Annotated in this window: 52 protein-coding genes and 1 tRNA gene (2 of these 53 only partly in view); 23 read left to right on the top strand and 30 right to left on the bottom strand. The window is 62.7% G+C overall.

Annotated elements, in window-relative coordinates; translation table 11 throughout:
- Positions 1-404, bottom strand: partial view of a flavin reductase family protein gene (locus C8C92_RS25920; protein WP_096237985.1) — the 5' portion only. The gene continues 103 nt to the left of window position 1, outside the view; the window shows 404 of its 507 coding nt (coding positions 1-404); its start codon is at positions 402-404; its stop codon lies off the left edge, out of view.
- 177 nt (positions 405-581) lie between these two features.
- On the opposite strand from C8C92_RS25920, the gene msrA reads away from it, so the two are divergent.
- Entirely contained in the window at positions 582-1,115 is a 534-nt protein-coding gene (gene msrA, locus C8C92_RS25915) for a peptide-methionine (S)-S-oxide reductase MsrA (RefSeq protein ID WP_243420362.1), read from the top strand.
- Between the two features lie 27 nt (positions 1,116-1,142).
- On the opposite strand, the gene C8C92_RS25910 is transcribed toward msrA, so the two are convergent.
- Together C8C92_RS25910 and pdxH are read right to left on the bottom strand one after the other, a co-directional pair.
- The gene (locus C8C92_RS25910; protein WP_099764396.1) at positions 1,143-2,378 is read right to left on the bottom strand and encodes a cyclopropane-fatty-acyl-phospholipid synthase family protein; all 1,236 of its coding nucleotides are present in this window, start codon (positions 2,376-2,378) and stop codon (positions 1,143-1,145) included.
- A 127-nt stretch (positions 2,379-2,505) separates the two neighbouring features.
- Positions 2,506-3,714 (bottom strand): pyridoxamine 5'-phosphate oxidase, encoded by a 1,209-nt coding sequence (gene pdxH, locus C8C92_RS25905; RefSeq protein ID WP_116745670.1) that lies wholly within the window; start codon positions 3,712-3,714, stop codon positions 2,506-2,508.
- 112 nt (positions 3,715-3,826) lie between these two features.
- Here pdxH and C8C92_RS25900 point away from each other — a divergent pair, with 112 nt between their 5' ends.
- The 4 genes from C8C92_RS25900 to C8C92_RS25885 all read left to right on the top strand — a co-directional run bounded on the left by C8C92_RS25900 (position 3,827) and on the right by C8C92_RS25885 (position 6,835).
- Entirely contained in the window at positions 3,827-4,669 is an 843-nt protein-coding gene (locus tag C8C92_RS25900; protein WP_243420361.1) for a tRNA threonylcarbamoyladenosine dehydratase, read from the top strand.
- 138 nt (positions 4,670-4,807) lie between these two features.
- On the top strand, positions 4,808-5,272 hold the full coding sequence (locus tag C8C92_RS25895; RefSeq protein ID WP_096237983.1) for an FKBP-type peptidyl-prolyl cis-trans isomerase: 465 nt from the start codon (positions 4,808-4,810) through the stop codon (positions 5,270-5,272).
- Positions 5,273-5,356: 84 nt separating this feature from the next.
- Entirely contained in the window at positions 5,357-6,289 is a 933-nt protein-coding gene (cysK, locus tag C8C92_RS25890) for a cysteine synthase A (RefSeq protein WP_099762010.1), read from the top strand.
- Between the two features lie 144 nt (positions 6,290-6,433).
- Complete coding sequence (locus tag C8C92_RS25885) at positions 6,434-6,835, top strand: DUF2809 domain-containing protein (RefSeq protein ID WP_099762011.1); 402 nt, start codon at positions 6,434-6,436, stop codon at positions 6,833-6,835.
- 46 nt (positions 6,836-6,881) lie between these two features.
- Here C8C92_RS25885 and C8C92_RS25880 read toward each other — a convergent pair whose 3' ends face one another.
- The 3 genes from C8C92_RS25880 to C8C92_RS25870 all read right to left on the bottom strand — a co-directional run bounded on the left by C8C92_RS25880 (position 6,882) and on the right by C8C92_RS25870 (position 10,867).
- Entirely contained in the window at positions 6,882-9,695 is a 2,814-nt protein-coding gene (locus C8C92_RS25880) for a pitrilysin family protein (protein WP_116745668.1), read from the bottom strand.
- Between the two features lie 80 nt (positions 9,696-9,775).
- Complete coding sequence (locus tag C8C92_RS25875) at positions 9,776-10,138, bottom strand: hypothetical protein (RefSeq protein WP_180287855.1); 363 nt, start codon at positions 10,136-10,138, stop codon at positions 9,776-9,778.
- A complete protein-coding gene (locus C8C92_RS25870) occupies positions 10,139-10,867 on the bottom strand; it encodes a hypothetical protein (RefSeq protein WP_071075359.1) in 729 nt (242 codons plus the stop codon).
- 213 nt (positions 10,868-11,080) lie between these two features.
- On the opposite strand from C8C92_RS25870, the gene C8C92_RS25865 reads away from it, so the two are divergent.
- Positions 11,081-12,853, top strand: a complete 1,773-nt coding sequence (locus C8C92_RS25865; RefSeq protein WP_243420360.1) for a GGDEF domain-containing protein — start codon at positions 11,081-11,083, stop codon at positions 12,851-12,853.
- Here the strand turns inward: C8C92_RS25865 and C8C92_RS25860 are convergent.
- Positions 12,843-13,325: a CinA family protein gene (locus tag C8C92_RS25860; RefSeq protein WP_116745667.1), complete on the bottom strand. Its 483-nt coding sequence runs from the start codon at positions 13,323-13,325 to the stop codon at positions 12,843-12,845. The genes C8C92_RS25865 and C8C92_RS25860 overlap by 11 nt on opposite strands.
- 223 nt (positions 13,326-13,548) lie before the next feature.
- Between C8C92_RS25860 and C8C92_RS25855 the strand changes: the two genes are divergently transcribed.
- Genes C8C92_RS25855 through C8C92_RS25845 form a run of 3 tightly spaced genes read left to right on the top strand, consistent with a single transcriptional unit; the run spans position 13,549 to position 18,772 of the window.
- A complete protein-coding gene (locus tag C8C92_RS25855; RefSeq protein ID WP_165829552.1) occupies positions 13,549-14,166 on the top strand; it encodes a YfiR family protein in 618 nt (205 codons plus the stop codon).
- A 2-nt stretch (positions 14,167-14,168) separates the two neighbouring features.
- Entirely contained in the window at positions 14,169-16,199 is a 2,031-nt protein-coding gene (locus C8C92_RS25850) for an ATP-binding protein (RefSeq protein WP_116745665.1), read from the top strand.
- Complete coding sequence (locus C8C92_RS25845) at positions 16,196-18,772, top strand: EAL domain-containing protein (protein WP_116745664.1); 2,577 nt, start codon at positions 16,196-16,198, stop codon at positions 18,770-18,772. Before C8C92_RS25850 ends, C8C92_RS25845 begins: the two co-directional genes overlap by 4 nt.
- A gap of 7 nt (positions 18,773-18,779) precedes the next feature.
- On the opposite strand, the gene thiL is transcribed toward C8C92_RS25845, so the two are convergent.
- Entirely contained in the window at positions 18,780-19,760 is a 981-nt protein-coding gene (gene thiL, locus C8C92_RS25840; protein WP_116745663.1) for a thiamine-phosphate kinase, read from the bottom strand.
- 89 nt (positions 19,761-19,849) lie between these two features.
- Between thiL and C8C92_RS25835 the strand changes: the two genes are divergently transcribed.
- The gene (locus C8C92_RS25835; protein WP_071075366.1) at positions 19,850-20,455 is read left to right on the top strand and encodes a hypothetical protein; all 606 of its coding nucleotides are present in this window, start codon (positions 19,850-19,852) and stop codon (positions 20,453-20,455) included.
- On the opposite strand, the gene C8C92_RS25830 is transcribed toward C8C92_RS25835, so the two are convergent.
- Positions 20,452-20,973: a MarR family transcriptional regulator gene (locus tag C8C92_RS25830; RefSeq protein WP_116745662.1), complete on the bottom strand. Its 522-nt coding sequence runs from the start codon at positions 20,971-20,973 to the stop codon at positions 20,452-20,454. The two genes, C8C92_RS25835 and C8C92_RS25830, sit on opposite strands and share 4 nt — an antisense overlap.
- Positions 20,974-21,094: 121 nt before the next feature.
- Here C8C92_RS25830 and C8C92_RS25825 point away from each other — a divergent pair, with 121 nt between their 5' ends.
- The 3 genes from C8C92_RS25825 to C8C92_RS25815 all read left to right on the top strand — a co-directional run bounded on the left by C8C92_RS25825 (position 21,095) and on the right by C8C92_RS25815 (position 25,209).
- Entirely contained in the window at positions 21,095-22,300 is a 1,206-nt protein-coding gene (locus C8C92_RS25825) for an MFS transporter (protein WP_116745661.1), read from the top strand.
- Between the two features lie 35 nt (positions 22,301-22,335).
- A complete protein-coding gene (locus C8C92_RS25820) occupies positions 22,336-22,698 on the top strand; it encodes a hypothetical protein (RefSeq protein WP_207781051.1) in 363 nt (120 codons plus the stop codon).
- A gap of 192 nt (positions 22,699-22,890) precedes the next feature.
- Positions 22,891-25,209 carry an NADP-dependent malic enzyme gene (locus C8C92_RS25815; RefSeq protein ID WP_099762023.1) on the top strand — a complete coding sequence of 773 codons (2,319 nt, stop codon included), beginning with the start codon at positions 22,891-22,893 and terminating at the stop codon, positions 25,207-25,209.
- A gap of 60 nt (positions 25,210-25,269) precedes the next feature.
- Here the strand turns inward: C8C92_RS25815 and C8C92_RS25810 are convergent, their stop codons facing one another.
- The 4 genes from C8C92_RS25810 to C8C92_RS25795 form a co-directional block, all read right to left on the bottom strand.
- Positions 25,270-26,106 carry a universal stress protein gene (locus tag C8C92_RS25810; protein WP_099762024.1) on the bottom strand — a complete coding sequence of 279 codons (837 nt, stop codon included), beginning with the start codon at positions 26,104-26,106 and terminating at the stop codon, positions 25,270-25,272.
- A 309-nt stretch (positions 26,107-26,415) separates the two neighbouring features.
- Positions 26,416-26,916: a hypothetical protein gene (locus C8C92_RS25805; protein ID WP_116745660.1), complete on the bottom strand. Its 501-nt coding sequence runs from the start codon at positions 26,914-26,916 to the stop codon at positions 26,416-26,418.
- Between the two features lie 63 nt (positions 26,917-26,979).
- Positions 26,980-27,726: a M56 family metallopeptidase gene (locus C8C92_RS25800; RefSeq protein WP_116745659.1), complete on the bottom strand. Its 747-nt coding sequence runs from the start codon at positions 27,724-27,726 to the stop codon at positions 26,980-26,982.
- Positions 27,726-28,142 (bottom strand): GNAT family N-acetyltransferase, encoded by a 417-nt coding sequence (locus tag C8C92_RS25795; RefSeq protein WP_243420359.1) that lies wholly within the window; start codon positions 28,140-28,142, stop codon positions 27,726-27,728. Before C8C92_RS25795 ends, C8C92_RS25800 begins: the two co-directional genes overlap by 1 nt.
- 164 nt (positions 28,143-28,306) lie before the next feature.
- Between C8C92_RS25795 and C8C92_RS25790 the strand changes: the two genes are divergently transcribed.
- The 3 genes from C8C92_RS25790 (at position 28,307) to C8C92_RS25780 (ending at position 29,930) form a co-directional block, all read left to right on the top strand.
- Entirely contained in the window at positions 28,307-28,663 is a 357-nt protein-coding gene (locus C8C92_RS25790; RefSeq protein ID WP_165829551.1) for an Imm10 family immunity protein, read from the top strand.
- Positions 28,664-28,732: 69 nt separating this feature from the next.
- Entirely contained in the window at positions 28,733-29,311 is a 579-nt protein-coding gene (locus C8C92_RS25785) for an NnrU family protein (protein WP_116745657.1), read from the top strand.
- Between the two features lie 376 nt (positions 29,312-29,687).
- Positions 29,688-29,930, top strand: a complete 243-nt coding sequence (locus C8C92_RS25780; RefSeq protein WP_116745656.1) for a hypothetical protein — start codon at positions 29,688-29,690, stop codon at positions 29,928-29,930.
- Between the two features lie 213 nt (positions 29,931-30,143).
- On the opposite strand, the gene C8C92_RS25775 is transcribed toward C8C92_RS25780, so the two are convergent.
- Both C8C92_RS25775 and C8C92_RS25770 read right to left on the bottom strand, forming a co-directional pair.
- Positions 30,144-30,230: transfer RNA gene (locus C8C92_RS25775), tRNA-Leu, on the bottom strand.
- 195 nt (positions 30,231-30,425) lie between these two features.
- Positions 30,426-31,742 carry a hypothetical protein gene (locus tag C8C92_RS25770; protein WP_116745655.1) on the bottom strand — a complete coding sequence of 439 codons (1,317 nt, stop codon included), beginning with the start codon at positions 31,740-31,742 and terminating at the stop codon, positions 30,426-30,428.
- A gap of 100 nt (positions 31,743-31,842) precedes the next feature.
- On the opposite strand from C8C92_RS25770, the gene C8C92_RS27620 reads away from it, so the two are divergent.
- Positions 31,843-31,995 carry a hypothetical protein gene (locus tag C8C92_RS27620; protein ID WP_165829550.1) on the top strand — a complete coding sequence of 51 codons (153 nt, stop codon included), beginning with the start codon at positions 31,843-31,845 and terminating at the stop codon, positions 31,993-31,995.
- Between the two features lie 7 nt (positions 31,996-32,002).
- Here C8C92_RS27620 and C8C92_RS25765 read toward each other — a convergent pair whose 3' ends face one another.
- The gene (locus C8C92_RS25765) at positions 32,003-34,366 is read right to left on the bottom strand and encodes a DNA polymerase II (RefSeq protein WP_116745654.1); all 2,364 of its coding nucleotides are present in this window, start codon (positions 34,364-34,366) and stop codon (positions 32,003-32,005) included.
- Positions 34,367-34,499: 133 nt separating this feature from the next.
- Here C8C92_RS25765 and C8C92_RS25760 point away from each other — a divergent pair, with 133 nt between their 5' ends.
- Positions 34,500-36,179, top strand: coding sequence for an AMP-binding protein (locus tag C8C92_RS25760; RefSeq protein WP_099762032.1), 1,680 nt, complete (start codon positions 34,500-34,502; stop codon positions 36,177-36,179).
- Between the two features lie 76 nt (positions 36,180-36,255).
- On the opposite strand, the gene C8C92_RS25755 is transcribed toward C8C92_RS25760, so the two are convergent.
- From C8C92_RS25755 to hutC, 8 genes are all read right to left on the bottom strand, one after another.
- Positions 36,256-37,236 (bottom strand): choice-of-anchor A family protein, encoded by a 981-nt coding sequence (locus C8C92_RS25755; RefSeq protein ID WP_099762033.1) that lies wholly within the window; start codon positions 37,234-37,236, stop codon positions 36,256-36,258.
- Positions 37,237-37,431: 195 nt separating this feature from the next.
- Positions 37,432-39,156 (bottom strand): glycosyltransferase, encoded by a 1,725-nt coding sequence (locus C8C92_RS25750; RefSeq protein WP_099762034.1) that lies wholly within the window; start codon positions 39,154-39,156, stop codon positions 37,432-37,434.
- Between the two features lie 152 nt (positions 39,157-39,308).
- The gene (locus C8C92_RS25745; protein WP_010401544.1) at positions 39,309-39,578 is read right to left on the bottom strand and encodes a type B 50S ribosomal protein L31; all 270 of its coding nucleotides are present in this window, start codon (positions 39,576-39,578) and stop codon (positions 39,309-39,311) included.
- A gap of 402 nt (positions 39,579-39,980) precedes the next feature.
- Positions 39,981-41,243, bottom strand: a complete 1,263-nt coding sequence (gene rho / locus C8C92_RS25740) for a transcription termination factor Rho (protein WP_034746249.1) — start codon at positions 41,241-41,243, stop codon at positions 39,981-39,983.
- Positions 41,244-41,398: 155 nt separating this feature from the next.
- Positions 41,399-41,725 carry a thioredoxin TrxA gene (gene trxA, locus C8C92_RS25735; protein ID WP_086137203.1) on the bottom strand — a complete coding sequence of 109 codons (327 nt, stop codon included), beginning with the start codon at positions 41,723-41,725 and terminating at the stop codon, positions 41,399-41,401.
- Positions 41,726-42,027: 302 nt separating this feature from the next.
- Complete coding sequence (locus C8C92_RS25730) at positions 42,028-42,486, bottom strand: response regulator (protein ID WP_099762035.1); 459 nt, start codon at positions 42,484-42,486, stop codon at positions 42,028-42,030.
- Positions 42,487-42,559: 73 nt separating this feature from the next.
- Positions 42,560-45,886 carry a PAS domain-containing hybrid sensor histidine kinase/response regulator gene (locus tag C8C92_RS25725; RefSeq protein ID WP_099764400.1) on the bottom strand — a complete coding sequence of 1,109 codons (3,327 nt, stop codon included), beginning with the start codon at positions 45,884-45,886 and terminating at the stop codon, positions 42,560-42,562.
- A 452-nt stretch (positions 45,887-46,338) separates the two neighbouring features.
- On the bottom strand, positions 46,339-47,058 hold the full coding sequence (gene hutC, locus C8C92_RS25720; protein ID WP_116745653.1) for a histidine utilization repressor: 720 nt from the start codon (positions 47,056-47,058) through the stop codon (positions 46,339-46,341).
- 190 nt (positions 47,059-47,248) lie between these two features.
- Between hutC and ada the strand changes: the two genes are divergently transcribed.
- The 3 genes from ada (at position 47,249) to C8C92_RS25705 (ending at position 50,720) form a co-directional block, all read left to right on the top strand.
- Positions 47,249-48,304, top strand: a complete 1,056-nt coding sequence (gene ada / locus C8C92_RS25715; RefSeq protein WP_116746127.1) for a bifunctional DNA-binding transcriptional regulator/O6-methylguanine-DNA methyltransferase Ada — start codon at positions 47,249-47,251, stop codon at positions 48,302-48,304.
- A complete protein-coding gene (locus C8C92_RS25710) occupies positions 48,301-48,990 on the top strand; it encodes a 2OG-Fe(II) oxygenase (protein ID WP_116745652.1) in 690 nt (229 codons plus the stop codon). Before ada ends, C8C92_RS25710 begins: the two co-directional genes overlap by 4 nt.
- Before the next feature lie 74 nt (positions 48,991-49,064).
- Positions 49,065-50,720 (top strand): mechanosensitive ion channel domain-containing protein, encoded by a 1,656-nt coding sequence (locus tag C8C92_RS25705; protein WP_116745651.1) that lies wholly within the window; start codon positions 49,065-49,067, stop codon positions 50,718-50,720.
- A gap of 40 nt (positions 50,721-50,760) precedes the next feature.
- On the opposite strand, the gene C8C92_RS25700 is transcribed toward C8C92_RS25705, so the two are convergent.
- The 6 genes from C8C92_RS25700 to C8C92_RS25685 all read right to left on the bottom strand — a co-directional run bounded on the left by C8C92_RS25700 (position 50,761) and on the right by C8C92_RS25685 (position 54,338).
- Entirely contained in the window at positions 50,761-51,267 is a 507-nt protein-coding gene (locus C8C92_RS25700; protein ID WP_133250835.1) for a hypothetical protein, read from the bottom strand.
- 10 nt (positions 51,268-51,277) lie between these two features.
- Complete coding sequence (locus C8C92_RS27350; protein ID WP_133250834.1) at positions 51,278-51,712, bottom strand: hypothetical protein; 435 nt, start codon at positions 51,710-51,712, stop codon at positions 51,278-51,280.
- 76 nt (positions 51,713-51,788) lie between these two features.
- Positions 51,789-52,286: a hypothetical protein gene (locus tag C8C92_RS27345; RefSeq protein ID WP_133250833.1), complete on the bottom strand. Its 498-nt coding sequence runs from the start codon at positions 52,284-52,286 to the stop codon at positions 51,789-51,791.
- 13 nt (positions 52,287-52,299) lie between these two features.
- Positions 52,300-52,809, bottom strand: coding sequence for a hypothetical protein (locus C8C92_RS27340; protein WP_133250832.1), 510 nt, complete (start codon positions 52,807-52,809; stop codon positions 52,300-52,302).
- Positions 52,810-52,816: 7 nt separating this feature from the next.
- The gene (locus C8C92_RS27335; protein WP_133250831.1) at positions 52,817-53,281 is read right to left on the bottom strand and encodes a hypothetical protein; all 465 of its coding nucleotides are present in this window, start codon (positions 53,279-53,281) and stop codon (positions 52,817-52,819) included.
- A complete protein-coding gene (locus C8C92_RS25685) occupies positions 53,268-54,338 on the bottom strand; it encodes a hypothetical protein (RefSeq protein WP_116745647.1) in 1,071 nt (356 codons plus the stop codon). Before C8C92_RS25685 ends, C8C92_RS27335 begins: the two co-directional genes overlap by 14 nt.
- 157 nt (positions 54,339-54,495) lie before the next feature.
- Here C8C92_RS25685 and C8C92_RS25680 point away from each other — a divergent pair, with 157 nt between their 5' ends.
- Together C8C92_RS25680 and hutU are read left to right on the top strand one after the other, a co-directional pair.
- Positions 54,496-56,169 (top strand): amidohydrolase, encoded by a 1,674-nt coding sequence (locus C8C92_RS25680; protein WP_116745646.1) that lies wholly within the window; start codon positions 54,496-54,498, stop codon positions 56,167-56,169.
- A gap of 186 nt (positions 56,170-56,355) precedes the next feature.
- A protein-coding gene (hutU, locus tag C8C92_RS25675; protein WP_116745645.1) for a urocanate hydratase crosses the window boundary here: on the top strand, positions 56,356-56,841 show its 5' end (the start). The gene runs 1,218 nt beyond the window's last position; only the first 486 of its 1,704 coding nucleotides appear in the window; it begins with the start codon at positions 56,356-56,358; its stop codon lies off the right edge, out of view.

The raw sequence follows: 56,841 nt of genomic DNA, 5'->3' as shown, positions 1-56,841 counted from the left end.
TCCGGATAGCGGCTGCGGTTATGGCATTCGAACCACGCCGACGCGCCTTTCAGGATGGGCTGGCCCGTGCGCGACAATTCGTATTCGACGTCGTCGAAGGGATTCGGCGTGCGGCGCGCGAAGCGCTGCGCCAGTTCCGCCTGCTCGGCGCCCAGCACATTGATGACGTAATGCGAGTTGCCGCTGAAGATGGGCATGCTGTTCGCCACGGAACCGAGGCTCCACAGCACCAGGGGCGGCGACAGCGAGACGGAATTGAAGGAACTGGCCGTCAAACCGCGGAAACTGCCGTCGGCCAGGCGCGTGGTGATGACCGTCACGCCGGTGGCAAACTGCGACAATGCCTGACGGAAATGTGTCGTATCAAATTCTTGCGCTGGCGCGCGGGGGGAGCGTGTGTTCATGGTTGACCTGTCTATTTGCTGACATTATGCCAAAAATCGGCCGCGCCAGCGCAATCGTGGCTGGCATGCCTCTTATGTGCGGTGCACCACGCGCCGTTTCAAGCGGCACTGCAGGCCATGGCGCTTTGCGCTACAGTAATGAAATGATACGTCGAACAGGCGTTGCGGGAGGACATCATGCATCAACAGATGGAAGTGGCGGTATTCGGCGGCGGCTGTTTCTGGTGCCACGCTGCCGTGTACGCGGAAGTGCGCGGCGTGACGCGCGTCGAGCCCGGCTACACGGGCGGCAGCGTGCCCGACCCCACGTATGAACAGGTGTGCACGGGCGATACGGGCCACGCGGAAGTGGTGCGCCTGGAATTCGATCCCGCCGTCATCGCTTACCACGACTTGCTGGAAATCTTTTTCACGCTGCACGACCCCACCACACCGAACCGGCAGGGCAACGATGTCGGCACGCAATTTCGCTCCGTCATCTATTACCAGTCGGCCGAACAGGAAAGCGTGGCGCGCAAGGTGCTGGCCGAGATGGCCGGCGTGTGGGATGCGCCCATCGTCACGCAACTGGCGCCGGCGCAAGTGTTTTACCCGGCCGAGGACTACCACCAGAATTATGTCGCGCGGCATCCCTTGCAGGGCTATTGCGCGCTGGTCGTCGCGCCCAAGGTGGAGAAATTCCGTGCCATGTATGCGGGGCGTCTGAAGTGAGGCAGTCCCCGGCGCCGCGCGCGCCTGTCAGGGCGTGAGGGCCGGCGCGGGTCTGGCATCGTGCGCATACATGTAGTTGCGCGACCAGGGCAGGGTGGCGGAGCGCCGGCCTGCCTTCACGCAGACGATCTGGTACAGGCTGATCAAATCTTGCTCGAAGGCATAGGCGCAGCCGGCCAGGTAGACGTGCCAGATGCGGAAGCGCCGCTCGCCCGCGAGCGGACGAATTTGCTCGGCATGGGCTTCGAAATTCTCCGTCCACAGGGCGCAGGTGCGCGCATAGTGGCGCCGCAGGTTTTCCACGTCGAGCACTTCCAGTCCCCCTTGCTGCATGGTTTTCAGTACATTGCCGATGTGCGCCAGTTCGCCGTGCGGAAACACATATTTTTCGATGAATTCGCCGCCGCCATATGGCGTTTCGCCATTCTCCGGGTCGGTCGAGGTGATGCCGTGGTTCATCGCCATGCCGTCCGGCGCCAGTAGCTTGTGGATAATGGAAAAGTAGTCGGGCAAGTGCTTCAACCCCACATGCTCGAACATGCCCACGCTGGTGATGCGGTCGAACTGGCCCGTGACGTCACGGTAGTCTTGCAGGCGGATCTCGATCAGGTGTGAGAGTCCGGCCGCCGCCACGCGCTGGCGCGCCAGCGCATACTGGTTTTCCGACAGGGTCACGCCCACGCAGCGGGCGCCATATTGCTGCGCGGCACGGATGACGAGCGCGCCCCAGCCGCAGCCGATGTCGAGCAGGGTCTGGCCCGGCTGCAACTGGATTTTCTTCAGGATATGGTCGATCTTCTTGACTTGCGCCTGCGCCAGCGTTTCATCACCATGTTCGAAATAGGCACAGGAATACACGAGAGCGGGGTCGAGAAACTGTTCATAAAACGCGTTCGACACATCGTAGTGGTAGCGGATGGCTTCCGCATCTTTGCGCTTGTCGTGCGTAAAGCTGCGCACGATGCGGGCCAGCTTGCCTTCCGGCTTCAAGGTATTGCGGGCCAGGGCATTGCAGATGGCAATCATGTCCATCGCCGTGCCCTTGACCTCGATATTGCCTTCCACGTAGGCCGAGCCCAGATTGGCCAGCGAGGGGTTCAGCAGATAGCGGGCCGAGGCGACAGTCGGCAGGCGGATTGTGACTCTGGGCGCTTCGCTGGACAGGTCGACATGCTGGCCGTTCCACAATTCGATGCGCAGCGGCAGGGCGGTCTTGCTGCGGATGCCGGCGATCCAGGACTTGAGTTGGTTTTGTACAAACAAAATGGCCTCCAATGCAGCGACCCCAGCTGGGGCCGCAAATTGAGAAACAATGTCATTTAGTAACTTCTACCCTCATAGCCTACACCTATATTGACCAGCTTGCTTTGCGCCGCCTTGACCAGCTTGCTCAGGGTTGCAAGCGTTGCATGCTCCATTGCCCGTCAGCACCGCGCGTAAACACGATGCGGTCGTGGAAGCGCGAACGGCGTCCCTGCCAGAATTCGATGCGCTCCGGCTGCAGACGGTAGCCGCCCCAGTGGGCCGGGCGCGGCGGCTGGGCGTCGCCGAGGGCGGCGGCCACGGCCTCGTAATGGCTTTCCAGCATGGCCCGGCTTTCGATGGGCGCGCTTTGCTGCGAGGCAATCGCCGACAAGCGGCTTTGCAGGGGGCGCATATTGAAATACTCGTCGCTCTCGGCCGCCGTGGTTTTTACCACCGTGCCTTCGATGCGCACTTGCCGCTCCAGCTCGCGCCAGAAGAACAGCAGGGCGGCGTTGGGATTGTGCTCGAGCTGCTGGCCCTTGTCGCTGTGGTAATTCGTGTACCAGGTAAAGCCCCGCTCGTCGAACTGCTTGATCAGCACGATGCGCGAGCTGGGCTTGCCATCAGGAGTGACGGTGGACAAGTCCATCGCGTTCGGCTCCATCACCTGGGCCTTGACGGCTTCGGCAAACCATTTCTGGAACATGGCGATGGGATCTGCCAGCACATCCGTCTCGCTCAGGCTCGATTGCACGTAATCGGTGCGCATGGCTGCCAGCGCGGCGGCCGCGTCCGGCACTGCAGGCGCTTCCGGCGCATCGGGCGCGATGCCGCGGCGGCGCTGCATGGCCGTGCCCAGCTGCTCCATCTGCTGCGCGCTGAACAGGCGCTTGGCCATCGGCGCCAGCTGACCCTCTTCCTTGGCCATGTGGGCCTGGTAGGCGGCGACATAGTCGCGCACGCCATCGTGCGACAGCTGCGAGTCCGTACCGGCGGCAATGGCATCCAGTTCCGGGCGCAGGGTCAGCCAGGCCTGGTCCATGCGCTGGTGGTCGGCCAGGATGTCCGGCACCAGGGTGGCCAGCAGGGCTGCGTCCTCGCCCGTGGCCGTCACCTGCAGCATGGGCATCAGGTCTTGCTCTTCATCATCATGGTGCAGATGGGCGGCTTTATTGAAATACTGCAACACCGCCTTGGCCGCCTGCTGCGCTTCCGGCGTGTTGCCGTTCTGTCCCAGGTGGCCCAGCAGATTTTGCAGGGTCGTCAGCTGCTTGCGGATCTTGTCGTGGCAATGCTTGAGCACGGCGATGGGCTGGTCAAAGCCGGGAACGGAGTCGAACAGGGGAGAGGTCATGGCGAGTTCTCGTGGTGGGCGGTGTGGGGGCGCGGCGACAATGCGGCTTGTCGCTGTGTCAATTCGGCTATTTTAGAATATCTGCCAGCGCAGTGTCCGTTAAAATGGCGCCATGCATACCTCCACCAATGAACTAATTTCCATGGACTTGACCGAGATCGATTTTGAACGGCGTTTCGGCGGCATTGCCCGCCTGTACGGCGCCCCCGCGTTGCAACGCTTCCGCGCCGCCCATGTGTGTGTGATCGGCGTGGGCGGCGTCGGTTCCTGGATCGTCGAAGCGCTGGCGCGCAGCGCCATCGGCCGCCTGACCCTGATCGACCTCGATAATGTTGCCGAATCGAACATCAATCGCCAGATCCAGGCCATGAGCGACACCATCGGCAAGGCCAAGATCACGGCCCTGGCCGAACGTATCGAGCTGATCAACCCCTTGTGCCAGGTCACGCAGATCGAGGATTTTATTGCCCCCGATAACCTGGAACAGTTGCTGGGCGGGCGCGATTTCGACTATCTGGTCGACGCCATCGACAATGCCAAGGCCAAGGCGGCCGTGATCGCGTATTGCCGCGCGCGCAACATTCCCATGCTGACCATCGGCAGCGCGGGCGGGCAGACGGACCCGACCCTGATCGCCGTGCGCGATTTGTCGAAAACGGAACAGGAACCGCTGCTCAAGCGTGTACGCAAACTGTTGCGTACCGAATATGGTTTCCCCCGTGGCGTGAAAAACAAATTCAATGTCGACGCCGTGTTTTCCATGGAACCGCTGAGCACGCCCGAGAGCGCCGAAGCATGCGCCATCGATGGCAGCGCGCCGGCCGGCGTCACGGGCCTGAACTGTGCCGGTTTCGGTTCCAGCGTGGTGGTGACGGCCAGCTTCGGCATGGTGGCGGCCGCCCATGCGCTGAAAAGCTTGCGCCAGCCTGGTGCCTCGGCCTTGCCGGACCTCTAAGTCCATTCCGGCAGCGGGCGTGGAAAGTGTAAGTCTTGTGACAGGGTTTTCAACTTCGGGCAGCGGTTTGCTATTATTGTTGTCCCTGCGCTATCTGGACTGCAGGGATCTTACCGAAACTCACTGAAAGAAACCATCATGACGCGTAGCTCCGTTTTGTTTGCCCTGATCTGCTCCGTCGCCGCGTCGCTGGCGCAGGCACAGGCGCCAGCGCCTGTTCCCGCCTCCGCCGTCTCGCTGAGCCCCGGCCCTGTCGCCGATAAACTGATCGTGATCGACAACAAGGTCGGCACCGGCAAGGAAGCGTCCGCCGGCAACAACGTCACCGTGCACTACACGGGCTGGCTGTACCGTCCCCTGGCGAAAGATTCGCGCGGCAAGAAGTTCGACAGCTCCGTGGGCCGTGGCCCGTTTGACTTCCCGCTCGGCAAGGGCATGGTCATCAAGGGCTGGGACCAGGGCGTGGCCGGCATGAAAGTGGGCGGCAAGCGTACCCTGATCATTCCAGGCGAACTGGCCTACGGCCCGCGCGGCGCCGGCAATGGCGACATTCCGCCGAACTCGGCACTGATCTTCGACGTGGAATTGCTGGACGTGAAGTAATTGTTCAGTTTCGGCAGCGCACCACGTGCGCTGCCGTGAAAAAGCGGTAGACTGGATTCTTCTGTAATTGCTGTGGAGACTCCCATGAACATCGCCAACGACGTCACTGAACTGATCGGCAACACTCCCTTGGTGCGCATCAACCGCATCGCCGCCGGCAGTGTGGCTACCATCCTGGCCAAACTCGAATTCTACAATCCCGCGCACAGCGTCAAGGACCGCATCGGCCTGTCCATGATCGTCGCGGCCGAAGCCGCTGGCAAGATCCATGCCGATACCGTCATCGTCGAGCCTACCAGTGGCAACACGGGCATCGCGCTGGCCATGGTCTGCGCCGCGCGCGGCTACCGTTGCACCCTCGTCATGCCCGACACCATGAGCCGCGAACGGCGCATCCTGCTGCGCGCTTACGGCGCCGAGCTGGTGCTCACGCCGGGCAGCGAAGGCATGCTGGGGGCCATCCGCAAGGCCGAGGAAATGGTGGCGGCCGCGCCGCACTACCTGATGCTGCAGCAATTTAACAATCCTGCCAATCCCGCCATCCACCGCGCCACGACGGCCGAGGAAATCTGGCGCGATACGGATGGACAAGTCGACATCGTCATCGCCGGCGTGGGCACGGGCGGCACGATTACCGGCATCGGCGAAGTGTTGAAGGAACGCAAGCCCGGTCTGCAAGTGATTGCCGTGGAACCGGAAGCGTCGCCGATGCTGTCGAAAGGCACCAAGGGCCCGCACCCGATCCAGGGCATCGGCGCCGGTTTCGTACCGCAGATTTTGAACACGGCCATCTACGATGAAATCATCTGCGTGAAGAACGACGACGCCTTCGCCACGGCGCGCCTGGCCGCCAGCGACGAAGGTTTATTGGTCGGCATCTCGTCGGGCGCCGCCCTGTGGGCCGCCCTGCAAGTGGCGCGCCGCCCGGAAAATGCAGGCAAGACCATCGTCACCATCATCCCGTCGTTTGGCGAACGCTACCTGAGCACGGCGCTGTATGCGGGCTTGGGCGACTGAGAACCTATCCGTCCGCCGGGGCTGCGCAGGTGGCCCCGCTTGAACTTGTCATAGCGAAATAGGCGCCAGGCAGGCAGGGCAGGCGCAGTACAATATCGGACGGGCCGCAATGGTTCGGCCCGAATTGTGTCTTTGAATGGAAATATGTTCCTGGTAAAACCTGAACGCCGCCGCCTGCTGCAGGTGGGCGCAACCGTGGCTGTCATCGCGCTGGGCCTGGCCTCGCGCGCTTATCCCCAATATCTTCCCGCCGCGCTCGGCAAGTATCCGGGCGACGCCCTGTGGGCCATGATGATCGTCTTTGCGCTGGGCATCATCGCCACGCGCATGCGCACGTGGCAGCTGGCATTGTGGTCTTTGCTGATCTGCTTTGCCGTGGAATTCGGCCAGCTGGTCCAGGCGCCCTGGCTCGTCGAGTTGCGTGCGCATCCGCTGGGGCACCTGGTGCTCGGCTCCACCTTCGGCTGGGCCGACTTGATCGCCTACACGGCCGGTGTGGCGATCGCGGCGCTGGTGGATAAAGCGGCGCTGTTCAAGCGCCGCTAAGCTTTGATATGTGGGGCCAGGCCTGACAGGACTAGCCCCATAAGTATCATTTGACGTTACCCTCCGCATCGCGCAATTCCACGGGCGCCAGCTTCAGCTTCGACAATTGCGGGGCGATCTTCGCCTTGTCGCCCACGCCGATGACGATCAGCTTTTCCGGCTGCAGGTATTTCTTTGCCACCTGTTGCACCTGCTTGTCCGTCACGCCCGCAAAGCGCTGCGGCAAGGTCGCGTAGTAGTCGAGGCCCAGGCCGTAGATATACACGTTGGCCATGCTGGCGCTGATGCTGGCATTCGTCTCGAACTGGCCCGGCAGCGACAGCACCTGCGAATTGCGCGCATTCGACAATTCCTTGGCCGTTAACGGCTTGGCGATCATGGCGCGGATTTCCTTGAAGGTTTCCGACACGGCCGGACCCGTCACATCGGTGCGCACGCCGGCGGCTATCGAGAATGGGCCTGGCTGGCTGCGGTACTGGAATTGCGAGCGCACGCCATACGTGTAGCCCTTTTCTTCGCGCAGATTATTGCTCAGCCGACTCGTAAACAAGCCGCCCAGCGCCGCATTCATTACTTGCAGCGGCGCATAATCGGGCGTCGTGCGGGCCACGGCGATGGTCGACAGGCGCACGGCCGTCTGCGGCGCGCCCGGCTTGTCGACCAGGATCAGCCTGGCTTTCGTCGTGGCCGGCGCCGCCGTCACGGAAGGCGCCACGGCGCCCGCCTTCCAGCTGCCGAACTTGGCTTCGGCCAGGCTCTTCAATTCCGCGGCGCCGATATCGCCCGAAACGATCAGGGCCGCATTGTTGGGCACGTAATGCTGCTGCCAGAACGCCTGCAGGTCGGCGCGGCTGGTGGCTTTCAGGGCCGCTTCCGTGCCCAGCTGGATAGTGCCGTACGGATGTTGCGGGCCATACAGGGCGGCCGCTTCCACGCGGGCCGCCACGGCCCCCGCGTTTTCGCGCTGCTGCGCCAGTTCGCCGATGCGGCTGGCGCGCTGGCGTTCCACCTCGGCCGAGGGGAATTGCGGGTGCTGCACCACGTCGGCCAGCACGTCGAGCGCTTGCGGGAAGGTGGTTTTCAGCGACGTCAGCTGGGCGAACGAGGCATCCGCACCGGAACCCGTGCCCAGGAAGGCACCCAGTTGCGCCACGTCGTCGGCGATCTGCGGCGCGCTGCGCGTGGCCGTGCCTTCCTGCAGCAGTTGCGCCGTAAAGCCAGACAAGCCCGGCTGCGCCAGCGGATTCGCGCCCGAACCGCTTTTTACCACCAGTTGGCTGGAAATCAGCGGCACGGCCGGGTTGAAATTGTGGATCACGGTCAAGCCATTGCTCAGCGTGAAGGACGTCGCTTGCGGCAGCACAATCTTCGGCGCGGGACCGGCGGCCGGCACCTTGTTACGCCACGGCTCGTCCGCATTGATGGCCGTGCCCGGCGCCGCCTTGACCTTGCCCGGTGCCGGCGTCGCCACTTCCGGACCCAGGTCCGGCGTGCCCGGCACGCCATACACGACCACGCGCGCCTGGTTTTTCAGGTAAGTGTCGACGGCGCGCTGCACGCCGGCCGCCGTCACCTGGCGGTAGCGTTCGATATCCTTAGCCAGGTAGCCGGGGTCGCCCAGGTACTGGTTGTACTGGTTCATCAGGTTGGCGTTGCCGCCCACTTTTTCCACCTGGCTCAGCATGCTCGTCTCGATGCTGTTGCGGGCCCGCTCGAGTTCTTTCTCGCTGGGTCCCTTGGCGCGCAATTGCTCCAGCTCCGCCTGCATGGCTTGCTCGATTTCCTCGGGCTGGTGGCCAGGGCGGGCCGTCACGTCCACGCTGAACACCGAGGTGAGGGCGTTCGAGCTCTGGTTCGCGCCCACGTCCTGCGCGATCTGCTTGTCGTACACCAGCGATTTATACAGGCGGCTGGACTTGCCGCCGGCCAGGATGTGCGCGGCCATCGACAGTTCCGCATCATCCTTGGCGTAGGCGGACGGCGTCAGCCAGGCCATGAAGACGCGCGGCAACTCGACCCGGTCCTGCACCACGATGCGGCGTTCCTGCGTGATGGGTGGCGTCACGACATCGGGTTTCGGCACGGCGGGGCCGCTCTTGAAGCTGCCGAAGTATTTGTTGACCAGTTGCTTGGTTTTCGCCTTGTCGATGTCGCCGGCGATCACCAGGCTGGCGTTGTTGGGACCATAGTATTTGGTAAAGAATTCCTTGATATCGGCCAGCTTCGCGTTCTGGATGTCCGCATGCGAACCGATGACGCTGGCGTAATACGGGTGGGTCTTCGGGAACAGCTGGTGGTACAGGGCTTCCTGCACGATGCCATACGGTGCGTTTTCCACGCTCTGGCGGCGTTCGTTGCGCACCACGTCTTGCTGGTTCGTCAGCGCCGTCTGGTCGAGTACGTCCAGCAGATAGCCCATGCGGTCGGAATGGGCCCACAAGGCCAGTTCCAGCTGGTTCGACGGCACCGTGTCGAAATAATTGGTGCGGTCGAAATCCGTGCTGCCGTTCGAATCGGTGGCGCCCGCGCCTTCCAGCAACTGGTCGGCCATGCCGCGCGGCACGTGCTTGGTGGCGGCAAACATCATGTGTTCGAACAAGTGCGCAAAGCCCGTCAGGCCCGGCGCTTCATTGGCCGGCCCCACGTGATACCAGACGTTGACGGCCGTGACGGGCAATTTATGGTCTTCCACGAGGATCACGTCGAGGCCATTCGGCAGCGTGTATTTTTCGTACGCAACATTTGGCACGCTCGTGGCTGCCGTCGCGACGGCCGCAGCGGCGGCATGGGCGAGGCTCAGGGGGGCGCCGTACAGCGACAGCAACAGGGCGGGTATGGCCAGCAATTTGATCGGTTTCATGCATGCTTCCAGGCTAGGGTGGGGGGAAGACGCTGCGCTTCGCTCGTGGCTGGCGCAGCGCGACAGTGCTACGCTCGGTGCTACAGTTTATACAGCAGGGCCGCGCCGCCCAGCACCAGCAGCGCGCAGGCGACGGAGACGATGGCGGCCGCGCCCAGCAAACGCCATTCGCGCGGCGTAAAGCCGGCGGCTGGCGCCGCCGCATTATCGGCAGGGCTGGCCAGGCTGGCCAAGGACGCGGGCGGCAGCTCAGGCAAGCCGCCCGCCGCGCGCGCTTGCGCCGCCAGCGCCTGCGTGGCGGCGTCCAGCAGAGCCAGCTGGCGCTCGACGGTTTCCGCCAGCACCGCTTCGTTCAGCGCCACCAGGGCGAATATCGGGTCATCGACGTCGATCTTGATGCCCGTCTTGTCGAACACATGGCTGCGCAGTTTGTGCTGGTCCATCTACCACTGCACCTTGTCGAGCTGTTCGAAGATGTCGCGGTAGACGACCTTGATGCGCTGTTTTTCCATGATGTTGAACTTGTCGTTCTGCATCACTTCCTGCATCGTCAGGCGTGCCGTATTCATTTTCTTGACATCCGCGCCGAAGGTGTCGGGATTGCGCTGGCTCAAGGTGATGCTGCCCTTGACGCGCGCGCGGTTGTCGGCATACGACTGCGATTCGATAAACTGCTTGCCGGACGCCGATTGCAGCAGGCCGAAGTGTTCGTTTTGCCACAGCACCAGCGGCACTTTCGTCGCTTGCGCCGTGGCGACAAAACCCGTGGCCGTATCGTGCAAGGTGTCGCCGCCGCCGACGATGGTGTGGATGTACACCTTGCGGCCCGATTCTTCCAGCAGCGAGAAACAATCGTTTTCCAGCAGATAGCCCATCAGCGGCGAAAAGGTATTCGCGCCATTGTCGATCACGCAGTTGCCGTCTGTGTCGAGGATGTCGATCATCAGCGCGTCAAAGCGTTTCGGGTCGATGTTGCGCGCATCCGTCATCACGGGCACGTGCTTGACCTGCATCGCCTTGTAGCGCGAGAACGTGGCGTTTTCCTGATCGGTGTCATAGCAGCGCAAGGGCGTGTCGTCCTTGCCGCCTATCCATTGGGCCAGCAGGGTCGATACCAGGGTCTTGCCGATGCCGCCCTTGCCCTGCAGGATGAAATGTACCGTGTTTTGCATTGCGACTACTCCAAGTTGTTGCGTCAGTGACAATCAAAGATTCGTGACAGCGGCGCGGGCGCCAGGCCAGGCCACGACTGGCATTTTTACCACAATCGTTTGCGAATATGCCATGCGGAACAGCGAATCTGGTTATGATGTTAATCAGGATACCATTGATATAGAGCAAGTTTTGTGTGAAAAATCCACCCCCAGAGTGTGAACGAGGACGCAGTGCCGATCTCCAGTCTCGATAAAGCCGACATTGACCGTTTGAATCAGCAAGCCCTGTCTTGCCTGGTCGGCAACCGCCGCCAGGCGCGCCGGCTGGCGCAGATGGCGCTGGCGGCGGCGCAACGACAACAGTATGCGCGCGGCGGCGCGTATGCGGAACTGAATCATTGCTGGCTGGCGTATTACGCGGGCGAGGCTGAACCGTCGTGCGAGCGCCTGCGCGCGTATTTCCAGCACAGCGGCGACCTGGAAGGGGGCATGGAAGTGGCCGCCCTGCAGGGCGCGTATGCGAGCCGGCGCGGCGACTTTGCCGATGCCGAGCAGCATTTCCTGCAAGCGCGCAGCCAGGCCGCGCAGATACCTGACTCGCTGCACAAGTTCATGCTGTATGCGCGCCTGGGCGTCGATGCCCTGAACCGTGGCGATACGCAGGACGGCCCGCGCAATTTTTTGCTGGCGCTCGACATTGCCGAACGCTTCGGCAGCCCCGCGCACCGGGTCAACAGCCTGTCGAACCTGGCGTCGTCGCAGCATGACCTGGGCAACGATGAAGATGCGATTCCCCTGCTGGTCGAGGCGCTCGGGATCATCGGCACGCAAAAGCTCAAATACCAGCAAACCATCGTCTCGGCCAACCTGGCCATGTGTTTATTGGCGACGGGCAAGCCGGCCGAGGCGCTGGCGCTGGTGGAGCCGTTTTACGAGTGGCCGGAAGAAGACCTGGCCGTGCGCGCCTTTTTATTCTGCGTTGCCGCGCACGCCGCCATCTTGCTGCAGCAGCCTGCCAGCGCGCTGCAACTGCTGCTGCGCGCCGAAGAATATGCGCGCCGCGGCCAGGACCTGGAAGAGCAGATGCATGCGTGGCTGGTGCGCGGCAAGCTGGACCTGCACGCGGGCCAGACGGCGCAGGCGCTGGCCTCGCTGACGCAGGCGCACAGCCTGCTGAGCTGGACGCGCAACCCGTTTCACCAGCAGCAGATTTTGCGGGGCTTGGCCGAGATCAATGCCCAGCTGGGCGAATGGCAAATCGCCTATGGTTTCCTGCAGCAATACCAGGCCGCCTACGAGGCCAGCAGCAAGTCGGCGCGCGCCTCGCGCAGCCTGATGCGCAACCTGGAAAAGGAAATGCACAGCCTGAAAGCCGAGCGCGACAAGGCGCTGGAGCTGCAGGCGGCGCGCGAGACGGAAAACGTCAAGCTCGAGCACCTGAACCGCGAACTGGCGCACCAGATCCTGCACGTCAATGCGCTGCAGGACAGCCTGAAGGAACAGGCCATGCGCGACCACTTGACGGGCTTGTACAACCGCCGCCATTTTGAAACTTGCCTCAATGCCATTTTGCACGAGGCCGATGCGGATGCGCCGGTGGCCATCGCCATCATCGACCTGGATTTTTTCAAGCGCGTCAACGATACGTATGGCCACAACTTTGGCGATGCAGTGCTGATCCAGTTCGCGCGCCTGGTGGAGAGCCAGCTGCGCGGCAGCGACATGGTGTGCCGCTATGGCGGCGAGGAATTCTGCCTGCTGTTGCGCGAAGCCGACAGCGTCATCGCCGCGCACAAGATCGACGATATCGCCGCGCGCTACCGCCAGTTGCTGATCCGGCAGGCGCCACACAGCTTGACGGGCTGCACCTTTTCGGCTGGCATCGCCGAGTATCCGCGCCACGGCGCCGGCCGCCACGACTTGCTGCTGCGCGCCGACAGCGCCCTGTATGCGGCCAAGCAGGCGGGCCGCGACCGCGCCTGCATCGCCGACGCTACTGGATAAAGCGCAAGAGCCCCTGCAGCGCATGGAGGACGGCCTGCTCGCGCACGGCTTGCCGGTCGCCGGCGAATACCCGGCGCTCTGTCTGCACGCGACCGTCTATGGCCCAGCCGAAGCAGACGGTGCCGACGGGCTTGCCGGGCACGCCGCCCGTGGGGCCGGCGATGCCCGTGGTCGAGACGGCCACCTGGGCCTCGCTGTGCGCCAGCGTTCCCTGCGCCATGGCGGCGGCCACTTCCTCGCTGACGGCGCCGTGTGCGGCGATCAGCTCGGCGGGCACGCCCAGCATGCTGCTTTTGGCCCCGTTGGAATAGGTGACGAAGCCCCGTTCGAACCAGGCGCTCGACCCGCTGATGTCGGTGACGGCCTGGGCCACGCCGCCGCCCGTGCACGATTCGGCCGTGGCCAGCAGCAGGCCCTTCGCCTGCAAGGCCAGGCCGACGGCGGTGGAGAGGGGGGCGAGTGCGTTGCTCATGGAGGACTCCTGCATGCGTTGGTAAGGGTGGCGAGACTGTAGCATGCTCAACGGTAAAAGAAACTTTCCCCGGTACCAGCGAAAATGCGTACACTCTTTTATACATTTGCTACCACTTTGGGCCGGCAGGCGCTGTGTCGCTGCGCCACCCTGGTGTGCATCGCCCGAACCGGCAAGCGGCATGGTGCCGCGCCTTCGTATGCATTCTCTTTACTCGGTAGTCATGGTAATTCTGAACTGGTCCTGGTGGCGTCATCCTGGCCCCCTGCGCCGCCCCGTGCGCGGCGCCGGCCGCCGCTCCCTGCGCTTGGGCTGGCTATTGCTGCTCCTGGGCGTGCTGTGCGCCGATGCGCGATCGCAGGTGCCGGGGGACCTGGAACGCCAGGTCAAGGCCGGGTATCTGTACAAGTTTGCCGGTTATGTCGAGTGGCCAGACGGCAGTTTTGTCCGGCCCGACTCTCCGCTGGTGATCGGCGTGGCGGGCGCCGATGCGCTGGCCGAGCAGCTCGAACAGAGCGTGGCCGGGCACAACGTCAACGGCCGCGCCGTGCAGGTGAAAAAAGTGCGCCGCGGCGAAGCGCTGGCCGGGCTGCACGTGCTGTACCTGGGCGCGCTGGAAAAAACGGCGCTGCAGGAGATGCTGGCCGCCAGCCGTGGCCTGGCGTTGTTGACGGTGTCCGATTCGGATGAGGTCTACGCGATGGGCAGCATGATCAATTTTGTGATGGCCGACGACAAGGTGCGCTTCGACGTGGCCTTAAAACCCGTGGCGCAGGCGCATATCCGCATCAGCGCGCGCATGCTGCTGGCCGCCTATCGCGTGCAGACGGGGGGCGCCTGACCATGCTGCGACTGCGTTCCATCCGCCACAAGCTGATGTCGGTGGTCTTGCTGACCACCCTGGTGGCGCTCGTCATCTCGCTGGGCACCATCGTCGTCTACGACTTGCGCGCCTATCACCGCAACCTGGTGGCCGATATCAGTACCCAGGCCGAGCTGCTCGGGCACATGAGTTCGGCCGCGCTGGCCTTCGACGACGAACGCCTGGCGCAGGAAAACCTCAACCTGATGCGCATCCGCCCGCGCGTGACGGCCGGTGCCCTGTACAAGGCCGACGGCAGCCTGTTTGCCAGCTATCGCGCGAACGAGCGCGTGGGCGCGCTGCCGGCGAAGGTGGGCAAGGAAGGCGAAAGTATCGCCGGCAGCTCGGTGGAATTGTTCAAGCCCATCGTCGACAATGGCGAGCTGCTGGGCACCGTGTATCTGCGCGCCGATTATGAGCTGTCCGGCCGCACGGCCGATTACCTGGCCATCGCGCTGGGCGTGACGGTGCTGGCGCTGCTGGTGGCCTTGCTGCTGCTGCGCCGCCTCGATTTCGTCATCACGCAGCCCATCCTCGATATCGCCGATGTGGCGCGCGAAGTGATCGAGACGGGCGACTACTCGCGCCGCGCGCGCAAGCTCAGCGACGACGAAGTGGCGCAGCTGGTCGATTCCTTCAACAAGATGCTGGCCGAGATCGAGCTGCGCACGCACGCGCTGGAACGCTCGAACGGCGAACTGGCGCGCGAGGGCGAGCAGCGCACCGAGGCGCAGCAGGAAGTCATGCGCCTGAACCAGGAACTGGAAGTGCGCGTGCACGAGCGCACGATGCAGCTGGAAATGACGAATGGCGAACTGGCCATGGCGATGGAAGAGGCGCGCAGCGCCAACTATGCCAAGTCGGCCTTCCTGTCGTCGATGAGCCATGAATTGCGCACGCCGCTGAACGCCATCCTGGGCTTCGCGCAAATTCTCAGTTCCGACCGCCTGCCGTCGACCCTGGAGCAAAAGAAGGAATTCGCCGGCCATATCCTCAAATCGGGGCGCCATTTGTTGACCTTGATCAATGAAATCCTCGACCTGGCCAAGGTGGAGTCGGGCACGGTCAGCCTGTCGCTGGAACCGGTGGGCCTGGACGCCATCTTGCAGGAATGCCGCGACATGATCGCGCCGCTGGCCAGCCAGCGCGGCATCGGCATGGCCTTCCCCGATGCCTGCCCCCTCAACGTGCTGGCCGATCGCACGCGCCTCAAGCAAATTCTGTTGAACCTGCTGTCGAATGCGCTCAAGTACAACCGCGAGCAGGGGCAGGTGGCCATCGAGTGCGTGCCGCACGCGTGCGGACGCGTGCGCATCAGCGTGCGCGACACGGGCGTGGGTCTCGATGCCGAACAGCTGGCGCTGCTGTTCCAGCCCTTCAACCGGCTGGGGCAGGAGGGCGGCACGGAAGAAGGCAGCGGCATTGGCCTGGTGGTCACCAAGCGCCTGGTGGAATTGATGGATGGCAACATCGGCGTCTCCAGCGCGCCCGGCGAGGGCAGCATTTTCTGGATCGAGCTGCGCGTGGTCGACGCCGTGGCCCTTCCCGCCGCTCCGGCGTTGCCGCGGCCGGACCTGGCCGGCGCGCTGCTCGAGCACAGCGCCCCCGTGACCTTGCTATATGTGGAAGACAATCCCGCCAACCTGACCCTGGTCGAGGAAATCGTGCGCTACTGCCCGCAATTGCAGCTGCTGACGGCCATGGATGGCCGCCTGGGTGTGGAGATGGCGCGCACGCATTTGCCGCAGCTGATCTTGATGGATATCAACCTGCCGCATGTGAACGGCACGGACGCGCTGAAACTGCTGCGCGCCGATCCGCGTACGGCGCACATTCCCGTCATCGCCCTGACGGCCAACGCCATGCCGGGCGACGTCGAGCGCAGCATGGCGCTGGGCTTTTATCGCTATCTGACCAAGCCGATCAACCTCGATGAATTTACCGAGGCGATCAACAGCACCCTGGCCTATGTGGCGCAGCAGCGCCGGCAAAAGGGAGCAGGCGCGCCATGATCAGCCAGGCCGATATCTATGCGGCGAAAATTCTCATCGTCGACGACCAGGACGTCAATCTGCGCCTGCTCGAGCACCTGCTGGGCAGCGGCGGCTACTCGGCCATCAGCAGCACCCTCGACGCGCGCGCCGTGGCCGGCCTGCACCAGCGCCACCAGTTTGACCTGATCATTCTCGACCTGGTGATGCCCGGCATGAGCGGCTACGACGTGATGGATGCCTTGCGCCCGCTGGAGCTGGAAGGCTACCTGCCCGTGCTGGTGATCGCCGCCGACCCGGACGCCAAGCTGGCAGCGCTGGAAGCGGGCGCGCGCGACTTCATCAGCAAGCCCTTCGACGCGCTCGAAGTGCTCACGCGCATCCGCAACATGCTCGAAGTGCGGTTGCTGCACCGCGCCGCGCGCCACTACAACACCTTGCTCGAACGCACGGTGGGCCAGCGCACGGCCGAATTGCAGCGCTTTCGCGGCGCCATGGACGCCACCACCGACGCCATCTTCCTCGTTGACGTGCTGGGCATGACCCTGGTCGACGTCAACGATGGCGCGTGCCGCCTGCTCGGCTATGCGCGCGCCGAACTGCTGGCGCTGGCGCCCGGTACCCTGCTGCCGCCACCGCCGGCCCCGCCCCTGGCCGCGCTGCCGGGCGGCGCGGCCCACCTGGCCACGGAAGTGACGGAATGCGAACTGCTGCGGCGCGACCTGAGCCCGGTGCCCGTGGAACTGGGCTGGCACTGGTATGCGCAGGCGCCCGTGGCCGGCGGCCATGCCACGGGTGGCCTGCTGCTGATCGCCGTGGCGCGCGACATCAGCGAGCGGCGCCAGGCGCAGGAGCGCCTGAAGCACCTGGCCCATTACGATGGCTTGACGGGGCTGCCGAACCGCAGCCTGTTCTACCAGACGCTGGCCCAGGCCGTCGAACTGGCGCAAGAGAAAAGCTGGCGCATCGTGGTGCTGTTCATCGCGCTGGACCGCTTCAAAAGCATCAACGACACCCTGGGTGCGGCGCTGGGCGACGAGCTGCTGCGCCAGTTCAGCAACCGCCTGGTCGAATGCGTGCGCCTGCGCGACACGGTGGGGCGCCTGGGCAACGATGAATTCGCGCTCATATTGACCATGAGCCGCAACCAGCAGGAAGCCGTGGCGGTAGCGAACCAGGTGCGCGAAGCCTTGCGCGCGCCGTTCGACTTGCGCGGCCACGCGGCCACCCTGACGGCCAGCATCGGCATCGCCATGTATCCGGACGACGCCACCGACCCGGAAACGCTGATCAAATACGCGAATACGGCCATGGGCGGCGCCAAGCAGGCGGGCCGCGACGGCTACCGCTTTTTCACGGCCGGCATGAACGTGCAGGTGCTGGCGCGCCTGGACCTGGAACTGGCGCTGCGCCATGCGCTCGAACACGATCAGTTCATCCTCTACTACCAGCCCAAGGTGGATTTGCGCACGGGCCGCATCAGCGGCGTGGAAGCGCTGCTGCGCTGGCGCCGTCCCGGCTACGGCCTGGTGGCACCGGCCGAATTCGTGCCGGTGCTGGAAGACACGGGCCTGATCGTGCGCGTGGGCGCCTGGGTGATCCAGGCCGCCTGCCGCCAGATCGCCGAGTGGCGCGACAGCGAAGTGGGGCCCGTGCACGTGGCCGTGAATGTGTCGAGCCGCCAGTTTGCCGAAGGCGACCTGGAAGGCGAAGTGACGCGCGCGCTGGCGCAGTACGGCGTGGCGGCGGAACTGCTGGAGCTGGAGCTGACGGAAACGGCGCTGATGTCGAACGCCGAGCGCACCATCGTCGTGCTGGGTAAATTGAAAAAAATCGGCGTCAAGGTGGCCATCGACGATTTCGGCACCGGTTACTCGAGCCTCGCGTATTTGCAGCGTTTCCCCATCGACAAGCTGAAAATCGACATCGCCTTCGTGCGCAACATCACCAGCAACCCGAACGACGCGGCCATCGCGCTGGCCATCGTCAGCATGGCGCACAGCCTGAAACTGAGCGTGGTGGCCGAGGGCGTGGAGTCGCGCCCGCAGCTCGAATACCTGCGGCGCAACCGCTGCGACGAGATCCAGGGCTTTTATTTCAGCCGCGCCCTGCCGGCGCTGGAACTGGGGCAGATGATCGCCGCCGGCGCCGGCCTGCCGCCCGGCCACGATCCCGCCGCCCAGCCGGCGCAAACCCTGCTCATCGTCGACGACGACGTCAACGTGCTGTCCTCGCTGCACCGTTTGTTCCGCCCCGAGGGCTATCAGATTCTCACGGCCAGCACGCCGGCCGAAGGGTTTGAAATGCTGGCCCTGCACAGGGTCCACGTGATCGTCTGCGACCAGCGCATGCCCAGCATGAGCGGCACGGAATTCTTGAGCAAAGTCAAAGAGCTGTACCCGGAAACCATCCGCATCATCCTGTCCGGCTACACGGGCCTCGAAGCGGTGCTCGACTCGATCAACCGCGGCGCCATCTACCGTTTCTATACGAAGCCGTGGGATGACACCCAGCTGCGCGACAACATCCGCCTGGCCTTCCAGCACTACTGGATGGTGAACCAGCCGGGGCTGGCGCGGGCGGCGGCGCGGTAGCGCTTGTTTATTCGCTGAAGTGGTCGAAAGAACTCACCGCCAGATCGAGCGGCAAGCCTGCCGCATCGACCAGCCGCAAGCCTGATTGGGCCTCGATGCGTCCGACCCGCGTGACGGGTGTGCCGCAGCTGGCCGCCAGCGCGGCGATGGCCGCGCGCGAGGAAGCGCTCGCCGTGAAGCACAGCTCATAATCGTCGCCGCCGGCGGCCGTGTAGCGGCGGCGCAGGCTGGTTTCCTGCCGCGCCAGCACGGGGCCGGCCGGCAGGGCGTCGACGTTCAGGGTGGCGCCCACTTGCGACGCTTTCAAGATGTGCCCGAGGTCCCCCACCAGGCCGTCCGAAATGTCGATGGCCGCATGCGCGAGGCCCGCTTCGGCCAGCGCGCAACCGAGCGCCACGCGTGGTGTGGGCGTGTGCATGCGCACGCCAGCCATCAGCAGGTCGGCTGGCGCCAGTTCCTGTTCCACGCGGTAGCCGGCCAGCGCCAGGCGCGCGTCGCCCAGCGTGCCGCTGACCCAGATGTCGTCGCCCGCCACGGCCGCGCTGCGGCGCAGGGCCTGGCCCGGTGCCAGTTCGCCGAATACGGTGATGCAGATATTTAAGGGCCCCTTGGTGGTGTCGCCGCCGATGAGTTCGCAATTAAACGCGTCGGCCAGCGCAAACAAGCCTTCGGCAAAGCCGGCCAGCCAGGCGCGCTCGGCTTGCGGCAGCGCCAGGGCGAGGGTAAATGCTACGGGACGCGCGCCCATGGCGGCAAGGTCGGACAGGTTCACGGCCAGGCTTTTATGACCGAGCATGCGGGCGTCGGCGCCGGCAAAGAAATGCCGGTCCTCGACCAGCATGTCCGACGAGATGGCGATCTGCTTGCCGGCGCCGGGCGTAATCAGCGCGCAATCGTCGCCGATGCCCAGGGTGGCGCGGCCGGGGCGCTGGCGCACGAAGTATTGTTTGATCAGGTCGAATTCGGAAAGCGCGTCGTGTGGGGCCATGGCGTAGTCTGTGCGTTGAGTGATGGTGTGGCCCGGCTATTATAGGCTGGCCTACAATACGGGTCTTTTCCACTGCCGAGCAACCTGCCATGCCCATTCTCGATATTCACGACCTGCTGCAATCCTGGCTCGACCATGGCTGGTTGCGCGACCCGCAAGCCGTCGGCCTGGCCTCCTTCGAGGCACAGGAACTGGTGGCGTGGGGCTTCGACGCCATCAGCGATGGCGGCCAGCTGTGCCTGTACGAGGACGAGCGCCTGTTCCGCAGGGGCAAGCGGCAGGTGCAGGCGTCGTTCAAGGCGTATCTGCAGCGCGGCCAGCTGGGCGCGAATGGCCTGGACCTCGGTTATCAGGTGCACCTGGCCGGTTTCCTGCGCGCGGCGCGGCAGCCCTTGCCGGCGTTTCGCGTGCTGCTGGAACAGGGTGGCCGCAGCGGCGCCCTGCTGTTCGACAGTGGCCTGGTGCTGCAGTTTGCCGCCAACTTGCGCGGCAAGCCCCGTCATTACTATCTGACCCTGGTCGAGGGCCACGTGGCCGACGCCCAGCTTGCGGACCGCGACAGCGATATCGACTTGCACGCGGCCAGCGTGGGCCATGTCCAGGCCCTGTACGACAGCCGCGACCCTGCCGAACTGCAGCGCCTGGCCCGGCGCGGCAATGCGGCGCTGCGCGAGCTGGCGCAGCTGCTCGCCTAGCCTTTCTTCGCCTGCGCCATGCCGTGCAGCAGCTTGGCCAGCAACTGGTCGAGCTGGCGCTGCTCGTCCGCGCTCAGGGGCGAGAGCATGGCGCGCTCGTTTTCCACGTGCAGCAGCACCAGCTTGTCAATCAGTGCCAATCCCTTCGGCGTCAGGGCCACCAGCACGCCGCGCCGGTCCGTCGGGTGCTTCTGGCGTTCGATCAGGCCGGCCGCTTCCAGCCGGTCGATGCGGTTGGTCATGCCGCCCGAGGACAGCATGGCCGCCTCGTACAAGGCCGTCGGCGTCAGGCTGTAGGGCGCCCCCGAGCGGCGCAAGGTCGCCAGCACGTCGAATTCGCCCGGTTGCAAGCCATGTTCGGCAAACAGCGGGTTGAGCCAGTCGCGCGCCATCAGCTGCGCCACCGTGCCCAGCTGGCCCACCAGTTGCATGGCATGCGTATCCATCTGCGGTAATTCGCGCTGCCATTGTGCTGCGGCAAATTGCGCGCGCGTGTGTTCTTGCGGGGTAGTTGTCATGGGGTGTCCATTTATCTCGACCTCAAGATAGATTTCTATCTTTATGTTAAGATACTTTTCATCGAGTCATAATTGATGACGCATTAAACCATGTGCCTCCCAGCGAGGCAAGGACTATCCCATGCCATCCGCACGACCTGCCGCTTCCCCTTCTTCTTCCGCTTCCTCGGCCCTGCTGGTGGCCGCCATCATCCTGCTGGGCTTGAACTTGCGGCCCATCCTGGCCGCCATCGGCCCCTTGCTCGACAGCATCCAGGCCAGCACGGGCATCAGCAATGCCGACGCGGGCTTGCTGACCACCGTGCCCGTGTTCGCCATGGGCGTGTGCGCGCTGGCGGGTGTGCAGCTGCAGCGCCGCCTGGGCGTGGCGCGTGGCATCGGTATCGGCATCGCCATCATCGCTGCCGCCTGCGCGCTGCGCTGGCCCTTGCATGACAGCGGCGGCCTGATCGCCACGGCGGCCTTGGGCGGCCTGGGCATCGCACTGGTGCAAGCCTTGCTGCCAGCCTTCATCAAGCGCCATTTCCCCGCGCGGGCGGGCCAGTTGATGGGCTTTTATACGACCGGCATCATGGGTGGTGCGGCCATTGCCGCCGCGTCCGCTTCACCGCTGGCGCAAAGCTGGGGCTGGAACGCGCTGCTGGCCTTGTGGGCGCTGCCCGCCGTGGCCGCCGCGCTGCTGTGGCGCCGCGCTGCCGCTACGCGCGTGGACGTGGCCAGCGGCGCGGGCGCCAGCTTGCCCGTGGGCAGTGGCCGCGCCTGGCTGCTGATGGTGTTTTTCGGCATCGGCACGGGCGCCTACACGCTGGTGCTGGCCTGGCTGCCGCCGTTTTACACGGAACTGGGCTGGAGCGCGGCCGACAGCGGCTTGCTGCTCGGTGCCCTGACCCTGGTGGAAGTGCTGGCGGGACTGGTCATTTCCAGCATCATCCACCGCTTTCCCGACCGCCGCATCCTGCTGCTGTCCGTCTTGTTGTCCGTGCTGGGCGGCCTGGCTTGCCTGATCGTGGCGCCGGCGCAACTGGCGCTGCCCGCCGTGATTCTGCTGGGCTGCGGCATCGGTTCCCTGTTCCCCCTGTCGCTGATCGTCAGCATGGACCACGTGACGGACCCGGCCGGCGCCGGCGCCCTGCTGGGCTTTGTGCAGGGCGGCGGCTACATCATCGCCAGCAGCATGCCCTTCATTGCCGGCCTGATCCGCCAGCATTCGTCCAGCCTGGCCCAGGCGTGGATGGTGATGGCGGGCGGCGTGGTGTTGCTGCTGCTGATCGCCGTGCGCTTCGCGCCCGGTGCGCGGCTGGCGTCGCCGGCAGGAAAAATCGCGTAGGCTATCGGTTTTCCCTGCGAGAAAGATGTACCACCATGGCTGACGATATGGCTGCGCCACCCTCCTTATTGCCCGCCAACCGCCGCATCGTGCTGTCCGGCGAGGATGCGCTGCGCATCCTGCGCGAGATCGAATTCCTGTTGCAGTCGCTGCATCACATCGGCCGCTACTATTATCCCGACGGCGACGATGACGGCGCCGATGCCCTGCGGCGCGCGCAGTATTGCGCGGAAACGACGCGCTTCATCGACGCGGAGCAAGCGACGACGCGCCTGGCGCTGATGCGCAGCATTTTGTCCGCGCCGTTCGACACCACCCTGGGCGCGGATGAGATGGACGATCTCGAGCGCGCCGTCGAAGCGCTGCCGCTGTGGCGTGCCCCTGGTCGCCTATCATAAAAACTAATTGAAATCTAAAATTTGATAGTTTTTCCTGCTCAGCACGTTTGTGCCGCCGGACGGCCTTACAATGCTAGGTTATGCGTTTTCGTGATATCAGACTGTGGCTAGCGGAAAATACCTAGCTAATTGAAAGAATCGGTCTGATAAAATCCGGAACACCCGATCGACCAAACAGGAAGGCTGCACAGCATGGATTCGTCATCTGATAAAAAAGAAGAATTGCGTCAACAATTGCGCTTGGCCGCACTCGAATATCACGAGTGCCCGCGCCCCGGCAAAATCAGCGTGACGCCCACCAAACAACTGACCAACCAGCGCGACCTGGCGCTGGCCTACTCGCCAGGCGTAGCAGCTCCGTGCGAAGAAATCGTCATCGATCCGGCGAATGCCTATAAATATACGGCGCGCGGCAACCTGGTGGCCGTCATCACCAACGGCACGGCCGTGCTGGGACTGGGCAATATCGGCCCGCTGGCCGCCAAGCCGGTGATGGAAGGCAAGGGCGTGCTGTTCAAGAAATTCGCCGGCATCGACGTCTTCGACATCGAAATCAACGAGATGGACCCGGACAAGCTGGTCGACATCATCGCTTCGCTGGAACCGACCTTCGGCGGCGTGAACCTGGAAGACATCAAGGCGCCCGAGTGCTTCTACATCGAGCGCCAGTTGCGCAGCCGCATGAAGATTCCTGTCTTCCATGACGACCAGCATGGCACCGCCATCATCGTCGGCGCGGCCATCCTGAACGGCCTGAAAGCCGTCGGCAAGAAAATCGAAGAGTGCAAGCTGGTCGTGTCGGGCGCGGGCGCCGCGGCGCTGGCCTGCCTGGACCTGATCGTCGACCTGGGCTTCCCGCTGAAAAATATCTACGTCACCGACCTGGCCGGCGTGGTCTACAAGGGCCGCACGGAACTGATGGACCCGGACAAGGAACGCTTCGCGCAAGACACGCCGCTGCGCACCCTGGCCGAGATCATCCCGGATGCCGACATTTTCCTGGGCGTGTCCGCCGGCGGCGTGCTGAAGCAAGACATGGTGCGCAAGATGGCGCCGAACCCGCTGATCCTGGCGCTGGCCAATCCGAATCCGGAAATCCTGCCGGAAGAAGTCAAGGCCGTGCGCAGCGACGCCATCATCGCCACGGGCCGTTCGGACTATCCGAACCAGGTCAACAACGTGCTGTGCTTCCCGTACATCTTCCGCGGCGCTCTCGATTGCGGCGCGACGACGATCACGCGCGAAATGGAAATCGCCGTGGTGCACGCGATCGCCGACCTGGCGCATGCCGAGCAGTCCGACATCGTCGCCACCACCTACGGCATCAGCAACCTGTCGTTCGGTCCTGAATACCTGATCCCGATGCCGTTCGATCCCCGTTTGCTGATCAAGATCGCCCCGGCCGTCGCCAAGGCAGCCGAGGAATCGGGCGTCGCCACGCGTCCGATCAAGGACTTGCAAGCGTACGCGGACAGCCTGCAGCAATTCGTCTACCGCAGCGGCACTTTCATGAAGCCGCTGTTCCTGATGGCCAAATCGACGCCGGCCGAACTCAAACGCATCGTCTACGCCGAAGGCGAAGAAGAGCGCGTGCTGCGCGCCGTGCAAGTGGTGGTCGATGAAAAACTGGCGCGTCCTATCCTGGTGGGTCGTCCACCCGTGCTCGAAGCGCGCATCCAGAAATTTGGCCTGCGCCTCAAGCAAGGCGTCGATTTCGACGTCATCAACCCGGACTTCGACGAGCGCTATCGCGATTACTGGAACACGTATTACGCGATGACCAGCCGCAAGGGCGTCACCGAGGAATACGCGAAGCTGGAAATGCGCCGCCGCCATACCCTGATCGGTTCGATGATGATCCACAAGGGCGACGCCGACGGCATGATCTGCGGCACCTTCGGCACCACCCAGCTGCACCTGAAATACATCGACCAGGTGCTGGGCAAGCGCGCCGGCAGCAATGTCTACGCGGCCATGAACGTCCTGATCATGCCGGAGCGCCAGCTGGTGATGGTCGACACGCACGTCAACGAAAACCCGGACGCCGGGCAATTGGCCGAGATCACCATCATGGCCGCCGAAGAGATGACCCGCTTCGGCCTGTCGCCGCGCGCGGCCCTGCTGTCGCATTCGAACTTCGGTTCCAGCGACAGCGCCTCGGCGCAAAAGATGCGCGCCGCGCTGGCCATCATCAAGGAACGCGCGCCGGACCTGGAAATCGACGGCGAAATGCACGGCGATACGGCCCTCGACAGCAAGCTGCGTGAAAAAATCATGCCAAACTCGGCCCTGAAGCACGATGCCAACCTGCTGGTCATGCCGAATATCGAGTCGGCCAACATCGCCTACAACCTGGTGAAAACGGCCGCCGGCAACGGCATCGCCGTGGGCCCGATCCTGCTCGGCTGCGCCAAGCCCGTGCACATCCTGACGCCATCGGCCACCGTGCGCCGCATCGTCAACATGACGGCCTTGTGCGTCGTGGATGCGGTGGCGCAACGTAAAGTCTAAGCGCTAGCTGTTCTTCGGTAAAAGCCGCGCCATCCGTCAGGGTGGCGCGGCTTTTTGACGTCAGTGCGCCATCAACACGGGCAAGGTCATCTGGCGCAAGACGGTTTCCGTGACGCCTCCCAATAAAATTTCGCGGAAGCGCGCGTGGCCGTAGCCGCCCATCACCAGCAGGTTTGCATGCACTTCGGCGGCCATGGCCAGCAGCGCCGTGCCGATGTCGCCCGTGGCGATGGCGGGACGCACTTCCACGGGCACGCCATGGCGGCTCAGGTAGGCGGCGATGTCGGCGCCCGGATGGCGGGCCGGCTGTGCATGGCCAGCCGGCGGGTGCAGCAGGGCCAGCACCACCAGGCGCGCCGCGCGCAAGAGGGGCAGGGCGTGGCCGATGGCGCGCGTCGCTTCCATGCTGCCATCCCAGGCCACCACCACGGTGTTGTTGACCTCCGCAAACTGGCCGCTGCGCGGCACGATCAGCACGGGGCGGGCCGCGTTGAGCATCACATACGGCACCAGGTCGCTCATGGCGCCGGGCAGCGCTTCGCTGTCGTCGTGCTGGCTGAGCACCGTCAAGTCGCTGTAGCGGGCGCTGACGGCCATGCCGCCATCCTCATCGTCTTCGATCAGGCGCCGTTCGAGCGAGACGGCGCCGGCCTGGCGCGCCAGCGTTTCGAACTGGTCGAGTGCCTGTTCCGCCTGGCCGTGCAGTGCTGAAATCTGCGCCGCCACGGCGCCGCCGCGCATGCCGCGGTTGTTTTCCAGGGTAAAGCGCGACAGGCCCGTCATCGCCGCGCCGATCAGGTGCGCCTGGTGCGCGTGCGCCAGCCGCGCCGCAATGGCGATGCGCTGCGGCGCATGGCGCGACAGGTCGGCGTGGACGAGGATGGATTTGTAAGCCATGGTGTCACTCGGTAGTCAGGATGGCAACAAGGCTAGAACGACAACACGGGCAAGTCCAGCATTGCCGTGCCGGACGGCGGTTTTCTTATGCTGGACTTGATGTGGGTCAAAAAAACACGGGCCATGGCCTTCCGCAAGGCCACGGCCAGGAAATTGCGAGCTGTTTGATGTGCATCAAAATGCCTATCCCCCTGCCGGCGATAATGGCATCGAACTCCTTGCCCTTCCAGTGGTCTGCATCGGCGCCGGCGCCATCTGTCCGGCACTTCTTTGTGTGACGCAACAACGCTGGCCGTGGCGGGAGTTCACTTAATTGTAGGGCTGCAAGTCCAGCCAGACGGCATACGACAGGCGCTTGCCGTTCCACAGGCCGCCGCCGCGGATGACGGCGTCGCACGAGGTCAGCTGGCCGACCAGGTCCATGCGACCCAGGTTGCGGCGCAGGCGCAGGGCGTCGTTGTGTGACAGGTAGCCGACCAGCTGGCCATCGATGAAGACGGCGATGGCCTTGTCCTGGAACGGATTGGCGTCGTCGCAGACGAGCAGGGCCAGGCATTTTTCTTCCGCGTTGCCGGGACCGTGTTCGCCAGCCAGTTTGGCGATGGCGCTCTGGTACATCGCTTCGTTTTCCACTTCCGACGCAAAGCGCCCCTCGTCGTTCCAGTGGTGTGCCGGTGCGCCTGCAGGAATCGCCGGCATATACTGGCGTACCGAAACGAGCGGCTTGTGCAGCGGTTTGACGGGCGTGCGGCCGCTGAAGACGTAGTACAGCAGGGCGATGACGATCACGATGGCAAGCAGGTAAAGCATGGTATCTCTCTGATTTCTAAGGGGGAGCCGGGAACGCGGGCGCGCCGCGCGGCGTTGCCGCTACTATAGCAAGTTCGCTGCCTGCTTCCCGGTAAATCTGGCCATCAGATGGCGGCGCCGGCGCAGTGCGCGCGGATCGCCCAGCACGATGGGTGCGGCGCCCGTCAAGCCCGAGTAATACTGGCCGTGCCGACGCAGCACCGTGGCATAGTCGCGCAACGCGTGGCCGTGCGCCAGCATGCGCGCGTCGCAATCGACTTCGATGGCAAAGCGCAGCCGGTGCAGCTGCCACCACAGGGGCAGGTTCCAGGGCATGAGCACGATCAAGGCGTAGGCCATGGCCATCAGCTGCGGGTCGCGCGCGGCCAGCCGGCATTGTGCGTGCGCCAGCAGCAGCGCCTGCTGCCGGGGTGGAATCAGTTGCAGCCAGACGGGCATCACGATGCGCGGTCGCAGCAGCCCCGCCACGCAAGGGCCGATGCCGCCACTCAAGTACACGGGCGTGCCCAGTAACGATGTTTTCTGCCAGCGGCGCTGGTGCGACAGCAGCCAGACGCTACGCAGCACCAGCAGCAGCAGCATGCCGCTGGATAAGACAAACCAGCCCAGCTTCAGCTGCGATTGTGTCGCCGGCATGGCTGCCAGCACGCCGGGTAGCCATGCCAGGGGCAAGATGGCGGACGCGGCGATGGCCGCCAGCCACAGCCAGCGCGTCGTGCGCCCGCGCCGTTGCAGCGTGCGCTCGGCGCGCCAGGCGGCGGCGCTCAACAGCAGCGCCAGCGCCATGCTGCCAGCCAGCCAGGCCGGCACTAGCGTACCAGCGCCATGCCGACGGAGACGGGCGCCGTATGCTTGAAACCGAATTGCGCATACAGCTCTTGCGCCTGGCCATCGGCGATCAGGCTGACATACGCGCTTTGCGGGACGTCCGTCTCGATGAATTGCATGATTTCGCGCATGATGCGCTTGCCCAGGCCCTTGCCCTGATGCGCGGGCAGCACGGCGATATCGGTCACCTGGAAGAAGCAGCCGCCATCGCCGATGATGCGGCCCATGCCCACCACTTCGTCGCCCAGCAGCACTTGCACGGCAAACAGGGAGTTGGGCAAGCCCTTGGCCGCCGCCTCCGTGCTTTTCGCGCTCATGCCGGCGGCCACGCGCAGCAGCTGGTAGGTGGCGATGGCGGGAATGGCCAGGCGGATGGTGTAGGGCGATGCTGCGGTCAAGGCGCTCTCCTGTGCAATATGGATGGAATGACCATTATAGGCGGCATGCTTTATTCGCCGCGCGCCATGTTGTTTGCACCGCTTTTGCGCTATGGTGGCGTCATCCCCCTATTTGTTGAAAGCACGCCATGTCCGCAGGATTTACCGCCACCGAGTTGTCCGTTATGAATCAAGACGACGCCCTGATCACCACCCTGGCCGCACCAGCCGGCAAAGGCGAGCCCGTCTACCTGATGCTGCAGCGCGCAGACGAATATGACGAGCAGGACGTCGCCATGGGCATGGACGAACCCTATATTGAATACTGCGGCCAGGAATTTGCCTGGTATGGCCACATGCACGCCGTGATCTTGCATCCGAACCGCCTGTCCGTGCAGATGGATGCCGAGGCGGCCATGCAGATGGATGACGACGGCCAGATCGACGTGCGTTTCAACCTGACGCCCGAGCGCTACGCCCAGCTGCAGCAGGCGCTGCGCACCACGTTCGAGGGCTGCGACTACTATCGCGAGGAACGTTGATCTGCGCGGACGACGCCGGCCATGGCGTCGTCTATGCTCCTTAGCTGCTTTTGACTGGGAGGGAAGACGATGACGGTGCTGATACTCGGTTTGCTGCTGTTCCTGGGCTTGCACTCGGTGCGCATCGTCGCCGACGGCTGGCGCAGCGCCCAGCTGGCGCGCCTCGGCGAAAAGCGCTGGAAGGGGCTGTATTCGCTTGTGGCGTTTGCCGGGCTGGGTCTGATCATCTGGGGCTACGCCCTGGCGCGCCAGCAACCGCAGGTGCTGTGGGCGCCGCCCATGGGCTTGCGCCACGCCAGCGCCCTGCTGATGCTGTTCTCGCTGATTTTACTGGCGGCGGCCAATGTGCCGCGCAACCGCATCAAGACCTGGGTGCACCACCCCATGCTGCTCGGCACGCAACTCTGGGCCGTGGCGCATCTGCTGGCCAACGGCAGCGTGGCCGACGTGCTGCTGTTCGGCGGCTTCCTCGCCTGGTCGTCAGTGGATCTGTATGCCGCCGTGCGGCGCGACCGCGCGGCCGGCGTGGCGTACGAGGGCGGCACCATGCAAGGCACCTTGATTGCCATCGGCGCCGGGGTCGCGCTGTGGCTGCTGCTGGCGTTCTGGCTGCATGGCGTGCTGTTTGGCGTGCGGCCGTTTGGCTAGTCGGATGCGGCAGCTTCCTTGCTGCTGTGCCCGCTCCCTCGTTCCCGGCCAATCACGGCAAGCAGATAGCCAAATGATCATCTTGCATGGTTTTCAACTGGGACATTTTGTCTCAATGTATGGAAATTGTTTTGAAGTAGTATGCTTCAGAACGTACTGCAGCATCCTTGCATGGCAGACGCTGACGTTGTCTCCTCTCTCATCCGTATTCGGCCCATCACTGCGCCCGATGCCATTGTTATTTCATAGGTGGCTATAATGAAAGAGTCAAACAGGATGTCTGGGGGATGGTTTGAACAGAAGCTGCTGAAGCAGCGTTTTGAGGTAGTGCTCCTCACGATAGATAGTGTCAAGTAATAGACTGGAAATACGCAAAATGATCGATTGGACCCCCATAGTCTTAGTTACCTTCAAGGCTCTCGTGCTCGGCACGGGCATGTTCTTCGCCATCAAGTGGCATTACGATCAAGGGAAGAAGGATCAGGATAAGGCGAAGCAGAATCGCGCGGTGCTGCGCGCAAGCGGCAAGGTGGTCGCAGTCTTCATGCTGTTGCTCCTGGCCTTGGGGATCGTCACCTTCTTCGTTGTCAGGATGGCCGGTCTGGAAATGAGCTACTGATGATGGCAAGGAATCGTCGGCCGCTATTCAGTGATGCGGCCGTACTTCCCCGCTGCGGCTAGGGCAGCAGCGGCAGGCGGTTCATGGCGGCCTCGCTGCAGCGCTATCGGGAATAATCGCTGGTGTTCGGAATGATCAGACAAGAAAAAAGCCACTAAATCCTTGATTACATTGGATTTAATGGCTTTATCGGTACTTCTTTGATGTGTTCTGTGGTGCCGGGAGCCGGAATCGAACCGGCACGCTGTTTCCAGCGCGGGATTTTGAGTCCCGTGCGTCTACCTATTCCGCCATCCCGGCAACGCGAGACGCATTATCACTGATTTGTCACAATCTGGCAAGTTTTATGCTTTACGTGTGTTTTACACCAGCATTGAGCATCCTTGAAGGCGCCGATTCCAGCGTGCGGACAACAACGCGGTGCCGGAAACGCCGACGGCCCGGGGATGAGCCGGGCCGTCGGTGTGGTGCAGCTTGCCTTACGCTACATCAAGCTCAGTTGTGAACCGAGTTCAGCTGGCGCGCGATGATGTCGTGGTTGAGCCAGATGACGGGGGCTTGCGGCTCCGACATGGCGTGGAACATCAGCGGGCCCGTGCCTTCCAGTACCAGCGAGCTCAGGTGGTCGGTGATCAGTTCCTTGCGGTCCTTGTGCAGCTTGGTGATGTCGTCCGAGGTGCCGATCATGACGTCGGCCAGTTCTGGCGTGTTGTCCATCGGCCAGGCGGCGAAGTTGCGGAACTGCACGCTGGTGGCGTCGCCGTTGTAGGTGGCGATACGGTCGAGCAAGTCTTGCAGCGAGACGCCGTCTTCCAGCAAGCCCTGGCAGATTTTCCATTGCTCTTCGGCCCAGGCTGCGCCGCCTTCTTTTTTCAGTGCGACGAGCAGGGGGAACAAGGACAGTTCCACGCCGACAAAAATGTCGGACGAATTCGTGCGGATTTCCGGGCAGTTGAAGACGGTGGCCTTGATGCCTTTTTCCCACGCGGCCTTGGCCACGTTTTCCAGGCGCATCTTGGCCAGGCCTTGCGTGTAGTTGCTATACGTTTGCCACTGGTATTTGCCGTCGATCAAGATCTCGGTACCGTGGTAGCCGTAGGCGCTGTAGCGCACCTGGCCGCCTGTTTGCTCGATGCGGGCGCGGATGGCGGCGCTGCCGTCGATCAGGTGCTGCAGGGTGTTGGCCGTGACTTCGTCGAAGTTCATCAGGATCAATTTACCCAGGTCGCTGTCGAGCAGGGCGCGCGAGGACATGAAGCGCTCGCCGCGGCCTTTGTAGATGCGGTTGGCAATCGCCAGGAAGACCTTGACCTTTGGAATGCCGCCAGCCATGGTGTGGGCGAAATACACATTGCTGCCGTCAGGAATCAGGCTGTCCAGCTCGGCCATGGCTTTCGCCACGGAAGCGCCGAAGCGGGCGATGCCGGCTTCGCGGCAGCGTTCGATCTGCGCCCAGTCCAGCTTGTCTTCTTGCCAGCTTTTCAGGGTCATGTCGGCCAGCAGGGCCGTCGGCGTCGGTTCGCCGGCTGGCGCGTCGAGGTCGAAACCGGCCATCAGCGGCACATTGATGATGCGGCCGCCCAGGTTGGCTTCCGCTTCGGCCAGCTCTTCCGCGTTCAGCGGGCGCAGCGCCATGTTTTCATCGCGGCGGCCGACCGTCATGCCGACGATATTCATGCCCGCCTTGCGCGCTTCGTCCAGCAAGCCATTCACATAGCCGCGGCCGAACAGCTCGCCGAACAGCACAAAGGTGTCGCCCTTGCGGAAGATATTTTTTTGCGGGATGTCTCTTAAGGACGTGATCTCGGTCATGGTGTCAATTCATTCAAAAATTAGCAGGGCAGATGGCTGGTGCGACTGCCCGCTGGTTCAACATAGTGTTAAATGATGCGCCATTTCAGCTGGGAAAATCATGTTGCGAACGATTCTCGTCTGGAATGGCATCTTCTTCATGCAGCTCTTATTCTTTCGCCATGGCGTATTTTACGCTGCCCCGGCGCACAGCGCCTGCGGACTGGCCTGGCAGGCGCCGATATTACCTCAGCTTGGCCATGCCGGTCAGTAAAATTGACCTAAAACAAATCCTGCTGCCCCGACACGAGGCGCGAAAAATCGTCGCCCAGGAAGGGCAGGATCGCGTCGGCCACCGGCTGCAGCTGGCGCGTCAGGTAGTGATGGTAGTCGATGGGCGAGCGCTGTGTTTCCAGTGGTTCCGGCCCCGCCACCGTGATGACATAACTGATCCAGCCACCGTTCTGGTATTGCAGCGGCCGGCCCTGCGCCAGGTTGTAGGCGTCGGCCGTGCGCGCCGCGCGCACATGGGGCGGCACATTGCGCTGGTAATCGCCGAGGGGGCGGCGCAATCGCTTGCGGTAGACCAATAAAGCATCGCATTCGCCGCGCACGGTGCGCGCCACGTAGTCGCGCACGTAATCCTGGTAGGCGGCGCGCTGGAAGATGCGCCGGTATAACTCTTGCTGGAATTGCTGCGCCAGCGGCGTCCAGTCGCTGCGCACCGTTTCCAGGCCCTTGTAGACCATCTGTTCGCTGCCGTCGGGCTTGCCCACCAGGCCCGCATAGCGCTTCTTGCTGCCTTCTTCCGAGCCGCGGATGGTGGGCATCAGGAAACGCCGGTAGTGCGTCTCGAATTCCAGCTCCAGCGCATTCTCCAGGCCGAATTCCTCGCGCAGGTGCCGCTCCCACCAGGCGTTGACGTGCGTCACCAGGGCGCGGCCGATCTTGCCCGCTTCTTCATCCGTACGCGCTGTTTTCAGCCAGACGAAGGTGGAATCCGTGTCGCCGTAGATGACCTGGTAGCCTTGTTCGGTGATCAGCTCGCGCGTGCGGTGCATGATGTCGTGGCCGCGCAGGGTGATCGACGAGGCCAGGCGCGGATCGAAAAAGCGGCAGCCACTCGATCCCAGCACGCCATAAAACGCATTCATGATGATTTTTAACGCTTGCGACAGCGGGGCGTTGCGCTCGCGCTTGGCCGTCTCGCGCCCTTGCCACACATGTTCCACGATGGTGGGCAGGCAATGTTTCACACGCGAAAACTGCGCCCCCCGGTAGCCGGGCACGGTATCGGCTTCGTCGCCGCTGGTGCCCACCACCAGTCCCACGGGATCGATCAGGAAGGTGCGGATGATGGACGGGTACAGGCTTTTGTAGTCGAGCACCAGCACGGAGTCGTACAGGCCCGACTGGGAATCCATGACGAAGCCGCCGGGGCTGTTTTCGCCCGAAATATCGCCCAGGTTGGGCGCCACATAACCCTGGCGGTGCATCAGCGGCAAGTACAAATGTTCGAAGGCTGCCACTGAGCCGCCGCTGCGGTCGGCCGCCAGGCCCGTCACGCTGGCCCGTTCCAGCAAAAACGTCAGCAACTCGGTTTTCGCGAAGATGCGCGTGACCAGTTCGCAATCCTTGAGGTTGTAGCGCGCCAGTGCCGGTTTATCCTCACGGAAACGCCGGTCGATCTCGGCCATGCGCTGGTAGGGATTGTCGATGGACTTGCCTTCGCCCAACAGCGTTTGCGCCACGTTTTCCAGGCTGAACGAGGAAAAATTCCACGTCGCCGATTTTAATGCTTCGATGCCGTCGATGATCAGCCGTCCCGCCGCGGCGGCAAAATAGTGTTCCTGCTTGCCGCCATGTTCGCGCCACTCCATCACGGCGCCGCCGCGTCCCAGCCGCAAGGGAACTTGATAGCGCTCGGCATGTTCCTTGAGCACGCGCAAGTCGAACTGCACCAGGTTCCAGCCGATGATGGCGTCCGGATCGTGGCGCGCCATCCAGCTGTTCAGGCGTTCGAGGATTTGTGCGCGGCTGTCGCAGTATGCGAGGTCGAAATCGAGTGTCTCGTCGCCGCCGTTTGGCGGCCCCAGCATGTAGACCTGGCGCTGGCCGCAGCCTTCCAGGGCCAGCGAATACAGCTCGCCATGGGCCGTCGTCTCGATATCGAGCGATGCCAGTTTCAAGCTGGGCCGGTAGCCTGGCGCCGGTTTCAGCTGTACTTCCTGTCCTGTTTCCCCTTTGACGCTTACCGGTGCCGTAATGAAACGCTCCATCAGGTAGCGCTCGGGCGGGCGGATGTCGGCTTCGTACACGTCGACGCCGTGGGCGCGCAACTGCTTTTCCAGCTTCAGCAAATGCCGGTATTGCTTGCAATATAAGCCCAGCACGGGGCGCTGGTGAAAATCGCACAGCGACAGGGGCCGCAACTCGGCATGGCGCTCGCCGCGCAGCAGCAGTTCCGCCTGCTCGCGCTGCTCCATGGGAAGGAAGGCGACGGCCGTCTGCACGGGCAGGCGCACGTGGCGTGGTCCGGTGTCTGTTGCCAGCCAGAAATCGACTTCCGTGCCGGCGGACGTGTCGCGCCAGTGGCGGGTCAAAATAAAGCCCTGTTCGGGCGGGTGCTGCGCGTTGCCTGTCATGGTGCCGTGAATGTCTGGTGTGCTGGCCTGCACATTACAGCAAGCCGGTGCAGGGCGGGGGCGGTTGCGGCTATAATTTTCAGCATCGAAGACGATAACAAGAGCGCGTCGCGCCACACACCCTGGAGACAGCATGCAAGCAATGAGTTATGTACATGGCGCCCACGAGACGCCGTTGATCGGCGAAACCATAGGCGCTTACCTGGACGGCGTCGCCGCCCGCTACGGCCAGCACGATGCCCTGATCGTGGCGCACCAGAACGTGCGCTGGACGTATGCCGAATTCCAGCGGCGCGTGCACCGCCTGGCCGCCGGCTTGCTGAAGCTGGGCTTGCAGCCGGGCGACCGGGTCGGCATCTGGTCGCAAAACTGTGCCGAATGGGTGCTGACCCAGTTCGCCACGGCGAAAGCCGGTTTGATCATGGTCAACATCAACCCCGCCTACCGGCGTTCGGAACTCGAATACGTGCTCGACAAGGTGCAATGCAGCGCGCTGATCCTGTCGCCCAGCTTCAAGTCCAGCGATTACCTGGCCATCGTGCAAGACGTGGTGCCGGAGATCGCCCGTTCGCGCGCGGGCGCCCTGCAGTCGCCGCGCCTGCCGCAATTGCGCCACGTCATCCGCCTGGGCGCGGCCGCCACGCCAGGCATGCACAACTTCGACGCGGTGATGGAGGGCATCACGGAGGCCGACCTGGCCCACCTGGAAGACGTCAGCGCCACCTTGCAGTTTGACGACGCCGTCAACATTCAGTTCACGTCCGGCACCACGGGCGCGCCGAAGGGTGCCACCTTGACGCACCACAATATCCTGAACAACGGCTTTTTCATTGGCGAAGCCATGCGCCTGACGGAACGCGACCGCTTGTGCATTCCCGTGCCCCTGTATCACTGTTTCGGCATGGTGCTGGGCAACCTGGCTTGCGTCACGCATGGCGCGGCCATGGTGTTTCCGGGCGAAGGTTTCGACCCGAAGGCCGTGCTGGAAACGGTGCAGGCCGAGCGTTGCACGGGGCTGCATGGCGTGCCCACCATGTTCATCGCCATCCTCGACCATCCAGATTTCAAACAATATGATCTGTCGAATTTGCGCACCGGCATCATGGCCGGCTCGCCCTGCCCGATGGAAGTCATGGCGAGGGTCATCGAATTGATGCACATGGCGGAAATCACCATCGCGTATGGCATGACGGAAACGTCGCCCGTCAGCTTCCAGACGGCGATCGAAGACCCGCGCGAAATGCGCGTGTCCTCGATTGGCCGCGTCCACCCGCACCTGGAAGTGAAAATCGTCGATGCGGAAGGGCGGATCGTGCCGCGCGGCGAGAAGGGCGAATTGCTCACGCGCGGCTATTCCGTGATGCAGGGCTACTGGGGCGACCCGGAAAAAACAAATGAGGCCATCGACACGGCGCGCTGGATGCACACGGGCGACCTGGCCGTCATCGATGCCAACGGCTTTTGCAGCATCGTCGGCCGCTCGAAAGACATGGTCATCCGTGGTGGCGAAAACATCTATCCGCGCGAAGTCGAGGAATTCCTGTACCGCCACCCGAGCGTGCTCGACGTGCAATGTGTGGGCGTGCCGGATGCCAAGTATGGCGAAGAGTTGTGCGCCTGCATCATTCTAAGGCCGGGCACGCAGGCCACCAGCGAGGATATCCGCGCCTTTTGCGACGGGCAGATCGCCTATTACAAGATTCCCCGCTATGTGCGCTTCGTCGAGGAATTTCCCATGACGGTGACGGGCAAGATCCAGAAATATTTGTTGCGCCAGCAGGTGGCCACGGATCTGGGGCTGAGCGCGGAATAATCCTTTCGCCAGCACATAAAAAAACACCGGGACGCTCGCGCGGCCCGGTGTTTTTTTGATGGCTGCAGCGTGAAGCTCAGGCCAGTTGCGCTTGCGGTGCGCGCGCTGGCGTGCGGCGGCGCATGAAGGCGAGCAAGCCCAGGCCGGCCAGCAGCATGGCCCAGGTGCCTGGTTCCGGCACGGCCGAGACGTTGACCGTGTTGAAGCCGGAGCCGTTCATCGAGACGTGGCCATAATTGATCGAGCTGACCGAATTGGCGACCAGCGTGCCATTCATGCTGCCCGAACCGGAAAACGCGCTGTTCGGCGCCAGGATGCTGCCGTTGATGCCGACGTTCTGCAGGCTGGTGGTGGTGGCATTGGCGAAGTTGAGCAGCGTACGGTTGGCGAAACTGGCGAAATTGTCGAAGCCGCCGCTCATGGTGATGTTGGTGGCCGTGCCGTTGATGATGATGCTGGCCGTGCTTTTCAGCGACGATACGTCCAGGATCAGGTTATGCAGGTTGTCCGCATTGATCGTGAAGACATTCACGTCGGCATTGACGTCGCCCACCAGCTTGAAGCCGCCGTATTGGGAGATCACGGTGCCGTTCGATTGCAGCTTGGCCACGTCGCCCGACAAGGTCGTCAGTTGTTGCTGGGCGGCCGCAAAGTCCAGGGTGGAGGCATTGCCCTTGCTGAAGGTGCCCGCTGGGTAGTCAGATCGTGCCGTCACGCTGCCGTTGGCATTGCTGACGCCGTACACGGCCGTACCCTTGATGCCGCCTTCGCCGATATTCAGGCTGTCACCGGCAACCAGCGTGTTGGCGGCGCTGCCGGGCTTCTTGTTCGTGCCGACACTGTAGTGATCCAGGTAGATATTGCCGCCAGCGGCCAGGCTGCCACCGACGCTGGTAAAGCCGCTGGCATTGCTGCTGCCGATGTTGCCGAAGATGAAGGCCGAGTAGCCGTTGGCGACGCCGAGGTCAATCACGGTCGCCTGGGCCGAGGCGCTGAAGGAGAAAGCGAACAGGGCGGCGCTGATGAGCGGCAAGGTGCGTGAGGCAAAAAATGTCATAAATATTCTCGAGTAATAGGGACGGAAGGGCGGGAAAGCAAGTACACCGCCATCGCGCTGGCCGACATTATAATATAAAAAGCAATTGTCGTTCATTTTAGCTAATTGACTATACTTTAAAGCAATATTTTATCTATGCTCGAAGCTGGCCTGGCGGGCAAGAAAAAACCGGGACATGCCCGGTTTTTTCGTGTGTTACCTGATGCGCTGGTACAGGCGGAAACGCTCCACATTGTCGGTGGGGCGGCGGCCCTCCCATAGCTTGATCCAGTCCGCGCCGTGATGCTCGGGCAGCTGTTCCTTGCTGTCAGGAACCTTGATGCTGTCTTGTAACAAGAACACATCGCATTGCTGCTGCTCCACGCTGGCAAACGGCAGGTGGCCGTAGTAGGCGAACGAGGCGCGCTGGGCGGCGCCAACGTTGCTGTTGATGCACTTGCTGCCTGGCGGCAGGTGGATGGAAATCTGGTGCGCCACGCTGGCGTAGCTCTTGCTGTAGTTCAGCGGCGGCAGGAATAAGGTCATGATCAGGACCCAGATCAGGATCAGGCCGCCGGACGACAGCACCACGGCACGCCACAGCACGGCAGGCTGGCGCGAGATGCGCCAGTGCACCAGGGCGATCCAGCCGGCCGTGACGCCGGCGGCCACGAAGAAGGCCACCAGTTCCAGCTCGGGCTTGAATCCTGGCACGAGTTTCAGTGCATTGTGGGCCTGTTGCGGCGGCCAGCCCGTCAGGATGGCGAACCAGAACAGCCACAGTACGAGGGCGCAGATGGTCAGCACCATCACGGAGAACCAGTCGATGGCGTTGATGGCGCCCCGTTTCATGGTCAGCAGGCCAAACGCGGCCATCACGGCCAGCGGCGGCAGCAGGGGCAACAGCTGGCTCGGTTCGGGATCGGGGTGGCACAGGCCCAGGATGGCCAGCATGGCGACAAAGGTCAGCGGCACGACGATGTGCAGCACGTGGCGCTGGCGGCGCCAGGCGTACACGGCCCAGGCGGCGAACGGCCACGCGGGCCAGAAGAACCAGATACCGACACGCAAGAAATATTGCAGGCTTTTCAGGCTCGGGGCGCTGAACTGGCGGCCATTCCACTCTATCCATGCCTGCAGCGGCGAATGGCCGTATGGTTGCAGCAGTTCGCCCGGCAACAGCCAGACCAGGGCCAGTGCGATGGCCACGAGCACGGCCAGCGCCAGGTGGCGCACGCTGCGCAGCAGCGGCAGGCGCAGGAAGACGGTGCACAGCAGCAGGGCGATGCATAGTGCCGCCGGCGTGATCCAGCCGCGCGTGAGGGTCAGGCCGCCCAGCGCCAGGCCCAGCAGGGCGGCATTGCGCATGGATGGGCCTTCCACATAACGCACGGCGCGGTATAGCAAATAGGCCATCAGCGCCACATGCAGCGCTTCGGCCGTGATGTCGTGGCTGTGCTGCAGCAAGCCCAGGCAGCCCAGGTAGATCAGCACGGCGGCATCGGCCAGGGTGCGGCCGAAATCGTCCGGCTCGGGCTGGCCGCCGAAGGCCAGGCGCAGGGGCTGGGCGTCATTGCGGCGGCCCAGGTTGAAGGCGGTGTACCAGACGGACAGGGTGCTGACGACGAAGATGCCGATGGTCGACATGCGTGCGCCGAAGACGTCGCCGTCGATCCAGCCGAACAGCTTGATGAAAATGGCGCCCAGCCAGAAGGCCAGCGGGCCTTCCTCGGGCCAGGACAGGCCGGCCACGTTGGGCCACAGCCAGTCGTTCAGGCCGCCATGCGCCATGGTCCACATGATGCCGAAACTGGCGGCATCATCGTTCTTCCACGGCTCGCGGCCGATCAGGCCAGGCAGGATGTACAGCAGGCCAAGCGCAAACAAGGCCCATCGTGGCAGCGCGAGTGTGGCAGCTGCAGGAAGGCGGACTGGCTTCATCGATAATCGGTATCAGAATAGTGGCAAGACGCGACGAATGGCGTCGGGTATGCGCGAGTATAAAGTAAAGCGGCCAAAGACAAAAAAGGCAGCCGTGGCTGCCTTTTCTCTGGGAGCCGAAGCTGCCCTTTTTTGCCGCCAAGCGGCAAAAATCAGCCTGCTGCGACTGCGGTTTTCGAACCAACGGTACCGAACTTCTGACGGAACTTCTCGACGCGACCAGCGGTATCGACGATTTTGTGCTTGCCCGTGAAGAATGGGTGCGATTCAGCCGAAACCTCGATCTTCACCAGTGGGTATTCTTTACCGTCGTGGGTGATTTTTTCGCGGGTTTGGATGGTCGAGCGGGTAACGAATTTGAAATCGCACGACAGATCGTGGAAAACAACTTCGCGGTATTCTGGATGGGTATCGACTTTCATGGGATTCTCTCTAAGTAGGTAGCCAAACAGCACTTCGTCGGTCGTCTTGCTTCTTGACCCGATTGCCGATCACTTGCCAGGGTTTAAAATAATGCAACCGTCGATTATATAGCGCTTTCGGGCCGCAGGCAATAAAAAAGCCGCTCGATGAGCGGCTTGCATGATCGCGTGGGGCGGCGTAGGTCGGATTAGCGCGCAAGCGCGTAATCCGACAACACCACCGTCTTCGCCAACAATGTTGTCGGATTACGGCCTGCGGCCTAATCCGACCTACGATACTGCCACGATTGGCACCGGGGAGGGAGAAACCGTAGCGAGCAGGCCACAGTTGCGATTGAGTAGCGCAACCGTACAAAAAGTACGGTGAGCAACGGAGATCGCAAATGCGGCCGTGCAGTCGGTTTATCCGCCGCGGCGCATCATGTCGAAGAATTCGGCGTTGTTTTTGGTCGCCTTCATCTTGTCCAAAATGAACTCCATCGCCTCGATCTCGTCCATCGAGTACAGCAACTTGCGCAGGATCCAGATTTTTTGCAGTTCGTTCGGCTTGATCAGCAGTTCTTCGCGGCGGGTACCCGATTTGTTCAGGTTAATTGCCGGATAGACGCGTTTTTCAGCCAGACGGCGTTCCAGATGCACTTCCATGTTGCCGGTACCCTTGAATTCTTCAAAGATCACGTCATCCATGCGCGAACCCGTTTCGATCAGCGCCGTGGCGATGATGGTCAGCGAGCCGCCTTCTTCGATATTGCGCGCGGCGCCGAAGAAGCGTTTTGGACGTTGCAGCGCGTTGGCGTCGACACCACCGGTCAGGACCTTGCCCGAGGCAGGGATGACGGTGTTGTAGGCACGGGCCAGACGGGTGATCGAGTCGAGCAGGATGACCACGTCTTTTTTCATTTCGACCAGGCGCTTGGCTTTTTCCAGCACCATCTCGGCTACTTGCACGTGGCGCGTGGCCGGCTCGTCGAAGGTCGAGGCGACGACTTCGCCGCGCACGGAGCGTTGCATTTCGGTAACTTCTTCCGGACGTTCGTCGATCAGCAGCACGATCAGCGTGATGTCCGGGTGATTGGCCGTGATCGCATGCGCGATGTGCTGCAGGATCACGGATTTACCGGATTTCGGCGATGCCACCAGCAAGCCGCGCTGGCCTTTGCCGATCGGGGCGATCAGGTCGATGATACGGCCGGTGATGTTTTCCTGGCCATTCATTTCACGTTCCAGGCGCAGCGGCTCGTTCGGGTGCAGCGGCGTCAGGTTTTCAAACAGGATGCGGTGTTTCGACATCTCCGGCGATTCGCCGTTGACCTTGTCGACTTTGACCAATGCGAAATAGCGTTCGCCATCTTTCGGGGTCCGTACCTCGCCCTCGATCGAATCGCCGGTGTGCAGATTGAAGCGGCGGATTTGCGAAGGGGAGATGTAAATGTCGTCGGTGGACGCCATGTAGCTGGCGTCAGGCGAGCGCAGGAAGCCGAAGCCGTCTGGCAGCACTTCCAGGGCGCCGTCGCCAAAAATCTGTTCGCCGGACTTGGCGCGTTTTTTCAGGATAGCGAACATCAGCTCCTGTTTGCGCAAGCGGGCTGCGTTGTCAATGTCAAGACCGATCGCCATCTCAAGCAGGGCGGATACGTGTAGGGCCTTTAGTTCGGATAAATGCATATGTGTTGAGTGTCCCGAGACGGGATGTAAAGGTAGGGGAGGGGACTGCGTGGCGTTGATTAATTATGGGGCAGGCTGTGCAAGAATGATGGCAAAGCCGCTTCCCGGTGGTTCCAGTCAGGCGGCGCTGCGGGCGCAGCGCTGCCTATCATACATTAAATGTTGCTGTCGACGAAAGCGGTCAACTGGCCCTTGGCCATGGCGCCCACTTTTTGCGCAGCAGCGACACCATCCTTGAACAGGATCAGGGTCGGGATGCCGCGGATGCCGAACTTGGCAGGCACTGCCTGGTTGGCGTCCACGTCCATCTTGGCGATCACGATGCGGCCGGCGTATTCCTTGGCCACTTCTTCCAGGATCGGGGCGATGGCCTTGCAGGGACCGCACCACTCAGCCCAGAAGTCGACCAGCACTGGCAACTCGGATTTCAGGACGTCTGCTTCAAAAGATGCATCGCTAATGTGTTTGATATTTTCGCTCATATTTTCCTCAAATGAGGGTGGGATCAATAATGCCTGGGATTAACCATACGCTGGTTCGCCATCCATGCTTCCTGGAATGCAGCTAGCAGATGGGGGCAATGGGCACAAATTCAATATTCTTGGAAGGTGCGACCAGAGGTATGCAGGCGGGGATGGCTGAAATAATAACCCATTTTTTCAAAGCGTGGCGATTATTGCAGAAAAACTTGAGGCATATCGCCACCGCGCGTGCCGGCAGGGCGGCAAAGCCGCATGCCTGCTGGCCCGCAGCGCCGTACCCGCCCTCCGGCCATCCTCCGCGCTCAGGCATGTACGCTGGCCAGACGCGCCGTGTGCTGCAGTTGCAAGTTCACCATGAGCTGCAATTCCGCGCTTTCCATCGGCTTGCGGAAGGTGCCTAATATATGCAGGCCATTGGCCACGGCCAGGCGTTCGGCTGCCAGGCGCACGGCCGAATGCAGGCCCGACAGCAACACTACGCCGCCGCGGAAGCCATTCTCCGCCGCCATGCGCAGAAATTCGATGCCGTCGATGTCGGGCATGGACAGGTCGCAGATCAGCAGGTCGGGCTGGTGCTGCTTCAGGGCCGACAGCGCCTGTTCGCTGTGCGATTCGCAGCGGATGTCGAATGGGCCCATTTGTTCGAGCATGTCGCTGAGCACGTCGAGCATGAAAACGTCGTCGTCCAGCAGCAGCACGCGCAACGGCGCCAGGCCTGCTTCGTTGTGTTCCCGGCTTGCTTGGTTTGATACAGTATTCATCGTTCTGTCTTCCTATTGATATGCTGCATCGTTGTCGATGCCGATACCTTGCCGTAAGGTGATTTGGCGGTAGCTAATCGTCATTGGCAAAGCTGGTGTTATTCATGATTTGTTCGGTAATCAGTTCCAGCAGGGGCCACAGGCGCGCCACGATGCGTTGTGCCCGCTCAGCCTCGTCGGCCGGTTCGCCCGGCGCCAGGGTTTCCAGGTTCTGGCACAGTTCGGCCAGCCCCAGGGCCCCCACGGTGCGCGCCGACGACTTGATGCGGTGCCCCAGTTCGCGTACCTGGTGCACGTCGCCGCGCGCCAGGGCCGCATCGATGTCGCCAAAGCCATCCTGCGTCGTCTGCAGGAACTTGAAGGCAAATTTGCGCACTTTTTCCGGGTTGTAACCCAGCAACTTGGCCAGGATGGACAGGTCGATCACTTGCGGGTCGCCGGCCAGGGTGGTCTTGAAGGCGGGCGCGGCGCGGCTGCGCGCGGGCGGTGGCGGCGGTGTCTCGCGCGCCGGCAGCCAGCTGGCGATGGTCTGGTACATCATGGCCGGCTGGATCGGTTTGGAAATGAAATCGTCCATGCCCGCCTCCAGGCAGCGCACGCGGTCTTCACTGGTGGCCGTGGCCGTCATGGCCAGCACGCGCAGATGCGCCAGCTGCGGGTCGGCGCGGATGTGGCGCGTCGCTTGCAAGCCATCCATCAGCGGCATCTGCACGTCCATCAGCACGCAGTCGAACTGCGTCTGGCGCAGCAGGTCAAGCGCCTCTTCGCCATTGTTGGCCAGGCAGACGGAGGCGCCCGCTTCTTCCAGCAATTCCAGCGCCACTTGCTGGTTGAAGGTGTTGTCTTCCACCAGCAGGATGCGCGCATGCTTGAGCGTGCGCATGACCAGGGCGGCGTCGGCGCTGGCGCGCATGGCCGCTGCCGTCTGCGCCATGCTGTCGAGCATGGCCGGCGCCGCCTGGTCGGAAATGCCCAGGTTGGCCGTGAACCAGAAGGTGCTGCCGGCGCCGGGACGGCTGTCGACGCCCACGTCGCCACCCATCAGCTGTGCCAGCTGCTTGCAGATGGCCAGGCCCAGGCCCGTGCCGCCATATTCGCGCGTGGTGGAGGTATCGGCTTGCTGGAAGGACTGGAACAGTTTACTCATTTCATCCTGCGACAGGCCGATGCCGTGGTCGCACACTTCGAAGCGTACCAGGCAGTGCTTGGCGTCCGCCACCACCTTGCGCACTTTCACGGTAATGCTGCCCTGTTCGCTGAACTTGATGGCGTTATTGGCGTAGTTGATCAGTACTTGCCCCAGGCGCAGCGGGTCGCCCACCAGCACGGCCGGCAATTGCGGGTCGATCTCGAACAGCAGTTCCAGGTTCTTGCTGGCGGCGCGCGGCGCCACCACCGTCATCAGGGTTTGCACCACGTGGTCGAAACTGAAGTTGACGCGCTCGATTTCCAGCTTGCCTGCCTCGATTTTCGAGATGTCGAGAATATCGTCGATGATGCCCAGCAAATGCTCGCCGGCGAAGCGGATTTTTTCCAGGTAATCGCGCTGGCGCGGTTCCAGGTCTGTCTTGAGGGCCAGATACGCCATGCCGATCACGCCATTCATCGGCGTGCGGATTTCATGGCTCATGTTGGCCAGGAATTGGCCCTTCGCCTGGCTCGCCTCTTCGGCCACCTGCTTGGCCTGGTCCAGCTGCTCCGTGCGCTGCGCCACGCGCTCTTCCAGATGTTCATTGAGTTCGCGCAAGGCGCTCTCGCTGCGCTTGTGATACGTGATGTCCGTCAGGCTGGCCACCACCATGCCCACCTTGCCGTATTCATCGCGGATGGCCTCGGTATTTACGGACAGCCATGACAGGCTGCCGTCGGGCTGCTGCACGCCCATCAGCACGTCGCGCATGGCGACACCCGTCGACAGGGTGATGTGCACGGGATGGCTGCGCTGGTCGAAGGCGGAACCGTCTTCGTGGATGGCTTGCCACAGGCTATTGCCGGCTGGACTGGCCGCCAGCATGCGCTCGGCGGCGGCGTTGCTTTCCAGGATGTGGCCGTGGCTGTCCTGCACCACCAGGCCATTCGTCACGGCGCCGAACACGGAGGCCATGCGCTGGCTGGAATTGGACAGCGCGATCGACGCCTGGCGCCGTTCCGTGATGTCGGTAATCATCGCCAGCGTGCCACCCGGCTCGCCATTGTCCGATTGGATACTGGTGCTCGACAGCAAGCCCCACAGGCTGGACAAGTCCTTGCGGAAGAAGCGGAAGTCGACCTGATCCGGCTGGCTGGCGAAGCTGCCGTGGCTGGCCAGGCGCCGCTGCATCAGCAACTGGCTGTCGCGATCCATGAAGTCGAGCATGGGACGACCCAGCATTTCCTGCACCGTATAGCCCAGCATGTGCGCCATCTTCGGGTTGACGAAGGTGGTTTTGCCGTCCGCATCCGTCATCCAGATGCCTTCGGCCGCCGTCTGCACGATCAGGCGGTAGCGTTCCGAACTGGCGTGCAACGCTTCTTCGGCGCGCTGGCGCTGCGTCATGTCGCGCAGCGAGACGATGGAAAACACTTGCCCGGCCATGCGCAGCGGCGACAGGCTGACCTTGGCGGGGAAGTGCGTGCCGTCGCGGCGGCGCGCCATCATCACCCGGCCTGGCAGGCTGTGCCGCGCTTGCGGGTCGCCCACGGAGTGGTTGGCCGTGCTTTCTGGCACCAGTTGCTCCAGCGACATGCCCGTCAACTCGGCCAGCGGATAGCCGAAACAGCGCGCGCCGATCTGATTCGCGTAGTGCACCTTGCCCTCGACGTCGGCTACCAGCATGGCTTCGGGCGCCGCTTCCAGCATCGAACGCATGCGTGATTGCTCGTCCTGCTTGCGCTCGCTGATATCGCAGACGATGCCGCTGGCATGGGTGGCGGCCCCATCCGAGGCGCGTGCCAGCACGGCGCCGCGCGCCAGCAGCCAGCGCCAGTGGCCGTCGCTGTGGCGCAAACGGAATTCGCAATTGAAGGTGCCGTGCGCCTGGCCATCCAGATGTTGTCGAAATGTAAGACTCAGGCGCGCGCGGTCGTCGCGGTGCACTTCGGCCAGCCAGTCGGCCAGTGTATGGTCGAGCCTGGCGCTCTTGTCGCCCAGCACGTCCTGGTACTGGGGCGCAAATTGCAAGCGGTCGGACTGGCGCCGCCAGGTCCAGCCAGTCAGGGCCGCGCCGCGCAAGGCTTGCCCCGCATCCTGTTCGCTCAGGGCATGTGCAGGCAGGAGCCGGTGGCGCAGTTGTTGCCGCAACCGCCAGGCTTGCCAACAAGCCAGTCCCGCCAGGGCGGTGGCGCTGGCGGCAGCGTACGGCCACAGCAGTGTCGGCGCCATGCCGTGTACCGCTGCCTGCACCGGCAGCGAGAATGCCATGCCTGCCGCCAGTATCATGCGAGCGAGCCGACGCAGCGCAGGGCGCCGTCGGCGCGGTGCGCTGAAACTCGTGTGGCTGCAATACGACAAATGCATCCCTTTCTGGGGCATGATTGAACTGGGCTGACAGGGCATGATGCGCGCTCAAATAAACGCCTGCGGCGCTTTCTGGCGGCAACTATAGCATCGAATATTTAGTCGCAGTAGTTAAGTTCAGAAACGGCCAAAACGGGATTTTTTTTGCCCCGGAATGGCCGTTTTTTTTTACGATTTGGTGAGAATTCGTGAGAAAGTTGGCGCGAAATCGTGCTACTGAATCAGTGATGTGTAGAACACCTGATAAAACCGTAGCGAGCGGCAGCGATTTGTGGTCGAGAAGCGCAACCGTGCTGTAGCACGGTGAGCATCACAGGCCGCAAAGCGCGACGCGCAGTAGGTTTTTCCAGGTGTTCTTAGGTGAAACTGCCTGCAAACTGATAGCGGTGTCCGGGATGCCACATGGTGGCGATCGAGGCGATCTTGCCGCCCGAGCGCGTCTGGCGGCGCAGCACCAGGCATGGCTGTTTGGTGTCGATGGCCAGCATTTCGGCGATGTCGCGCGGCGCCGACAGCGCTTCGATGCTGTAGGTGGCGCCTTGCAGGGGCGCGGCGGCCATCAGGTATTCGTTCGGCGTGATGCTGGAAAAATCCTGCGTCATGTAGTCGGGCGCGCACTCGGGATTGACCCAGCGGTCTTCCACCTGGATCGGCACGCCGTTTTCAAAATGCACGATCAGCGAATGAAACAGCGGGTGTTCCGGCGGCAAGCCGAAGTGTTTGGCCAGCAAATCCGAGGCCTTGGTGCGTTCCAGCAATTGCAAGCTGCTGCGGTGGATATGTCCGCGCGCGCGCACTTCATCGGCGATACTTTTGATTTCCAACAGGGTCGCCTGGTATTTTTGCTGCGCCACGTAGGTGCCGGAACCCTGGCGCCGCGTCAGTATTTGTTCGCTGGTCAGTTCGCGCACGGCGCGGTTGACCGTCATGCGCGAGACGCCGAATTGTTTTACCAGGGCTTGTTCGGAGGGAATCACGTCGCCTTCCTTCCAGCGTCCGGCGGCGATGCCGGCCAGCAGAAAATCCTTGATGCGCTGGAAAATGGGCGTATTTTCCTGGGTAGTATGATCGTCCAATGCGGTTTCTCCGGGGCGCGGGCAGGGCGCGCCCCCGGCTGGAGGCGCGATGGCCGATTTTAGCACCGAGCACGCTGCCTGCCGCCAGCCTTTTTTGAATTCAAAAGCAAGCGCCGGAGTGTGGCGCGCGCAGGTGCTGGCTATGCTGCGGACTTACTATGACTTGCCATTGACCTTCACGGAGTCCGACATGGATCACTCTTACACCACCGATGATGAGCGCTGGGATGCCCTGCAGCGGCGCGCGCCCGACGCCGACGGCGTCTTTTATTACTCGGTGCGCACGACGGGCGTGTATTGCCGCCCTTCCTGCGCCGCGCGTCCCGCCTTGCGCCGCAACGTGGCTTTTCACGCCACGTGCGAGCAGGCGGAGGCGGCCGGCTTTCGCCCCTGCCTGCGCTGCAAACCGAACTTGCCGCCGCTGGCCCAGCGCCAGGCGGCCATCGTGGCCGACATCTGCCGCCTGATCGATGCCAGCGACGAGCTGCCTGACCTGGACAGCCTTGCCAGTGCCGCCGGCATGAGCCGCTTTCACTTTCACCGCGTCTTCAAGGCGCACACGGGCATCACGCCAAAAGCCTATGCGGCGGCGCGGCGCGGCGAGCGCCTGAAGGCCGGCTTGCAGGGCGCGGCGAACGTCACGGAAACGTTATATGCGGCCGGCTTCAATTCCAGCGGCCGCCTGTACGCCGCTACGCCGGGCTTGCTGGGCATGACGCCGGGCGCGTTTCGCGCTGGCGGCAGCGGCGCCGTGATCCGCTTCGCCATCGGCGCCTGTTCGCTGGGCGCCATCCTGGTGGCCAGCACGGAGAAGGGCATTTGCGCCATTTTGATCGATGACGACCCGGAAGTGCTGCTGCGCGACTTGCAGGATCGCTTTCCGCAAGCCGAACTGCGCGGCGCGGAAGCGGACTATGAACAGACGGTGGCACAGGTGGTCGGCCTGGTCGAGGCGCCGGGCCTGGGACTGGACTTGCCGCTCGACGTGCGCGGCACCGTGTTCCAGCAGCGCGTGTGGCAAGCCTTGCGCGAGATTCCCGCCGGCAGCACGGTCAGCTATGCCGAGCTGGCGCGGCGCATCGGTGCCCCGCACGGCGCGCGGGCCGTGGCGGGCGCCTGCGCCGCGAATGCCCTGGCCGTCGCCATCCCTTGCCACCGCGTGGTGCGCAACGATGGCGCGCTGTCCGGCTACCGCTGGGGCGTGGAGCGCAAGCAGGCGCTGCTGGAACGCGAGGGCGAGCGGTGAGGTCGCTGGACTGGCGCCAGATCGAGGATGCGCTGAATGCGCATGGCTATGCCGTCGTGCCGGGCTTGCTCGATGCGGATGCCTGCGCCGCGCTGGCGGCGCAGTACGACGAGGCGTCGCGCTTTCGCAGCAAGGTCGTGATGCAGCGCCACGGCTTTGGCCAGGGTGAGTACCAGTATTGGGCGTATCCGCTGCCGGATGTGGTGGCCGCCTTGCGCGACCAGTTGTACGGGCCGCTGGCGGCGATTGCCAACCGCTGGCATGCCAGCATGGGTCTCGAGAGCCGCTTTCCTGTGGCACACGGGGATTTCCTGGCGCGCTGCCATGCGGCCGGGCAGACGCGGCCCACGCCCTTGCTCTTGCGCTACCGCGAAGGCGATTACAACTGCCTGCACCAGGACTTGTATGGCGAGCACGTGTTTCCGCTGCAACTGGCCGTGCTGCTGTCGCGCCCGCAAGACGATTTCATGGGCGGCGAGTTCGTGCTGACGGAGCAGCGCCCGCGCATGCAGTCGCGCGCCGAGGTGGTACCGCTGGCGCAGGGCGACGCCGTGCTCTTTCCCGTGGCGCAGCGCCCCGTCAACGGCACGCGCGGCAGTTACCGCGTCAACATGCGCCATGGCGTGTCGCGCCTGCGTGCGGGCTTGCGCCACACCCTGGGCATCATTTTCCATGATGCGAGCTGAAGAGTAGCTGCGGCGCTTGAGTTTCCAGGATTACATGGCATGATGGCTATTCTTGTCACTCTTTCATTTCTGCCATGTCCGCGTTGCTCCGCCTGCTGTGCCTGTTGACCATGTTCCTGTTGCCCGCAGCCCACGCGGACGATGGCGTGCCCGCGCTCGTTGCGCAGGCCGCATCCGTCGTGGCGCCGTCGCAGCTTGCTGCGGCCAGGACGGCGCCGTTGATGTTTGCCAACCGCAAAGTATTCGTCTTCCGTGCCGCGCTGGCCGGTTATCCGCCCGATGAACGCGCCATCGGCGCGCAGCGCCGCCTGGAAGGCGTGCTGGCGAAAAACGGTCCCTTGCAGACGAGCACGCGCATGATTCCAGAAGGCACGCAGGTGCTGCTCGATGGCGTGCAGCTGTTCGTCGTCGTGCCCGGCGACGTCAACCAGCTGGCCGGCGACACGACGGAAAGCGTGGCGAAAACGGCAGCCGAGGAATTGCGCAAGGCCGTGTTTGACTATCGCGAGCAGAGCAGCTGGCGCTACCTGGCGATCGCCGCCGCCGTGTGCGCGTTTGCTACCCTGGTGTTCTGGCTGGTGTGGCTGGGCTTGACGCGCTTTTACCGCTGGGCCAAGCGCCGCAGCGGCATCCTGCTGGCCTCGCGCCTGCGCGACGTGCGCCTGAAAAACGTGCGCGTGCTCGATGCCGAGCACTACATCGCCTTCGCGTATCAACTGCTGAGCGCCGTGCTGTGGGGCTTGCGCCTGATGGCCACGTATCTGTGGGCCGCCTTCGTGCTGGGCCGCCTGCCCTACACGCGTTCCTGGGGCGAAAGCCTGAACGGCTATCTGTTCGACGTGGCGGCCGACGTCTTGCACGCCATCATCGGCGCCTTGCCGGGGCTGGTGCTGGTGTGCGTGATCTTTGCCATCGCGCGCCTGATCGCCGCCACCGCCGCCTCGCTGTTCAAGCGCGTGGAAAGCGGCGAATTGCAAATCGGCTGGCTCGACAAGGACACGGCCCTGCCGACGCGCCGCATCGCCAGCGTGGTGATCTGGCTGTTCGCGCTGGCCATGGCGTATCCGTATCTGCCCGGCTCGCACACGGCCGCCTTCCAGGGCTTGTCCGTGCTGGTCGGCCTGATGGTGTCGATCGGCGCGTCGAGCATCGTCGGCCAGGGCGCCAGCGGTCTGATCCTCATGTACACGCGCGCCCTGCGCAAGGGCGAATATGTGCGCGTGGGCGACAGCGAAGGCACGGTGGTCGACGTGGGCATGTTCGAGACGCGCTTGCGCACGGGCCTGGGCGAGGAAGTCGCCTTGCCGAACGCCTGGGTCATGTCGCAAACGACGAAAAACTATTCGCGCGCCCAGCCCGGCGGCGGCTTCGTGCTCGATTCCACCGTCACCATCGGCTACGCCACCCCATGGCGCCAGGTGCACGCCATGCTGGAGCTGGCCGCCTCGCGCACGACGGAACTGTCCACCACGCCGAAACCCTACGTGATGCAACTGGCGCTGCAGGATTACTACGTGCAATACCGCCTGGTCGCCTACGCCAGCGCCGAAGTCCCCCGCCAGCGCGCCGAAGTGCTGAACCGCTTGCACCAGAACATCATCGACGTCTTCAACGAATTCGACGTGCAGATCACGTCGCCGCACTACATCGATGACCCGAAAGAGTCGCAGGTCGTGCCGCCCGGTGAATGGTTCAGGGCGCCGGCGAAGCGGGGGGAGGAAGAAAAGTAAGCTCGGACTGTTTTTGGCAAACAAGGCCTGGTGTGTCGGACTAGGGGCGCGATGGGCGGGGTGGGCAGATTTCAGTGCGCCATTCCTGCATATCACTGTTGATAGCAATGATTTTTTGCTGACCTGCCGCGTCGTTGGTCAGGCAAAATTTTCCTCTATAACCACGGGTCGAATCGGAGGGATCATCCGGCCTGCCATTCAAAAAGACGCTGTACATTCTGTCTATTTTGAGCATTGTCGCGGCAGTCGATTCGGCTTCTGCTGGTACTTGGCCATACAAATAGCAGGTTTTTGCATGCATGGGGAGGGTCGTCGCTCCAGGGAGTATGAAGGACCAGACCTTTACAGGCGGCTTTATGGAGATATCGTAAACCATGAGTGCGCCCAGCATTGGCGTTCCATTGCGTCGTTCTTCTTTTTTTGAGATGGTAAAGCATGGCATCCCTTTGAATGCGCTAATCTCGGCTTCAGCCATGCGGGACCATGCCGAGGCATCCATGCTCGTCAAGGTCGCCAGCAGACAAAGAGTACGGTGACGATGATTCATGGCATGCCTTCTATGGGACAGGATTTTTGGCTGGGCACGTATCATTCATCCAGGCCTGTGTATCGCTTTGGATGACGACAAGACGTGGCTTGGCGGAGACCTGCTGGACTAGGCAGAATTTCGCCACGTACCCATAGGTTGGATCGGCAGCATCCATTGGCCGGCCATTCAAAAATACTTCGTACACCCTGCCGGTCTTCAGTTCAGGAGCCGGCGCAGCTTCCGCACTGGCTGGAATTCTTCCATAAAGAATGCAATTTGCTGATGACAACGTAATTTTCTTGCCACCTGTCATGAGAAACCCCCATATTTCCGTCGTTGGCTTGACCGTCACGTCTGACACGCTCAAGGCGCCGAGGAACGGTTGGCCGTTACGCCTCTCTTCCTTTTTTGAAATGCTAAAGCAGGGCACGCCATTGATCGAGGTGACTTCGGCATCGGCCATGCGTGATCGCGCGTCGCTGTTCATGCTCGAGAATGCGAGCAGTAGGAATAGTGTTTTATGACACAAGGGCATGATGCTAAGGATGCGTTGGGCAGACTTCATCGATCCATGCCTGCATGCCGCTGTTGATGGGGATGACTTGCTGACCGCCAGCAGCCGTAGCTCTCACGCAGAATTTTCCTTGATAGCCATAGGTTGGATCGGACGGATCTTTAGGGCGGCCATTCAGGAATACGCTATAGAAATGCCCGGGTATCAATTTTCCAGCGCGTATGCCCGTCGCGCCGGTAGGCACGTTTCCATAGCGTATACATATGCTGGCGCGGATGGGTAGCGGCATGTCTGGAGGCATGGAGAATCCCCATACTTCTTTTACCGGTTGCACGGACATGTCTGAAACCATGAGTGCGCCAAGAAATGGCAGGCCATTGCGCGCCTCTTCCTTTTTTGTAATGGAGAAGCAGGGCATGCCGTTGACAGAGTGAATGTGGGCATCTGCGATGCGCGACCATGCCGAGGCATCGATAGTCGTCAGCGTGGCAAGCAGGAATAACAGTGTGTGACGATATGGCATGGCGATCCTTGCACTATCTGATGAGCGAATGCTCCGGGCAACTATCCTGTTTCCACGCTGGCGTGTCGCTGCCAATGGCGATGATTTCTCGTTCACCAGTGGACGTGGCAACAATACAGAATTTCCCTCTATAGCCATAAGTCGGGTCGGAAGGATCATCTGGACGCCCATTCAAGAAGATGCTGTAAACCCGTCCTGTTTGCAGTTCAGGGGCTGGCATGCCATTTGCGCCCTGTGGAATGTCGCCATAGAGAAGACAGATTTTTGATGAAAGTGGAACTTTTCCTCCTCCGCTCATCACAAAGCTCCACACTTTTGTAGAGGGTTTTACTGACAGGTCTGAAATGCTGAGTGCTCCCAGGAGTGGCTGGCCGTTACGTTTTTCTTCCGTCTGCGAGATTGTGAAGCAGGGGGTGCCATTCACTGAACTGATTTCAGCATCGGCGATGCGTGATGTTGCACAGGCATGCAGGCCGAGGGACATGAACAGTATGAACAGGGTATTCTGCTGCAAGGACATCATGTTTTCCCTATTTCTGAACGGGACAGATTTCGTCTATCCAGGCTTGGCTATCGCTGTCGATACGAAGAATCTTGCGCTCCCCGGAGATGTCGGTGAATAAGCAAAACTTGCCCACGTAACCGCGAGTAGGATCTGAAGGATCGGCTGGCCTACCGTTCAGGAAGACGTCATACATGCGCCCCGTTTTCAGCGGCGGGGCTTTGGGGGGCTTGACCTCTGCTGTTGCTGGTGCAACCCCATATGGCAGGCAGGACTTGGCATGCACAGGAATAGTCGCTGCGCCCGGTAAGAGAAAAGACCATACTTCTACTGCAGGCTTGACGGATACATCTGTCAGTACGATCGCACTAATCCGAGGAAGCCCGTTGCGCGCTTCTTCTTTTTGCGAAATGGTGAAACAGGGAGTGCCATTTTTTAGCTGTACTTCCGCGTATGCCATGCGGGACATGCCGAAAGCGTTATGGTATGTCAAACAAAGGCTCATGTTCAGAGTTGCGGCCAGGCAGATTCGTCTTGCTTTTCCTATCTTTAAAAAAGTCATGTAATACCTCTTCATAGAGCTCTATCGAGTTTTGATATTCCGGTTGCCGCATTGCATTTGGTTTTTTTAAATACTTCAGTGTGTGATAGTCGGCGAGCAGGTCACCTTGTGCTTCCATGTTGTAATCCGATAATTTTTTCTTCGGAAGTAGTACATACTTGTAATCCAAACCTAGCCTGACAAGTCCCCGTATCGCTACTGGATAATTCAATTGATGCTGCCAAACATGCACCATTTCATGCATGAACCAGTTTTTTGGCCTTGGTTTCTCCTTTGAGAAGTCCTCTCGGAATTCCGACTCATGAAAATACATCTCCCCATCCGGCGTCATGGCCACGTTCTTTGGCTGCCAGTTAAACCATAGATACGGCTCCCCATGCACCTTGACCTTGCTGTAGTCGATCGCATCCTGGAACAGCATCCACACCATGTCGATCTCGCCCTTGGTCAGCGGGCGAACCTTGTCTTTCACTTTGACCTGTTTGACGGACGAACCGACGTCCTTGTCGGTCGTCTTGATGCCTTCCAGTTGGACGACCTTGATGGCTGGCGCAGCATGTTTTGGCGCGGCGGCGCAGCATGGCGATTTATCCGCGTGCGGCAGGAATTCGGCCTGGGTGATTTGCGCTTCCTGCTTGCTGGCGATGCGCCCCGTGCGCCCCTTTGCATCCGTCGTCCCCGTCCACGTTTCGCCATTGCTCAAGGTGAGCCGGTAGTCGGCGTGCGCCAGCGGAACGCTGTTTTGCGAGACAAATTCCAGCTGTTCGTCGTAGCCGCAGCACCAGCATTCGTCGGGCTGGCCGGCCAGGCGGTGCAGTTCGCAGCCGCTTGTCGCGTTGCGCAGGGTGGCGCCCTGCACGGGCCGGCCGTCGGCGCTGAAGGTGACGATCATGCTGTCGAAGTGCGCGCCCAGGCTTTTCTTCTGGTGGGCCACGAGCTTGAAGAACACGTCGCACGCGGTGGTGCTGATGACATGGTGCCTGGCCATGGGGCCTCCCCGTTAAAACGCCAGCGTAGGACAGCGGCGGCGGGACGGTATTGACTGGGCGCAAGGCGTGCGCGCCTGTGTCTGATTGATTGACCATTTTGCCAATTTCTATACACTCGTCTTTTCGTTTATTGACTTAACAGACCTGGAGATGGAAATGCCGACCCTGCCAATGCGCCGCACCCTGCTTGTTCTCGCCTGCCTGGGCACCCTTACCCACGCCCACGCCGATACCGTCATCGACAACGCCAACGGCTACACGCTCAATGCTGCCGGCAAGGTAGTCCGCTTCACGGCGCTGGCGTTTGACGACGCTGGCAAGCTGCTCGCCGTCGGCAGTGCCGCACAGGTGAAGCGCAAGGCGGCCAAGGGCGCTACCCACGTCGACGTGCAGGGAAAAACCGTGTTGCCGGGCCTGATCGACGCGCATGGCCACGTGTTCGGCCTGGGGACGATCGCCAGCGGTGTCATGTTGTACGGCTCCGCGACGCTGCCGGCCGCCGTGCAGGCCGTGGGCGACTTCGCGCGTGCGCACCCCGAGCGCAGCTGGGTCATCGGCAATGGCTGGAACCAGGAAATCTGGAAGCTGGGGCGCTTTCCCACGGCCACAGAACTCGATGCGGCGGAAAGCGCGCGGCCCGTGTGGTTGCGTCGGGTCGATGGCCACGCGGGCTGGGCCAACAGCCGCGCGCTGGCGCTGGCCGGCATCACGCGCGCCACGCCAGATCCGGCGGGCGGCAAGATAGTCCGCGACGCGGACGGCAATGCCAGCGGTGTGCTGGTCGATAACGCCATGGACTTGATGGATGCCGTGCTGCCCAAGCCCGGCGACGTGGAAAACCGCGCCGCCCTCGATGGCGCGCTGGCGCAGCTGTCGCAAGTGGGCCTGACCAGCGTGCACGATGCGGGCATCGGCCAGATGCAGGACCGATTGTTCCGCGACTATGCGGACCACGGCAAGCTGACGGTGCGCGTGTACGGCATGATTGCCGACACCACGGAGGACTTCGACGCGCTGTCAAAAAATGGCCCCTTGAATAGCTATGCGCGCGACATGTACGCCTTGCGCGCTGTGAAACTGCTGTCCGACGGCGCCCTGGGCAGCCGCGGCGCGGCCCTGCTGGCGCCGTACAGCGACGATCCGTCTACCCGCGGCCTGCTGTTCTTCAAAGATGACGCCATGCGCGCGAAGATGGAAAAAGCCATGCGCGCCGGCTACCAGGTGAATGTGCACGCCATCGGCGACGCGGGCAATCATCAGATCCTCGACGGTTACCAGGCCTTGACCGCGCAATACCGCAGCGTGGGCTTGCGCCACCGCATGGAACACGCGCAGGTGGTGCAATTATCCGACATCCCCCGTTTCAAGGCGCTGGGCATCGTGCCGTCGATGCAGCCGACGCACGCCACGTCCGACCAGAACATGGCGGAGCAGCGCGTGGGCCACGAGCGCATCAAGGGCGCGTATGCGTGGCGCACCTTCCTTGCGCAAGGTTCGCGCATCGCCTGCGGGTCGGACTTCCCCATCGAGTCGCCGAATCCGTTCGAGGGCATCCACGCGGCCGTCACGCGGCAAAACAGCGACGGTTTCCCTGCTGGCGGCTGGTATCCGCAGCAAGCCATGACGGTGACGCAAGCGCTGCGCTGCTTCACCCTGGACGCGGCCTGGGCGGCGCACCAGGAAAAGGTCATCGGCACGCTGGAAGCGGGCAAATGGGCGGATTTCATCGTCGTCGACCAGGACCTGTTCAAGGTCTCACCAGCGGCCATCGGCAAGACGCAGGTGCTGCAGACGTGGGTGGCGGGCAAGCGCGTGTTCGAGAAAAAATAAAATGGTGTAAGCCCGAAATTCAGATGCTGGGGTCGGACCCTGAGGGTCCGACCCCGGTCCTATTGCTCTTGGGTTGTACCAACAAAAACCTGTTGACTTGGTTGTATAGACAACCTATGCTGGGAATACCAGAGCGGGCCACGTATCGGGCTAGATACGCCCGCTCGCACCCTACGAGGAGACAGCATGAACAGCACAATGGACACCGATCCTCGCTTTGATGCCAGCCGTACCATCCGCGCCCCGCGCGGCACGGTCATGGCTTGCAAGAGTTGGCAGGCCGAGGCGGCCTACCGCATGTTGCAAAATAATCTGGACCCGGAAGTGGCGGAAAATCCGCAGCATCTGGTCGTCTACGGCGGCATCGGCCGCGCCGCCCGCAACTGGGCCTGTTTCGACCAGATCCTCGCCTCCTTGCGCGAGCTGGAAGACGACCAGACTCTCTTGATCCAGTCCGGCAAGCCGGTGGGCGTGTTCCAGACCCACGCGGATGCGCCGCGCGTACTGATCGCCAACTCCAATCTGGTGCCGAAATGGGCCAACTGGGAACACTTCAACGAACTTGATCGGCAAGGCCTGTTCATGTACGGCCAGATGACGGCCGGCAGCTGGATCTATATCGGCACGCAGGGCATCGTGCAGGGCACGTATGAAACCTTCGCCGAGGCGGGC

Origin of the sequence: Janthinobacterium sp. 78, from assembly GCF_003096775.1 — a bacterium.
Taxonomy (GTDB): Bacteria; Pseudomonadota; Gammaproteobacteria; order Burkholderiales; family Burkholderiaceae_D; genus Janthinobacterium; species Janthinobacterium tructae.
Note: the sequence above shows the minus strand (reverse complement) of the source record. Positions and strands in the feature narration are given on the sequence as shown.

Bases quoted from the DNA above. Each gene is read 5' to 3' on its own strand.
- msrA (WP_243420362.1), top strand. From the start codon at position 582: ATGCATCAACAGATGGAAGTGGCGGTATTCGGCGGCGGCTGTTTCTGG.
- pdxH (WP_116745670.1), bottom strand. From the start codon at position 3,714: ATGACCTCTCCCCTGTTCGACTCCGTTCCCGGCTTTGACCAGCCCATC.
- C8C92_RS25900 (WP_243420361.1), top strand. From the start codon at position 3,827: ATGCATACCTCCACCAATGAACTAATTTCCATGGACTTGACCGAGATC.
- C8C92_RS25895 (WP_096237983.1), top strand. From the start codon at position 4,808: ATGACGCGTAGCTCCGTTTTGTTTGCCCTGATCTGCTCCGTCGCCGCG.
- cysK (WP_099762010.1), top strand. From the start codon at position 5,357: ATGAACATCGCCAACGACGTCACTGAACTGATCGGCAACACTCCCTTG.
- C8C92_RS25885 (WP_099762011.1), top strand. From the start codon at position 6,434: ATGTTCCTGGTAAAACCTGAACGCCGCCGCCTGCTGCAGGTGGGCGCA.
- C8C92_RS25880 (WP_116745668.1), bottom strand. From the start codon at position 9,695: ATGAAACCGATCAAATTGCTGGCCATACCCGCCCTGTTGCTGTCGCTG.
- C8C92_RS25875 (WP_180287855.1), bottom strand. From the start codon at position 10,138: ATGGACCAGCACAAACTGCGCAGCCATGTGTTCGACAAGACGGGCATC.
- C8C92_RS25870 (WP_071075359.1), bottom strand. From the start codon at position 10,867: ATGCAAAACACGGTACATTTCATCCTGCAGGGCAAGGGCGGCATCGGC.
- C8C92_RS25860 (WP_116745667.1), bottom strand. From the start codon at position 13,325: ATGAGCAACGCACTCGCCCCCCTCTCCACCGCCGTCGGCCTGGCCTTG.
- C8C92_RS25855 (WP_165829552.1), top strand. From the start codon at position 13,549: ATGGTAATTCTGAACTGGTCCTGGTGGCGTCATCCTGGCCCCCTGCGC.
- C8C92_RS25850 (WP_116745665.1), top strand. From the start codon at position 14,169: ATGCTGCGACTGCGTTCCATCCGCCACAAGCTGATGTCGGTGGTCTTG.
- C8C92_RS25845 (WP_116745664.1), top strand. From the start codon at position 16,196: ATGATCAGCCAGGCCGATATCTATGCGGCGAAAATTCTCATCGTCGAC.
- thiL (WP_116745663.1), bottom strand. From the start codon at position 19,760: ATGGCCCCACACGACGCGCTTTCCGAATTCGACCTGATCAAACAATAC.
- C8C92_RS25835 (WP_071075366.1), top strand. From the start codon at position 19,850: ATGCCCATTCTCGATATTCACGACCTGCTGCAATCCTGGCTCGACCAT.
- C8C92_RS25830 (WP_116745662.1), bottom strand. From the start codon at position 20,973: ATGACAACTACCCCGCAAGAACACACGCGCGCGCAATTTGCCGCAGCA.
- C8C92_RS25825 (WP_116745661.1), top strand. From the start codon at position 21,095: ATGCCATCCGCACGACCTGCCGCTTCCCCTTCTTCTTCCGCTTCCTCG.
- C8C92_RS25820 (WP_207781051.1), top strand. From the start codon at position 22,336: ATGGCTGACGATATGGCTGCGCCACCCTCCTTATTGCCCGCCAACCGC.
- C8C92_RS25815 (WP_099762023.1), top strand. From the start codon at position 22,891: ATGGATTCGTCATCTGATAAAAAAGAAGAATTGCGTCAACAATTGCGC.
- C8C92_RS25810 (WP_099762024.1), bottom strand. From the start codon at position 26,106: ATGGCTTACAAATCCATCCTCGTCCACGCCGACCTGTCGCGCCATGCG.
- C8C92_RS25805 (WP_116745660.1), bottom strand. From the start codon at position 26,916: ATGCTTTACCTGCTTGCCATCGTGATCGTCATCGCCCTGCTGTACTAC.
- C8C92_RS25790 (WP_165829551.1), top strand. From the start codon at position 28,307: ATGAATCAAGACGACGCCCTGATCACCACCCTGGCCGCACCAGCCGGC.
- C8C92_RS25785 (WP_116745657.1), top strand. From the start codon at position 28,733: ATGACGGTGCTGATACTCGGTTTGCTGCTGTTCCTGGGCTTGCACTCG.
- C8C92_RS25780 (WP_116745656.1), top strand. From the start codon at position 29,688: ATGATCGATTGGACCCCCATAGTCTTAGTTACCTTCAAGGCTCTCGTG.
- C8C92_RS25770 (WP_116745655.1), bottom strand. From the start codon at position 31,742: ATGACCGAGATCACGTCCTTAAGAGACATCCCGCAAAAAAATATCTTC.
- C8C92_RS27620 (WP_165829550.1), top strand. From the start codon at position 31,843: ATGTTGCGAACGATTCTCGTCTGGAATGGCATCTTCTTCATGCAGCTC.
- C8C92_RS25765 (WP_116745654.1), bottom strand. From the start codon at position 34,366: ATGACAGGCAACGCGCAGCACCCGCCCGAACAGGGCTTTATTTTGACC.
- C8C92_RS25760 (WP_099762032.1), top strand. From the start codon at position 34,500: ATGCAAGCAATGAGTTATGTACATGGCGCCCACGAGACGCCGTTGATC.
- C8C92_RS25755 (WP_099762033.1), bottom strand. From the start codon at position 37,236: ATGACATTTTTTGCCTCACGCACCTTGCCGCTCATCAGCGCCGCCCTG.
- C8C92_RS25750 (WP_099762034.1), bottom strand. From the start codon at position 39,156: ATGAAGCCAGTCCGCCTTCCTGCAGCTGCCACACTCGCGCTGCCACGA.
- C8C92_RS25745 (WP_010401544.1), bottom strand. From the start codon at position 39,578: ATGAAAGTCGATACCCATCCAGAATACCGCGAAGTTGTTTTCCACGAT.
- rho (WP_034746249.1), bottom strand. From the start codon at position 41,243: ATGCATTTATCCGAACTAAAGGCCCTACACGTATCCGCCCTGCTTGAG.
- trxA (WP_086137203.1), bottom strand. From the start codon at position 41,725: ATGAGCGAAAATATCAAACACATTAGCGATGCATCTTTTGAAGCAGAC.
- C8C92_RS25730 (WP_099762035.1), bottom strand. From the start codon at position 42,486: ATGAATACTGTATCAAACCAAGCAAGCCGGGAACACAACGAAGCAGGC.
- C8C92_RS25725 (WP_099764400.1), bottom strand. From the start codon at position 45,886: ATGGCATTCTCGCTGCCGGTGCAGGCAGCGGTACACGGCATGGCGCCG.
- ada (WP_116746127.1), top strand. From the start codon at position 47,249: ATGGATCACTCTTACACCACCGATGATGAGCGCTGGGATGCCCTGCAG.
- C8C92_RS25705 (WP_116745651.1), top strand. From the start codon at position 49,065: ATGTCCGCGTTGCTCCGCCTGCTGTGCCTGTTGACCATGTTCCTGTTG.
- C8C92_RS25700 (WP_133250835.1), bottom strand. From the start codon at position 51,267: ATGAATCATCGTCACCGTACTCTTTGTCTGCTGGCGACCTTGACGAGC.
- C8C92_RS27350 (WP_133250834.1), bottom strand. From the start codon at position 51,712: ATGGCCGATGCCGAAGTCACCTCGATCAATGGCGTGCCCTGCTTTAGC.
- C8C92_RS27345 (WP_133250833.1), bottom strand. From the start codon at position 52,286: ATGCCATATCGTCACACACTGTTATTCCTGCTTGCCACGCTGACGACT.
- C8C92_RS27340 (WP_133250832.1), bottom strand. From the start codon at position 52,809: ATGATGTCCTTGCAGCAGAATACCCTGTTCATACTGTTCATGTCCCTC.
- C8C92_RS25685 (WP_116745647.1), bottom strand. From the start codon at position 54,338: ATGGCCAGGCACCATGTCATCAGCACCACCGCGTGCGACGTGTTCTTC.
- C8C92_RS25680 (WP_116745646.1), top strand. From the start codon at position 54,496: ATGCCGACCCTGCCAATGCGCCGCACCCTGCTTGTTCTCGCCTGCCTG.